61 protein-coding genes and 3 pseudogenes (2 of these 64 only partly in view) are annotated in these 54,781 nt (G+C 72.3%); 34 read left to right on the forward strand and 30 right to left on the reverse strand.

Annotation, left to right across the window (positions count from 1 at the left end; all coding sequences use genetic code 11):
* Together C2L58_RS38740 and C2L58_RS38745 are read left to right on the forward strand one after the other, a co-directional pair.
* On the forward strand, positions 1-549 hold the 3' portion of the coding sequence (locus C2L58_RS38740) for an NAD-dependent epimerase/dehydratase family protein (protein ID WP_199191656.1). 387 nt of this gene lie to the left of the window's left edge; only the last 549 of its 936 coding nucleotides appear in the window; its start codon lies off the left edge, out of view; it ends in the stop codon at positions 547-549.
* Positions 546-2,720 (forward strand): glycosyltransferase family 2 protein, encoded by a 2,175-nt coding sequence (locus C2L58_RS38745; protein ID WP_103342590.1) that lies wholly within the window; start codon positions 546-548, stop codon positions 2,718-2,720. Before C2L58_RS38740 ends, C2L58_RS38745 begins: the two co-directional genes overlap by 4 nt.
* Here the strand turns inward: C2L58_RS38745 and C2L58_RS38750 are convergent.
* Complete coding sequence (locus C2L58_RS38750; protein ID WP_103342591.1) at positions 2,650-3,147, reverse strand: GtrA family protein; 498 nt, start codon at positions 3,145-3,147, stop codon at positions 2,650-2,652. The genes C2L58_RS38745 and C2L58_RS38750 overlap by 71 nt on opposite strands.
* 139 nt (positions 3,148-3,286) lie before the next feature.
* On the opposite strand from C2L58_RS38750, the gene C2L58_RS38755 reads away from it, so the two are divergent.
* Positions 3,287-4,441, forward strand: a complete 1,155-nt coding sequence (locus tag C2L58_RS38755) for an NAD-dependent epimerase/dehydratase family protein (RefSeq protein WP_103342592.1) — start codon at positions 3,287-3,289, stop codon at positions 4,439-4,441.
* A gap of 96 nt (positions 4,442-4,537) precedes the next feature.
* Here C2L58_RS38755 and C2L58_RS38760 read toward each other — a convergent pair whose 3' ends face one another.
* Positions 4,538-4,897 (reverse strand): nuclear transport factor 2 family protein, encoded by a 360-nt coding sequence (locus C2L58_RS38760; protein ID WP_103342593.1) that lies wholly within the window; start codon positions 4,895-4,897, stop codon positions 4,538-4,540.
* 169 nt (positions 4,898-5,066) lie between these two features.
* Here C2L58_RS38760 and C2L58_RS38765 point away from each other — a divergent pair, with 169 nt between their 5' ends.
* Entirely contained in the window at positions 5,067-5,861 is a 795-nt protein-coding gene (locus tag C2L58_RS38765) for a helix-turn-helix domain-containing protein (RefSeq protein ID WP_103342768.1), read from the forward strand.
* A 40-nt stretch (positions 5,862-5,901) separates the two neighbouring features.
* Positions 5,902-6,681, forward strand: a complete 780-nt coding sequence (locus C2L58_RS38770) for an aldo/keto reductase (protein ID WP_103342594.1) — start codon at positions 5,902-5,904, stop codon at positions 6,679-6,681.
* 3 nt (positions 6,682-6,684) lie between these two features.
* On the opposite strand, the gene C2L58_RS38775 is transcribed toward C2L58_RS38770, so the two are convergent.
* Together C2L58_RS38775 and C2L58_RS38780 are read right to left on the reverse strand one after the other, a co-directional pair.
* Entirely contained in the window at positions 6,685-8,412 is a 1,728-nt protein-coding gene (locus C2L58_RS38775) for a hypothetical protein (RefSeq protein ID WP_233226183.1), read from the reverse strand.
* A gap of 470 nt (positions 8,413-8,882) precedes the next feature.
* Positions 8,883-9,155: pseudogene (locus C2L58_RS38780) on the reverse strand (3-methyladenine DNA glycosylase); the annotation flags it as partial.
* A gap of 136 nt (positions 9,156-9,291) precedes the next feature.
* Between C2L58_RS38780 and C2L58_RS49530 the strand changes: the two are divergent.
* The 8 genes from C2L58_RS49530 to C2L58_RS38815 all read left to right on the forward strand — a co-directional run bounded on the left by C2L58_RS49530 (position 9,292) and on the right by C2L58_RS38815 (position 12,318).
* Positions 9,292-9,450 carry a hypothetical protein gene (locus tag C2L58_RS49530; RefSeq protein ID WP_158264230.1) on the forward strand — a complete coding sequence of 53 codons (159 nt, stop codon included), beginning with the start codon at positions 9,292-9,294 and terminating at the stop codon, positions 9,448-9,450.
* Positions 9,447-9,770, forward strand: coding sequence for a hypothetical protein (locus C2L58_RS38785; RefSeq protein ID WP_103342596.1), 324 nt, complete (start codon positions 9,447-9,449; stop codon positions 9,768-9,770). Before C2L58_RS49530 ends, C2L58_RS38785 begins: the two co-directional genes overlap by 4 nt.
* Before the next feature lie 5 nt (positions 9,771-9,775).
* A complete protein-coding gene (locus tag C2L58_RS38790; protein WP_146073752.1) occupies positions 9,776-10,078 on the forward strand; it encodes a hypothetical protein in 303 nt (100 codons plus the stop codon).
* A gap of 84 nt (positions 10,079-10,162) precedes the next feature.
* On the forward strand, positions 10,163-11,341 hold the full coding sequence (locus C2L58_RS38795; protein ID WP_103342598.1) for a helix-turn-helix domain-containing protein: 1,179 nt from the start codon (positions 10,163-10,165) through the stop codon (positions 11,339-11,341).
* Positions 11,342-11,403: 62 nt separating this feature from the next.
* Positions 11,404-11,673 (forward strand): hypothetical protein, encoded by a 270-nt coding sequence (locus C2L58_RS38800; RefSeq protein ID WP_143060698.1) that lies wholly within the window; start codon positions 11,404-11,406, stop codon positions 11,671-11,673.
* A complete protein-coding gene (locus C2L58_RS38805; protein WP_103342599.1) occupies positions 11,670-11,906 on the forward strand; it encodes a hypothetical protein in 237 nt (78 codons plus the stop codon). The genes C2L58_RS38800 and C2L58_RS38805 overlap by 4 nt, the downstream gene beginning before the upstream one ends.
* A complete protein-coding gene (locus C2L58_RS38810) occupies positions 11,903-12,145 on the forward strand; it encodes a hypothetical protein (protein ID WP_103342600.1) in 243 nt (80 codons plus the stop codon). The genes C2L58_RS38805 and C2L58_RS38810 overlap by 4 nt, the downstream gene beginning before the upstream one ends.
* Positions 12,127-12,318, forward strand: coding sequence for a hypothetical protein (locus C2L58_RS38815; RefSeq protein ID WP_103342601.1), 192 nt, complete (start codon positions 12,127-12,129; stop codon positions 12,316-12,318). Before C2L58_RS38810 ends, C2L58_RS38815 begins: the two co-directional genes overlap by 19 nt.
* Positions 12,319-12,528: 210 nt before the next feature.
* On the opposite strand, the gene C2L58_RS38820 is transcribed toward C2L58_RS38815, so the two are convergent.
* The 12 genes from C2L58_RS38820 to C2L58_RS38870 form a co-directional block, all read right to left on the reverse strand.
* The gene (locus C2L58_RS38820; protein ID WP_103342602.1) at positions 12,529-15,024 is read right to left on the reverse strand and encodes a hypothetical protein; all 2,496 of its coding nucleotides are present in this window, start codon (positions 15,022-15,024) and stop codon (positions 12,529-12,531) included.
* 221 nt (positions 15,025-15,245) lie between these two features.
* Positions 15,246-15,716, reverse strand: coding sequence for a DUF7426 family protein (locus C2L58_RS38830; protein WP_103342603.1), 471 nt, complete (start codon positions 15,714-15,716; stop codon positions 15,246-15,248).
* A 14-nt stretch (positions 15,717-15,730) separates the two neighbouring features.
* Positions 15,731-16,672 carry a hypothetical protein gene (locus C2L58_RS38835; protein ID WP_103342604.1) on the reverse strand — a complete coding sequence of 314 codons (942 nt, stop codon included), beginning with the start codon at positions 16,670-16,672 and terminating at the stop codon, positions 15,731-15,733.
* Positions 16,669-17,151: a hypothetical protein gene (locus C2L58_RS38840; protein WP_146073753.1), complete on the reverse strand. Its 483-nt coding sequence runs from the start codon at positions 17,149-17,151 to the stop codon at positions 16,669-16,671. Before C2L58_RS38840 ends, C2L58_RS38835 begins: the two co-directional genes overlap by 4 nt.
* A 29-nt stretch (positions 17,152-17,180) precedes the next feature.
* Positions 17,181-17,375 carry a hypothetical protein gene (locus tag C2L58_RS38845; protein ID WP_103342606.1) on the reverse strand — a complete coding sequence of 65 codons (195 nt, stop codon included), beginning with the start codon at positions 17,373-17,375 and terminating at the stop codon, positions 17,181-17,183.
* Between the two features lie 118 nt (positions 17,376-17,493).
* The gene (locus C2L58_RS38850; RefSeq protein WP_103342607.1) at positions 17,494-17,955 is read right to left on the reverse strand and encodes a helix-turn-helix domain-containing protein; all 462 of its coding nucleotides are present in this window, start codon (positions 17,953-17,955) and stop codon (positions 17,494-17,496) included.
* Positions 17,933-18,133: a hypothetical protein gene (locus tag C2L58_RS38855; protein ID WP_146073754.1), complete on the reverse strand. Its 201-nt coding sequence runs from the start codon at positions 18,131-18,133 to the stop codon at positions 17,933-17,935. Before C2L58_RS38855 ends, C2L58_RS38850 begins: the two co-directional genes overlap by 23 nt.
* Complete coding sequence (locus C2L58_RS38860) at positions 18,130-18,681, reverse strand: helix-turn-helix domain-containing protein (protein WP_103342609.1); 552 nt, start codon at positions 18,679-18,681, stop codon at positions 18,130-18,132. The genes C2L58_RS38855 and C2L58_RS38860 overlap by 4 nt, the downstream gene beginning before the upstream one ends.
* A gap of 86 nt (positions 18,682-18,767) precedes the next feature.
* Positions 18,768-19,016: a hypothetical protein gene (locus tag C2L58_RS48920; RefSeq protein WP_146073756.1), complete on the reverse strand. Its 249-nt coding sequence runs from the start codon at positions 19,014-19,016 to the stop codon at positions 18,768-18,770.
* Positions 19,006-19,929, reverse strand: coding sequence for a hypothetical protein (locus C2L58_RS49535; protein ID WP_158264231.1), 924 nt, complete (start codon positions 19,927-19,929; stop codon positions 19,006-19,008). The genes C2L58_RS48920 and C2L58_RS49535 overlap by 11 nt, the downstream gene beginning before the upstream one ends.
* 16 nt (positions 19,930-19,945) lie before the next feature.
* Entirely contained in the window at positions 19,946-20,110 is a 165-nt protein-coding gene (locus C2L58_RS49540) for a hypothetical protein (RefSeq protein WP_158264232.1), read from the reverse strand.
* An 11-nt stretch (positions 20,111-20,121) separates the two neighbouring features.
* Positions 20,122-20,364: a helix-turn-helix transcriptional regulator gene (locus C2L58_RS38870; protein WP_103342611.1), complete on the reverse strand. Its 243-nt coding sequence runs from the start codon at positions 20,362-20,364 to the stop codon at positions 20,122-20,124.
* A 46-nt stretch (positions 20,365-20,410) separates the two neighbouring features.
* Between C2L58_RS38870 and C2L58_RS38875 the strand changes: the two genes are divergently transcribed.
* Positions 20,411-20,902 (forward strand): helix-turn-helix domain-containing protein, encoded by a 492-nt coding sequence (locus C2L58_RS38875; protein ID WP_146073758.1) that lies wholly within the window; start codon positions 20,411-20,413, stop codon positions 20,900-20,902.
* Between the two features lie 3 nt (positions 20,903-20,905).
* Here C2L58_RS38875 and C2L58_RS38880 read toward each other — a convergent pair whose 3' ends face one another.
* The 5 genes and pseudogenes from C2L58_RS38880 to C2L58_RS38900 all read right to left on the reverse strand — a co-directional run bounded on the left by C2L58_RS38880 (position 20,906) and on the right by C2L58_RS38900 (position 26,192).
* Positions 20,906-22,366 carry a recombinase family protein gene (locus C2L58_RS38880; protein ID WP_103342613.1) on the reverse strand — a complete coding sequence of 487 codons (1,461 nt, stop codon included), beginning with the start codon at positions 22,364-22,366 and terminating at the stop codon, positions 20,906-20,908.
* A 42-nt stretch (positions 22,367-22,408) separates the two neighbouring features.
* Positions 22,409-23,026: pseudogene (locus tag C2L58_RS38885) on the reverse strand (3-methyladenine DNA glycosylase); the annotation flags it as partial.
* Positions 23,023-24,066: a hemolysin family protein gene (locus C2L58_RS38890; RefSeq protein ID WP_103342614.1), complete on the reverse strand. Its 1,044-nt coding sequence runs from the start codon at positions 24,064-24,066 to the stop codon at positions 23,023-23,025. The pseudogene C2L58_RS38885 and the gene C2L58_RS38890, both read right to left, overlap by 4 nt.
* Positions 24,063-25,400, reverse strand: coding sequence for a hemolysin family protein (locus C2L58_RS38895; protein WP_103342615.1), 1,338 nt, complete (start codon positions 25,398-25,400; stop codon positions 24,063-24,065). Before C2L58_RS38895 ends, C2L58_RS38890 begins: the two co-directional genes overlap by 4 nt.
* A 210-nt stretch (positions 25,401-25,610) precedes the next feature.
* Positions 25,611-26,192 (reverse strand): TetR/AcrR family transcriptional regulator, encoded by a 582-nt coding sequence (locus C2L58_RS38900; RefSeq protein ID WP_013226802.1) that lies wholly within the window; start codon positions 26,190-26,192, stop codon positions 25,611-25,613.
* 185 nt (positions 26,193-26,377) lie between these two features.
* Between C2L58_RS38900 and C2L58_RS38905 the strand changes: the two genes are divergently transcribed.
* The 5 genes and pseudogenes from C2L58_RS38905 to C2L58_RS51610 form a co-directional block, all read left to right on the forward strand.
* Complete coding sequence (locus C2L58_RS38905) at positions 26,378-26,770, forward strand: hypothetical protein (protein WP_103342616.1); 393 nt, start codon at positions 26,378-26,380, stop codon at positions 26,768-26,770.
* Positions 26,771-26,808: 38 nt separating this feature from the next.
* Positions 26,809-27,420 (forward strand): DUF3558 domain-containing protein, encoded by a 612-nt coding sequence (locus C2L58_RS38910; RefSeq protein ID WP_233226184.1) that lies wholly within the window; start codon positions 26,809-26,811, stop codon positions 27,418-27,420.
* Positions 27,421-27,423: 3 nt separating this feature from the next.
* On the forward strand, positions 27,424-28,788 hold the full coding sequence (locus tag C2L58_RS38915; RefSeq protein ID WP_103342617.1) for a hypothetical protein: 1,365 nt from the start codon (positions 27,424-27,426) through the stop codon (positions 28,786-28,788).
* Positions 28,789-28,813: 25 nt separating this feature from the next.
* Complete coding sequence (locus C2L58_RS38920; RefSeq protein ID WP_103342618.1) at positions 28,814-29,542, forward strand: ESX secretion-associated protein EspG; 729 nt, start codon at positions 28,814-28,816, stop codon at positions 29,540-29,542.
* A gap of 191 nt (positions 29,543-29,733) precedes the next feature.
* Positions 29,734-30,009: pseudogene (locus C2L58_RS51610) on the forward strand (prolyl aminopeptidase); the annotation flags it as partial.
* On the opposite strand, the gene C2L58_RS38930 reads toward C2L58_RS51610, so the two are convergent.
* Positions 29,999-31,180, reverse strand: coding sequence for a Glu/Leu/Phe/Val dehydrogenase dimerization domain-containing protein (locus tag C2L58_RS38930; RefSeq protein WP_103342619.1), 1,182 nt, complete (start codon positions 31,178-31,180; stop codon positions 29,999-30,001). The pseudogene C2L58_RS51610 and the gene C2L58_RS38930 sit on opposite strands and share 11 nt — an antisense overlap.
* Before the next feature lie 119 nt (positions 31,181-31,299).
* On the opposite strand from C2L58_RS38930, the gene C2L58_RS38935 reads away from it, so the two are divergent.
* The 7 genes from C2L58_RS38935 (at position 31,300) to C2L58_RS38965 (ending at position 38,883) form a co-directional block, all read left to right on the forward strand.
* A complete protein-coding gene (locus tag C2L58_RS38935; RefSeq protein ID WP_103342620.1) occupies positions 31,300-32,226 on the forward strand; it encodes a LysR family transcriptional regulator in 927 nt (308 codons plus the stop codon).
* Positions 32,227-32,346: 120 nt separating this feature from the next.
* Positions 32,347-33,609, forward strand: coding sequence for a glutamate-cysteine ligase family protein (locus tag C2L58_RS38940; protein WP_103342621.1), 1,263 nt, complete (start codon positions 32,347-32,349; stop codon positions 33,607-33,609).
* Positions 33,606-34,943, forward strand: a complete 1,338-nt coding sequence (gene egtB, locus C2L58_RS38945; protein ID WP_103342622.1) for an ergothioneine biosynthesis protein EgtB — start codon at positions 33,606-33,608, stop codon at positions 34,941-34,943. Before C2L58_RS38940 ends, egtB begins: the two co-directional genes overlap by 4 nt.
* Before the next feature lie 4 nt (positions 34,944-34,947).
* A complete protein-coding gene (egtC, locus tag C2L58_RS38950; RefSeq protein ID WP_103342623.1) occupies positions 34,948-35,706 on the forward strand; it encodes an ergothioneine biosynthesis protein EgtC in 759 nt (252 codons plus the stop codon).
* Positions 35,703-36,680: an L-histidine N(alpha)-methyltransferase gene (gene egtD, locus C2L58_RS38955; protein ID WP_103342624.1), complete on the forward strand. Its 978-nt coding sequence runs from the start codon at positions 35,703-35,705 to the stop codon at positions 36,678-36,680. The genes egtC and egtD overlap by 4 nt, the downstream gene beginning before the upstream one ends.
* Before the next feature lie 46 nt (positions 36,681-36,726).
* Positions 36,727-37,149 carry a nitroreductase/quinone reductase family protein gene (locus tag C2L58_RS38960; RefSeq protein WP_103342625.1) on the forward strand — a complete coding sequence of 141 codons (423 nt, stop codon included), beginning with the start codon at positions 36,727-36,729 and terminating at the stop codon, positions 37,147-37,149.
* A gap of 141 nt (positions 37,150-37,290) precedes the next feature.
* Entirely contained in the window at positions 37,291-38,883 is a 1,593-nt protein-coding gene (locus C2L58_RS38965; RefSeq protein ID WP_103342626.1) for an alpha/beta hydrolase, read from the forward strand.
* 54 nt (positions 38,884-38,937) lie between these two features.
* Here C2L58_RS38965 and C2L58_RS38970 read toward each other — a convergent pair whose 3' ends face one another.
* Positions 38,938-39,516, reverse strand: coding sequence for a TetR/AcrR family transcriptional regulator (locus C2L58_RS38970; protein ID WP_103342627.1), 579 nt, complete (start codon positions 39,514-39,516; stop codon positions 38,938-38,940).
* Between the two features lie 91 nt (positions 39,517-39,607).
* Here C2L58_RS38970 and C2L58_RS38975 point away from each other — a divergent pair, with 91 nt between their 5' ends.
* Both C2L58_RS38975 and C2L58_RS38980 read left to right on the forward strand, forming a co-directional pair.
* Positions 39,608-40,462, forward strand: coding sequence for an alpha/beta fold hydrolase (locus tag C2L58_RS38975; protein WP_103342628.1), 855 nt, complete (start codon positions 39,608-39,610; stop codon positions 40,460-40,462).
* Between the two features lie 202 nt (positions 40,463-40,664).
* Positions 40,665-41,372, forward strand: a complete 708-nt coding sequence (locus C2L58_RS38980; protein ID WP_103342629.1) for an MgtC/SapB family protein — start codon at positions 40,665-40,667, stop codon at positions 41,370-41,372.
* A 194-nt stretch (positions 41,373-41,566) separates the two neighbouring features.
* On the opposite strand, the gene C2L58_RS38985 is transcribed toward C2L58_RS38980, so the two are convergent.
* Entirely contained in the window at positions 41,567-44,380 is a 2,814-nt protein-coding gene (locus C2L58_RS38985; RefSeq protein WP_103342630.1) for an aconitate hydratase, read from the reverse strand.
* 344 nt (positions 44,381-44,724) lie between these two features.
* Between C2L58_RS38985 and C2L58_RS38990 the strand changes: the two genes are divergently transcribed.
* Genes C2L58_RS38990 through mobA form a run of 3 tightly spaced genes read left to right on the forward strand, consistent with a single transcriptional unit; the run spans position 44,725 to position 47,362 of the window.
* Positions 44,725-46,050 (forward strand): NlpC/P60 family protein, encoded by a 1,326-nt coding sequence (locus tag C2L58_RS38990; RefSeq protein ID WP_103342631.1) that lies wholly within the window; start codon positions 44,725-44,727, stop codon positions 46,048-46,050.
* 43 nt (positions 46,051-46,093) lie between these two features.
* On the forward strand, positions 46,094-46,807 hold the full coding sequence (locus tag C2L58_RS38995; RefSeq protein ID WP_103342632.1) for an SAM-dependent methyltransferase: 714 nt from the start codon (positions 46,094-46,096) through the stop codon (positions 46,805-46,807).
* Positions 46,808-46,816: 9 nt separating this feature from the next.
* Positions 46,817-47,362: a molybdenum cofactor guanylyltransferase gene (gene mobA / locus C2L58_RS39000; RefSeq protein ID WP_103342633.1), complete on the forward strand. Its 546-nt coding sequence runs from the start codon at positions 46,817-46,819 to the stop codon at positions 47,360-47,362.
* A 401-nt stretch (positions 47,363-47,763) separates the two neighbouring features.
* Here the strand turns inward: mobA and C2L58_RS39005 are convergent, their stop codons facing one another.
* Positions 47,764-48,108, reverse strand: coding sequence for a hypothetical protein (locus C2L58_RS39005; protein ID WP_233226186.1), 345 nt, complete (start codon positions 48,106-48,108; stop codon positions 47,764-47,766).
* Positions 48,109-48,287: 179 nt separating this feature from the next.
* Between C2L58_RS39005 and C2L58_RS39010 the strand changes: the two genes are divergently transcribed.
* The 3 genes from C2L58_RS39010 to C2L58_RS39020 are packed head-to-tail and all read left to right on the forward strand — an operon-like array spanning position 48,288 to position 51,290.
* Positions 48,288-49,361, forward strand: coding sequence for an AAA family ATPase (locus C2L58_RS39010; protein WP_103342634.1), 1,074 nt, complete (start codon positions 48,288-48,290; stop codon positions 49,359-49,361).
* A 7-nt stretch (positions 49,362-49,368) separates the two neighbouring features.
* Positions 49,369-50,313, forward strand: a complete 945-nt coding sequence (locus tag C2L58_RS39015; RefSeq protein WP_103342635.1) for a DUF58 domain-containing protein — start codon at positions 49,369-49,371, stop codon at positions 50,311-50,313.
* Positions 50,310-51,290, forward strand: coding sequence for a VWA domain-containing protein (locus C2L58_RS39020; RefSeq protein WP_103342636.1), 981 nt, complete (start codon positions 50,310-50,312; stop codon positions 51,288-51,290). The genes C2L58_RS39015 and C2L58_RS39020 overlap by 4 nt, the downstream gene beginning before the upstream one ends.
* A gap of 1 nt (position 51,291) precedes the next feature.
* On the opposite strand, the gene C2L58_RS39025 is transcribed toward C2L58_RS39020, so the two are convergent.
* The 5 genes in view from C2L58_RS39025 to C2L58_RS39045 are tightly spaced (at most 15 nt apart) and all read right to left on the reverse strand, a layout consistent with a single transcriptional unit that may run on beyond the window.
* Positions 51,292-51,801 (reverse strand): hypothetical protein, encoded by a 510-nt coding sequence (locus tag C2L58_RS39025; RefSeq protein ID WP_103342637.1) that lies wholly within the window; start codon positions 51,799-51,801, stop codon positions 51,292-51,294.
* Positions 51,802-51,810: 9 nt separating this feature from the next.
* Positions 51,811-52,278 (reverse strand): tRNA (cytidine(34)-2'-O)-methyltransferase, encoded by a 468-nt coding sequence (locus C2L58_RS39030; RefSeq protein WP_103342638.1) that lies wholly within the window; start codon positions 52,276-52,278, stop codon positions 51,811-51,813.
* 4 nt (positions 52,279-52,282) lie between these two features.
* The gene (locus C2L58_RS39035; protein WP_103342771.1) at positions 52,283-52,705 is read right to left on the reverse strand and encodes an acyl-CoA thioesterase; all 423 of its coding nucleotides are present in this window, start codon (positions 52,703-52,705) and stop codon (positions 52,283-52,285) included.
* A 15-nt stretch (positions 52,706-52,720) separates the two neighbouring features.
* Entirely contained in the window at positions 52,721-53,665 is a 945-nt protein-coding gene (locus C2L58_RS39040; RefSeq protein ID WP_103342639.1) for a TAXI family TRAP transporter solute-binding subunit, read from the reverse strand.
* On the reverse strand, positions 53,662-54,781 hold the 3' portion of the coding sequence (locus C2L58_RS39045; protein WP_103342640.1) for a sensor histidine kinase. The gene runs 275 nt beyond the window's last position; 1,120 of the gene's 1,395 nt are visible here — the last part of the coding sequence; its start codon lies beyond the right edge, outside the window; the stop codon is at positions 53,662-53,664. Before C2L58_RS39045 ends, C2L58_RS39040 begins: the two co-directional genes overlap by 4 nt.

Below are 54,781 nucleotides of genomic sequence, written 5' to 3' on the forward strand. Positions count from 1 at the left end.
GGCACGGCGACCATCACCCCGGACCTGCCGCTGTGCCCGCTCACGCCCTACGGCGCCACCAAGGCGGCGTGCGAAATGCTGCTGTCGGGCTACGCCGGGGCCTACGGGATGACGACGTGTGCGTTGCGGTTCACCAACGTCTACGGCCCGGGAATGTCCCACAAGGACAGTTTCGTGCCGCGGATGATGCGGGCCGCGCTGACCGGCACCGGGGTCCGGGTCTACGGCGACGGCCGCCAGCGCCGCGACCTCGTCCACGTCGACGACGTCGTCCGCGCGGTCCTGCTGGCCCTCCGCAGCGGCTACTCGGGCCGCGCGATCGTCGGTGCCGGGCGCTCGGTGTCCGTGCTGGAGATGGTCGAAGCCGTGCGCGAGGTGACCGGCGCCGAGCTGCCGGTCGAGCACGTCGAGGCGCCGGCCGGGGAGATGCCCGCGGTCGTCGTCGACGTCTCGGCGAGCGCGGAGACCATCGGCTACCGGCCGGAGGTCTCGCTCACCGAAGGCCTGGCGACGGCGTGGAAGTACTTTTCCGGCCTCGCGAACCAGTGATTGCCTTTCTCAAGCGGCACTGGCTGCTGCTCCTCCTGCTCGTCCCGGCGATCACGCTCCGGGTGCTGACCTGGCTGGCCTACCGGCCGGCGCTGCTGTTCATCGATTCGTTCCGGTACATCGACAACCTGCACGCGCTGCGGGCCGACCAGCTCGACCCGATCGGCTACGACCTGGTGCTGCGGCCCCTGCTCGCGGTCGGCGGGCTCGCCTGGGTCACCGCGGTGCAGCACGCCGGCGGGGTGCTGATCGCGATCGGCGTCTACGGGCTGGTCCTGCGGCTCGGCGGCCGCCCGTGGGTCGCCGCGCTCGCCGCGGCCCCGGTGCTGCTCGACGCCTACCAGCTGCAGATCGAGCAGAACATCATGTCCGAGGTGACGTTCGAGGCCGTCCTCCTCGGGCTCCTCTGGCTGCTGCTCGGCTGGGGCACGCCGGGCTGGAAGCGCGCCGGCGCGGCGGGCCTGCTGCTCGGCTTCGGCGTGCTGACCCGGCTGATCGGGATCTCCCTGGCCCTCCCGCTGCTGGTCTTCCTGGTGGTCGCCGGGGGAGCGTGGCGCCAGTGGGCGGGCTGGCGCCGGGCCGGCGCCGGCCTCCTGGGCCTGCTCGCCGTGCTCGTGCCGTACGCGGCGCGGGTGCACGCGGAGACCGGCAAGTGGGGGCTGAGCGGGCCGTCCGGGAACATGCTCTACGGCCGGACCGCCGCGGTCGCCGACTGCGCGAACCTCCACCTCGACCCGGTGCTGCGGGTGTTCTGCCCGGCCGAACCCCGCGAAAAGCGGCTCGTCGACAACTACACCCACGCCGACCTCGACCCGAACTGGCCGGGCCCGCTGCCGCCCGGCGCGGACAAGGCCGCGCTGGCCCACGAGTTCGCCGTCGAGGTCCTGGAACAACAGCCCCGCGACGTCGCCGACGCGATCCTGGACGACTTCGCCAAGAGCTTCGCCTGGACGCGCGAGCAGGGCCTGACCGACGTCCCCCTGGACCGGTGGCAGTTCCAGCTCACGTACCCGCAGTGGGCCGACCAGTCCCTGATCGACCTGGTCACGCTGCAGAACGACGGCGTCGTCGCGAGCGTCGACCAGCCACTGGCGAAGCTCCTCCGCGACTACCAGCTCGACGGAGGCTACGTCTCGGGCGGGGTGCTCGGCCTCGGTGCGCTGCTGGGCCTGCTGCCGGCGGTGCGGCGCAAGAAGCCCCTGGACCGGGCCCAGGCAGGGGCGCTGTTCGCGGCGTCGAGCGGGCTCCTCCTGCTGTTCGCCTCGGCGGTGTTCCAGTTCTCGTGGCGCTACCAGCTCCCGGCGCTCGTGCTGCTGCCCGTCGCCGGGGCGCTCGGCTTCACCACGCTGACCTCGGCGAGCCGGAAGCGGCTCGCCGCCTTCCCCGACGACGTCGACTCCGGTGCCCTCGCCGGCTTCCGCGGCCGCCACCCGGACCTGGAACTGGCGCCGCTGACCGTCGTCATCGCCGCCTACAACGAAGCCGGCGGCATCGGCGAAGTCCTGGAGAAAATGCCGGACGAGTGCCTCGGCATGCGGGTGGACGTCCTCGTCGTGGTCGACGGCGGCACCGACGACACGGCCGCGATCGCCGAGGCGCACGGCGCGTACGTGTGCGTCGCGCCCCGCAACCGCGGCCAGGGCGCCGCGCTGCGGCTGGGATACCACCTCGCGGCCGAAGCCGGCGCCGAGTACATCGTGACGACCGACGCCGACGGCCAGTACGACAACAGCGAGCTGGAAACGCTGGTGCGTCCGGTCGTCGAGGGCACCGCGGACTTCGTCACCGGGTCCCGGCGGCTCGGGCACGAGGAAGCCGACAGCCGCGTCCGGTGGCTCGGCGTGCGCGTCTTCGCGGTGCTGGCGTCGGTGCTCACGGCCCGGCGGATCACCGACACGTCGTTCGGCTTCCGTGCGATGCGGGCGGACCTGGCCTGCTCGGTCCCGCTGCGCGAGCCGCAGTACCAGTCGTCGGAGCTGCTGGTCGGGGTCACCGCCCGCGGCGCCCGCGTCGTCGAGCTGCCGATGAGCATGCGGCTGCGCAAGGCGGGCAAGAGCAAAAAGGGCGGCAGCCTGGTCTACGGCGCCAACTACGCCCGGGTCATGACGGGGACGTGGTGGCGGGGGTACGTGCTGCGCCGCGGCCGAACACGAACCGGTCGAGCAGCGTGAACTTGACGACGAACACCAGCGCGTAGCTGGCGACGTACGCGCCGTCGACGAGCACCACCCACCAGAAGTGCGGCAGGCCCAGCGGGGACAGCAGCGAGCCGGCGAGGGTGGTCAGGCCGATCGACGCCAGCCCGCCGAGCCCGATCACCGCGAGGTAGGGCAGCAGCTCGCGCCGGACGCGCGGCCGCCCGGTGCGGCCCCACACCCAGCGCCGCGTGACCAGGAAGTTCAGCACCGCCCCGGCCGCCCAGGCCAGCGTGCTGGCCAGCGCCGCGGCGCCGCCGGTGGCGAGGACGGCGAGCAGCACGACCTGGCTGAGGACCGTGGCGGCGACCGACGTCGTCGCGGCGCGCGCCAGCCGGGCCCAGCCGCGACGGCGGGTCTTCTCCGCCGTGCGGGCCCGCACGCCGTTGGTTACGGTCGTCATGCTCCCATCCTCCCCGCGGGCCGGCCGCGCCGCCGTCCGACCCCCTCACGCATAGGAGATTCACAGCTCATTGCCAGGTCTTCATCAGCACGTGATCTATAGCGTTCGGGTGGCGTAAACGAGCAGGAAGGGCGGCACAATGCGTGTGCTGGTTCTCGGCGGTGACGGATATCTGGGCTGGCCGACCGCGTTGCACTTATCGGACAAAGGCCATGAGGTGGCCGTTCTCGACAATTTCGCGCGGCGCGGGTACGACGCCGAACTCGGTGTCGAAAGCCTGGTCCCGATCGAATCCCTCGCCGACCGGATCGCGACCTGGCGCGAGGTGTCGGGCCGGACGATCACCAGCTACGAAGGCGACCTCCTCGACGCGGAGTTCCTGTTCGGGGCGGTGCGGGACTTCGCGCCGGACGCCGTCGTCCACTACGCCGAGCAGCGGTCGGCGCCGTATTCCATGATCGACCGCGAACACGCGGTGTACACGCAGCACAACAATGTGGTCGGGACGCTGAACCTGCTCTATGCGATCGCGGAGATCGACCCCGCGATCCACCTGGTCAAACTCGGCACGATGGGCGAATACGGTACGCCGAACATCGACATCGAAGAAGGCTGGCTGGAGCTGGAGCACAACGGCCGCGCCGACCGCGTGCTGTTCCCGAAACGGCCGGGTTCGTTCTACCACCTGACGAAGGTCCACGATTCCCACAACATCGAATTCACCTGCCGCGCGTGGGGCCTGCGCGCCACGGACCTCAACCAGGGCATCGTGTACGGCCAGCAGACGCCGCAGACGGCGCTGGACCCGCGGCTGGCGACCCGCTTCGACTACGACGCGGTGTTCGGCACGGTGCTCAACCGGTTCGTCATCCAGGCCGTGCTCGGCCAGCCGCTGACGGTGTACGGCAAGGGCACGCAGACCCGCGGCCTGATCGACATCCGCGACACCGTGGAGTGCATCCGCCTGGCCGTCGAGCACCCGGCCGAGCCGGGGGAGTTCCGCGTGTTCAACCAGATGACCGAAAGCATGCCGGTGGCGGGCATCGCCGAGCTGGTGGCCGACCGGTTCCCCGGCCCGGTGCAGATCGAGCAGCTGGAGAACCCGCGCACCGAGGCGCCCGAGCACTACTACAACGTGAAGCACACCGGGCTGGTCGGGCTGGGCCTGGAGCCGCACCTGCTTTCGGACACGCTCATCGAGTCGATGTTCGACATCGTGGGTGCGAACAAGCACCGGGTGAACCCGGAGAAGCTCCGCCCGACCGTCCGCTGGCGGGGCGCGCTGAAGGCCTAGCACCGAAGGCCTAGCACCGAAGGCCGGTCGTGAGTGGTAAGGAGGGTTCTAACCCTCCTTACCACTCACGACCCGGCCGGGAGCCCGACGGCTCGCTCAGCCGGGCAGCTTGTCCAGGAACCCGTGCACCTTGGCGATCTTCCCGGCTTCGAGCTCGACGACGTCGAACCCGATGGCGACCGGCTCGGCGCCCGGGGTGCCGAGGTACCACTGGAAGCGGGCGAGGTCGTGGTGGGCGTCGGGCTCGGCGGGCAGGCTGAAGGTGAGCCCGCCGAACTGCTGCTGCGCCCCGGCGACGAACTGGTCGATCCCGTCGTGCCCGGTGACGGCGCCGAGCGGGTCGGTGTAGCCGGCGTCGGCGGTGAAGACGTCGGCCACGAGGGCGCGCCGCTTGTCGGCGTCGGTCTCGTTCCAGACGGCGATGTACCGCTCGACGATGCTGCGGACGTCGGTCATCGTGGTTCCTTTCGTTGGGGGACAACGGATTCGCCGTCGTCCTGTGCTGAGACCGACTTTGGCGGACGTACGGCGGCTCGTCGATTACGCGAGAGGTAATGCCGGGCCATTACGCCCGGGGTAATGGCGGCGGCTCGGTGATCGCCGTAGCGTCGCTCGCGTGACGACCATGGTGCAGGCACGGCAGCGGCCCGTCGGGGAACTGCTGCGGGAATGGCGGGACCGGCGCCGGATCAGCCAGCTCGACCTGGCGATCTCGGCGGACATCTCCACCCGCCACCTGAGCTTCGTGGAAACCGGGCGGTCCAAGCCGAGCCGGGACATGGTGCTGCGGCTCGGCGAGCACCTCGACGTCCCGCTGCGGGAACGCAACCGGCTGCTGCTCGCCGCCGGCTACGCCCCCGCGTACACCGAGAGCGCGCTGGGGGACCCCGGGATGGACGCCGTCCGCCGCGCCGTGCGGCAGCTCCTCGCGGGCCACGAGCCGTACCCGGCCGCCGTCGTCGACCGGAACTGGGACCTCGTCGAGGCCAACGCCGCCACCGGCCTCTTCGTCGCCGGGATCCCGGCCAGGCTGACCACCAACGTCCTGCGCGCGACCCTGCACCCCGACGGCATGGCCCCGCACATCCGCAACCTGGGGGAGTGGCGCGCCCACCTGCTCGGCCGGCTGCGGCGGCAGGTCGCCCAGACCGCGGACGCCGGTCTCGCCGAGCTCCTGGCCGAGCTGCGCGGGTACCCCTGCGACCAGCCCGTGCCCGAGGTCGAGGTCCCCGGGCCGGGTGACATCTTCGTGCCGCTCGAGTTCCGCCACGAGGGCACCGACCTCACCTTCTTCAGCACGGTCGCCACGTTCGGCACCCCGCTGGACATCACCGTGGCGGAACTGGTGATCGAGTCGTTCTTCCCGGCCGACCCGGCGACGGCGGCGTATCTGCGCGAGCGGGCCGCCCGGGTGGGATGATGGGGGTCCGCGCAGCATCCGAAGTGAGGATCACCGGTTGATGGCCGTCCCGCCTTCGCTCGCCCTGTCCGTCGGAGTCCGCATCCCCCAGCTGCTGTTCGGTGTCGCCGGCCTGTCCCCGGCCGAAACCGGCCGGGCCGTCCGCATCGCCCTCGACACCGGGTACCGCGGCATCGACACGACCCCGGGCACCGAGCCGGCGGTGGGCGCGGAGCTCGCCGCGGCCGACGTGCCCCGTGAAGACCTCTTCGTCAGCTTCCACGTGCCCGCCCAGGGTTACGACATCGCCCGCCGGGCCGCCGACCAGGCGCTGGAAGCGCTCCAGCTCGAGCGGGCCGACCTGTGCCTGCTGGACGGCACGAAGGGCGCGTTCACCGACACCTGGCGCGTGCTGAGCCGGCTGCGCGCGGACGGGCGGGTCCGCGCGGTCGGCGTCGCCGGCTTCGGCGTCTCCGAGCTGCGCCGGCTCATCGACGCGACCGGCTCGGTGCCGGTGGTGAACCAGATCGAGCTGCACCCGTGGCTGCAGCAGCTCCCGCTGCGCGAGTTCCACGGCGAGCGCGGCATCGTCACGGCCGCCGCCAGCCCGGCCGCGAACGCCGCGCTGCTGTCGGACGAGACGGTCACGGCGCTCGCCGCCAAGTACGGCAAGACCCCGGCCCAGATCGTGCTCCGCTGGCACCTGCAGAACGGCACGGTCGCGGTGGCGGCGTCGGCCACCACGACGCGGATCCGGGAGCACTTCGGGATCTTCGACTTCGAGCTGGCCGACGACGACGTCGCCGTGGTGGCCGAGCTCGACAACGGCACGCGCGTCTAGCGGCTAGGTGGACTTGATCCCCGCCGCGGCGAAGTCGGCCTGCTGGGCGGGCTGCTCCAGGTACTCGCGGAAGGTCTGGGCGGCGCGCAGCGCGGTGTCGTCGATGCCCGGGCCGGCCAGCCCGATGAACGGGTAGTCCGCCGAGCGCGCGTTCGCCACCGACTGGGCGGGCGAGCCGATCATCTCCGGCTTCTTCGTGGTCAGTTCGCTGACCCAGTACGACGATTCCGGCAGCCACGCGGCCGGGAGCCCGCCGATGGAGTCCACCTTCGCCCGGCCGACCAGCGCGTCGAGCACCTGCGCCGACGACTTGCCTTCGATGGTGATGCGCACGCAGTGCCCGTGGACGACGGTGGCGGCCTGGTTCCACCGGTCGGCCGCGGCGGTCACCGGCTTCTGCACGCTCGGGGTGACGATGATCCGCATCTGCGCGGTCCCGCCGTCGCAGCTGGCGGCCTGCGCCTCGGCCCGGCTGTTGAGCTCGTTGTCGGCCCAGTTCCAGCCGACGACGCCGAGCCCGATGAGGACGGCGAGCACGAGACAGGCGATCGGCCAGCCGGCGATCCGCCGGCGCGGAGCCTTCTTCCCGACGATGCGGTGCGACCCGGTGGCGTCGGCGGTCTTGCCGACGATCCGGTGCGAACCGGTGCCCTCGCTGCGGCCGGCCCGGTGGGGGCCGGTGCTGTCGCTGCGGCCGCCGCGGTCGGGGCCGGTGGTGTCGTTGCGCTCGGGGCCGGTGGTGTCGCCGTGCTCTCCGCGGTCGGGGCTGGTGCTGTCGCCGCGCTCGGCGGCCCGGGTGCCGGTGTCGCCGCTCCGGTCGAGGATGCGGGGAGAGCCGGCCGCTTCGCCGCGGGCGGCGCGGTCACCGGACCGGGCGCCGGTGTCGTCGCCCCGGTCGACGAGGGGGGAAGCCCCGGCCGCTTCGCCGCGGGCCGCGAGGTCGTCGTCCGGCCGCGCGATGACTTCGGTCCGCTCGGCGGCCGATTCGGGATGGCGGCCGGCGGGTTTGCCGCCCTTGCGGCGCGAGCGGGGAGCGGCGGAATCGGCGGGCAAGCCGCCGGGCGCTCCGGCGGGGGCAGCGGGGCCGGCGATCGGGTGGGCACCGGAGGCTCCGGCTCGCCGGGCAGCCCGGGTGGATCTGCCGGAGCCGGGGGTTTCGGTGCGGTCCGGGGCCGAGCGGTCGCCGCCCTTGCGGCGCGAGCGCGCGGAGGTACCGGTGTTCCCGGTTGTGGCGTAAGCGGCGGTGGTTTCGCTGTCGGCGGCGGGGTGGGCGCCGGAGGTGTCGCCGCGGCGGCCGGTGGCGGTTTCGCTGTGGGCGACCGGGAAGGTGCCGGAGGCTTCGCCACGGCGGCCGGTGGTGGTCTGGCTGTTGGCAACCGGGAAGGTGCCCGAAGCCTCGCCGCGGCGGGCGGCGGTGGTCTGGCTGTTGGCAACCGGGTAGGCGCCCGAGGCTTCCCCTCGGCGACCGGCGCGAGGCGCGGTCGCTTCGCCACCGGCGACGGGGTGGCCACCCGGCACATCCCCTCGCCGGGCGGCGGTCGTCTCGCTGCCGGCGACCGGGTAAGCGCCGGAAGCTTCCCCGCGGCGCGAGAGCGTCGTGGTGATTTCGCTGCTCGTGACGGGGTAGGCGCCGGAGGCCTCACCGCGGCGAGGCGCGCGGGTGACGGTCGAATCACCGCCGGCGACCGGGTACGAGCCCGAAGCTTCCCCGCGGCGCGGGGCACGAGTCACCGTGGACTCGCCCCTCCCCGCGACGGGGTACGACCCAGAAGCTTCCCCGCGGCGAGTGCCCGCGACCGGGTACGAGCCCGAAGTCTCGCCTCGCCGGGTGCCGGGGTGCGTTCCGCCGCTCTCGGGCGGGTAGCCGGGCGCCTCCGCCCCTTCCGTGAAGAAAGCCGAACCGGATGACTCGCCCTGACCACGGGCGGCGGAACCGCGGCCCGCGATGCCGAAGGCGGCCGAGATGGAGCTGCGTCCCGGGGTGCGGAAAGAGCCGGAAGCCTCGCTGCGCCCCTCGGGGGGCACGCTGGGCGTGCGGTCCTGAGGGTGCGGCACCGGCTCCTCGTCCCGGTAGTGTCGCCCCATCCGTCATCCTTTCGGGGTGAGCGCATGCCAAGCACGCGCTGCTATGCAATCAAACCGTTATCACCCTAACAGGTGAGTATCGGAGAGAGAATAATCTGACTCACAGTGGGTCGCGCTCAGGGTGCTGCGCTGACCAGGCGATGGCAGTGCGCAATCAGGCGATGACGCAGCGGCGCCGCCCGGCGGGCGAACTCGCCTTGTCCCCGGGCGTATTCGGCCCGGCCCGTCGCCGTCTCGATCCGCACCGGCGGGTAGCCCAGCTCCGCCAGGTCGTACGGGCTCGCCCGCATGTCCAGGGTCCGGATCTCGACCGCCAGCTCGAAACAGTCCGCCACCAGCTCCGCGGGCACGAACGGGTCGAGCTTGTACGCCCATTTGAACAGGTGGAGTTGTGTTCGAGGTGCAATCAGAACGACGGCCCCCGGCGGTGCTGCGAACACCAGCCGAGGGCCTTGATCGGAAAGCGAGTTCCGACCCATGGCCAAAGACGCGCGAACGCCCCACAGGTTGCGAAGCCTCTCGAAATTGATCATCCCCGCGAGCCTCGGTGTGCTCGGCTCGGTCGTCGCCGTTCGCTGCACGAACCGCGTCATGCGCGGGCAGATCAGCATGTACGCCGAGCTCCTCCGTCTCCGCGACGACGTCCGGCAGCTCCGGCGCCACCAGGACCGGGCAGCAGCATGAACGAGCCGATCGACGTCGACACCTTCGTCGCGCAGCTCGCCGACGACGACCAGTTCGCCCGCGAGGTCGCCAGCCTCAGCGCCCCCGCCGACTCGCACCCCCGCTCGCGGTTCGACACCGCCGTCGAGATCGCCGCGCTGCAGGTCGACCTGTGGGCCCTCGACGCCCGCGACGGCGGCGACTGGTCGGAGTTCCGCGCGCACATCCGCGAGTGCATCGCCGGCGCGTTCGCGGGCCTGGCGCCCCCGGAGACGTTCGAACAGCGGCCCGGCGACGGCCAGCTGCACGAGATCGAGCAGTGGCTGTGGGAGCAGGAGTAACCCGGGTGGCCGCTGCAGGCGGCCGGGTGGCGACGCTGCCCGGCCGCCGCGGTGTAACGCACCGCCTGATCCACGCGACGTGGGCGGACATGAGGTCCAATCGGCTCGCCTGGATCACCGGCGTCGCGCTGCTGCTGCTCGCCGGCGTGACCGTGCTCGGCGCCGTCGGCGCGCTCGTGCCGGACATCCTCGGCGAGCCCGCGGCGCGCGCCGTGTTCGGCGTCGTGGCGCTTGCTGGTCTGGCCGGCGTGGTGGGAACGCTCGTCGAGATCGTCCGTCTCCGCGAGGCCGCCGCTGACGACCGGTAGCCTGGTCGTACCTCTTCGCGGAGGACCGGCCCCGGGTAGCTCCCGGGGCCACGCGGAGAGGCCCCGCGAAGAGGAGTACCCGCCATGCCCTCGGCGATCGGCGACAACCTGCGCCAGATCCGCCACGCCCGCGGCAAGTCGCTCGCCGTCGTGGCCGGCCGCGCGGGCATCTCAGCGTCCTACCTGTCCCGGCTGGAGTCCGGCGACCGCGCCCTCGATCGTCGGTCGCTGATCGTGAGCCTCGCCGACGCGCTGGAGGTCGCGCCGAGCGAGATCACCGGGAGCGCGCTCACTACGCCCGGGGAGCTGGAAGAGGACCGATCGCTGAACGAGGTGCGCCTCGCCCTGCTCGCCGTGAGCATGGGTCAACCGCGCGGCCAGGTCCTCCCCGCCGAGGTCCTGGAACCGCGGGTTACGGCGATCCTCACCGCGCAGCGGGACTGCGACTACAGCCTCGTCGGCGAGCAGCTGCCGGGCCTGATCCGGGACCTGCACAGCACCCTGCAGGCGCACCGCGACGAACGCGCCGTGCTGCGCCTGCTCGTGCTCACCCACGTGCAGGGCACGCAGGCGTGGCTCGGCGACATCGGCGCGAGCCTGGATCTGGCGTGGCAGGCGGCCATGCTCGCCCAGGACGCGGCGCAGCGGCTCGACGAGCCGCTGTTCACGGCCGTGAGCGGGTTCGGCACGGCCTTCGGGCTGCTGGCGGCCGGCGGGTTCGACATGGCCGAGGAGACGCTGCGGGCATCCTCACCGGGCACGGAGACGCCGGAACAGGCGCAGCTCGCGGGCATGCTCACGCTGACGTCGTCGCTCGTCTCCGCCGCGCAACGCAACAACACCGAACGACTCGCCGCGCTCGAGCACGCCGCCGACCTCGCGGACCACACCGGCGAGGGCAACGCGCTGTGGTTCGGGTTCGGCCCGTCGAACGTCGGGGTGTGGCGCATGTCCGTCGCTCTGGAGGCCGGCGAGCACTCCGAGGCCGCGAAGATCGCCGAGACGGTGAACCCGGACGCGCTGCCCTCGCCGACCCGGAAGTCCGCCTACTACCGCGAGTACGGCCGGGCCCTCGCCAGGCTGCCGAAGCGCCGCAACGACGCCGTGCTGATGCTGCGCCAGGCCGAGCTGATCTCCCCCGCGCGGATCCACCGGCACCCGTTCATGCGCTCGATCCTCTCGGAGCTGGTCGCGAAGGCGAAGCGCGACCAGATCGGCCGCGAGCTCCGCGGCATGGCCTACCGGGCCGGCCTGCCCGTGTAGCCCATCCGAGTGTTTGCCTGGGTGGCAAACTCCGACGGCTTCCAGCGCGCACGCTGGCGATCATGAAGTCTCGGGGATGGCAGCGTGAGCGCCTGGTCATGACGGTGGACAGCACCGGCACGGAACTGCCGGTCATCACCGGTGTCACGACCGACCACAGAGGCCGGCTGGTCGGTGCGATGGCGATCGGTGACGGCCCGACCGCCGTGCTTGAACCGCCGGACGACGGCAGCGTGCACGGCCAGATCAGCCTCAACGCGATGATGACGCTCCTCGACGTCGAGGAGCTGCGGGCGCGCGTCGAGATCAAGAAGCGGCGGAACCAGCGATGAGCCCCGGAGAGCAGGGCTGGCAGCTGTTCCGGGCGTTCCGGACGACCGACGCTGAGGGACGGCCGACGGACCTGCAGTTCGGCCTCGTCGACACGGCGAAGAACGGCACTCAGCCAGCAATCCGGGTCAACGGCAAGACGGCCTTGATGCCGCTGGAGGAGATCGGCGCCGAGCTGCCCGAGGTGATCCGCCGCGTGCTGCTCACCTGGTGGCAGCGAGAGGGCGGACGGTGACCGCCGTGACGGCGCCGGCCGCGAGCGAGTGGGCGGCCCGGTACCACCGCGAGGACAGGCAGATCCACCGCTACCTGAAGGCCGACCTCGCGGACCCCGGCGTCGACTGGCTGGTGCCCGCACACAGCGCCGATCCGCTGTACCCCGAGCGGCACGCCCGGGTCGAGATCTCGGACCGCCCGGAGCCCGGGAGCGGGCATCACAGGCTGTGCTGCCGCGCGTGCTGGGCGGCCAGCTGATGGCGTTCAGCGGGAAGGGCTTCGAGGGCATCGAGACGGCCGCGCGCGCGATGGCCCAGGAGATGACGGCCCGGGTCCGGAACCAGCGCCCCTGCCCCAGCCCCAGCACCAGCACCGAGTCGAGCAGCCCAGGCGAAGAACCCGAGCAGCCGCCAGCACCTCGGGACCCCTGATCCGCTCGGCCGCCGCAGTGTCCCCGAGCCTGCGGCGGCCGAGCAACCCACGCCGCCCGTCGCGCCGTCCTCCCTCCGTGCGCGGCGGGCGGCTTCGTGTCTGCGCCCGCTGGCCGCACGCGCAGCCGGAACGGCCTCCCCCAGGGAACACCCCGGCGGGTGCTGGCGACGGCTCAGCGAGCCGCTCAGCCGCCGCCAGCTTGGCGCCCGTCAGCCGCCGGTCCGGGCCATCCAATCCAGCTCCTCAGCGATGTCCCACGGCGACGCGTTGGCCGGCGGGGCGAACGTGCCGATGTTCACCGTGGTGGTGCGCCCGCTCCCGCCGCCGACGCCCGCGTGAGCCGCTGCCGGCGTGACCTGCGCGCCGCTGTTGATCGCCTGCAGCAGCGGGAGATTCCGCGACGTGGCGGCCGCGTTGACGATGAACTCGCGGTCGCTGATTGCGATCAGGTTCGCGTCGTCGCGCGGGCCGCCGACGCCTCGGAAGAGGCCGCCGTACGGGAACCGCGGCGCCCCGCCGTTCGCGTAGCCCCCGACCAAGCCGCCGTCCTTGCGCGCGATGGCGGGCCCGGTGAGGCTCGATCCGCGGCCCGACGTGCCGTAGAAGGTGTTCACGGCGATAGTGATCTCGCGGTTGCGCAGCTCGTTGATCCGGTCGCGGAGGGCCGCGACCTTCGCCTCTTCGGCCGCGGCGTTCGAGGTGAGCACGATGTTCTTGCCGCCCGGGAGCTGGACGACGGCCTGGCCGAGGTTGTTGACGTTGACCTTGAGCCCGGACGCGGTGAGGTCGGCGACGGACATCTTGGAGATGCTCTGCTGCAGACTGGCCGGCAGGGGCCCGGACCACGAGTTCGCGAGGTTGATCGTCTCGCGGTTCTGCGCCCTCAGCGCGTCGGACACCTTGCCCGACTCGTCGCGGGCCGCCGAGTTCGCGTACGCGGCCTGGTACGCGGCCTGCTCCTGTGCAGCGAACGCCTGCTCCACGCCGAGCAGCGAGCGGGCCTTGTCGTCCTCGGTGGCCTTGCCGTCCTTGGACACCTTGGCGTAGTCGGCCAGGGCCTGCTTCGAGTTGAGCACCGCGCCGCGGTAGCCGAGCTGGGCGTTCTGCTGCGCGTAGATCGCCTGGGTGAGCGCGTTGACGGCCTCGCGGGACTTGTTCTGCGCCTCCGTCGACTGGTTCGTCGCCGCCGCCTCGGCCGCGGTCGCGTCGGTGCTCTCGCGGAAGGCGATGCCCTTCGAGGCGATCGCGGCCTGGAGCGCGTGCACGGTGGTGGCCGCGTCGGGGTTCGCCTTAGCGTAGGCGTCGAGCTGGCGGTTGACGGCGTCGAGGGCGTCCTTCTCGCCCATCACCGCGGAGGTGACCTGCGGGAGTGCGACGCCGTACTGCTTCGCGAAGTCCAAAAGGGACTTGCTGTTGCCGTTGATGTTCTTCTGGGCCAAGTCCTGCGCGACGGACGCGCGGACGCTGTCGTCGATCGCGCCCTTGGACGCGCGTAGGGCCTCGGTGTAGCTCCGCTGGGACGCATCCAGGGTCGCCGCGGCCTTCGCAGCACGCTCGGCGTCCTGGCCCATGAGAAGCAGGGCCACGCCGAGGCCGGCCGTCGCGAGTGCGGCAGGGTTCAGCGCGCCGGCCGCGAGCCCGGACATGGTCGTCTTGAACTTGCCGCCGACGCCGTCGGCCGCCTTGATCTTCGCGCCCAGGCCCTCGAACCCGGCGCCAGCGTCCACGCCGAACTTGCTCAGGATCATGCCGGCCGCACCGATCCCGCCGACGAACTGCGTCACCTGGGGCGGGAGCGCGGACACGGCGGTGAGCACGCCGTGCAGCACGGTCGCCAGGCCGGAGCCGGCCGACGAGAACCCCTGCAGCACACCGAGTGCGCCGGAGCCCTGCGACGTCAGGTCGACCAGGCCGCCGGTCACCTCGTCGACGATCACGAACAGCGAGCGCAGCGGGCCCGCTGATCCGTTGGCCACGTTCGCGAACAGCGCCCCGAGGCGCGCCTCGACGGTGCGGACGATGCCGCCGAGGGTGCTCAGCCCGTCGCCCGCGCCCTGGGCGCCCCGCGAGGCGTTCGAGCTGAATTCGCTGATGCCCTGCCCGGCCTGAGCCGCGAACGACCGAAGGCCCTGGAACACGGGACCAGCGGCACGGACAGCGGTGAGAACGCCTGGCATGGCGTTCTCACCGAGGTCGGTCGCCGCGCCCGTCAGCTGGCGGATCTGGGGCGCGGACGCCTGGACCGCGGACGTGACGAGGGGGCGGAGCCGGACCCACGCGGCGCCCACGTCGTCGATGGCGCCCACGACGTCGTCCTGCAGCGGCTCGGACATCGTCGCGGCGTCGCTCTTGAACTGCGAGGAGAGCACGCTGAGCCGAGCCTGTACGGCGTCGGACTTGGCGACCGCGGCCACCCCGAACGCTGCGAACCCCGCCGTCATCAGCACGAGGCTTCCGGCGACGGCGGCCGAGCCGATGGCGGCCGCGGCCGGCAGTCCCGCAGTGAGGCCGGCGAACTTCATCCCGTTGAAGTTCTTCTCGGCCTTGGTCGCCGCGTCCTTTGTGGACCGGTCGACCTTCTTGCCGGACTTCTCGGCCTCGTCGCCGATGTCCTCGAGGTCCCGCTTCGCGGCCGCCTTACCCCGGTCCCAGTCGGCCTTATTGATCTTGAGGAAGGCGACGAGCTCGCCAATGTTCAACGCCAAGGCGGGCTACCTCCGGTTCGGGTCGGGCGGCGGGGGCGGCGGGAAGAAGTGACGGCCTACGCGGGTCTCGGCCTCGTCGAGCAGGCTGGTGATCCGCGTGCTGAGCCACCGCCAGGAACGGGCGTGCAAGAGCGCCCGGTCGCCGACGTCGAGGCCGTAAGTCTGGTGCAGGTCAGCCTCGATTAAGAGCCACTGGTCCAGCAGCTCCGGCCAGGTCGGGCCTACCGCTTCGCTGAGGGCTCCTTGCGGGACGTCGTACCAGCGGTGGAGGCCGCTTGCCGCGTCGTAGTCGCCCCGGCCCGTGACGCGCGGGTGCGGCGTCCGTTCGGACTCGGGGCCGGGGCTTCCCCCGAGAGGGCACCGGACGTCATCGCGTGGTCGGCGACCTCTTCGCCGAGGGTGAAGAACAGGAGTGCGTACCGCGCGATGCGCTGGATCTTGATCCAGGAGACGCCGCCCGCCACCATCTCGTCGAGGGCGGTGCCGAGCACGAGGGAGACGTAGTCCCGCTTGTCGTCGGCGAGCGCCTGCGCGGCTTCCTCGGTGATCTCGACGTCCTCGCTGATCAGGTAGACGCTCATCAGCTTGAGGCCCGTCAGGGCGTCGGGCGAGGGGATCCGGTAGGTCGTCCCGTCGACCGGGATGGATAGCGCGTCGTCGGCCAGGTAGGCCGACAGGTCTTTGACCGTCACGTGCGGAACTCCGATCAGTACTGGGGGTGCCGGCCGCGGGCGTCGCCGTTGGCCTGGTCGGTGGGGGCGTGCGGGCGCTTGGAGGCGCGGCGCATCTGGTCGTTGATCGCGTGCCGCAGACCGGTCCGCGAGCCGGCCGATCGGACGGCGCTGTTGAGGCTCCGACTCTCGGCCGGGTTCGACCGGTCGTCGCTCTCCAGCGGTTCGCCCGCGGCCATCCGGCCTCGCGCCATCTGCGCGGCGATCGCGGCGCCGAGGGCGCCGGACTGGTCACCTCCGGCCGCCTCGCCGTGAGCGTGCTTCAGCAGCGGCTCAAGGCCGGCGAAATGGACGTCTGCCTCACGCGCGGCGAGTCGAGCGTTGGCCGCGTCTTCGCCGGTGACCTCGGCGAGGCGGTCGTCGATCGTGTCGAGGATCGCCCGGGCATCGTCGGGGTGCAGGCCCTTGGCGCGGAGGACGGTCGGCAGCTCCTCCGCGAGGGCGTGCAGCGTCTCGGGGTCGTCGGCCTCGTCGATCAGCTGCTGTTCCCTCATCCCGGCGTTGAGCAGCGTCTGCGCGCGCGACCAGGTCGCCTGCCGGGCGAGCATCCCTTCGACGCCGGGCGTGGGCTCCGGGAGGGCGTTGAGGGACCGCTGCTGCAGGGCGCCGTACGCCGAGCCGACCTCGTCGTCGATCGCGGCGACGGCCTGGGCGGTGCGCTGCCGGATCGGTTCGATCCGTCGTGTGGCTGCGGCCGTCCGGCCCTCCGGGGTGAGTTCGGGGTCCCCCTGGACCTGGCGCCGGACGTCCTGCAGGGCGTTCCGGTGCTCGACGAGGACGGCCTGCAGCCGCCCCGGGGCCTGGCGCAGCGTCTCCAGGTGCTGGTCGGTCGGCGCGGAATCGGTCGGCGTGTACGGCTGGATCGCCGAGAGCCGGCGGCCCCACGAGCGGCCGAACGGGCCGCGGGGACTGGTCATGCTGGTGCCTCCTGGGTGAGCGCGACGATCGCCTCGGCGAGGTGCCGGGCGCACGCGCGGTAGATGGGCCGGCTTGCCGAGCCGGGCTGCAGCGGGAACGCGGCGACCGGCCCGAAGTAGCCGGGATCGCCGTGGTGGCAGGCGATGCACGTCGGTGAGCCGCCGGTCGGGGTCGGAGTGCCGACGCTGCGCATGGCGGCCGCGTAGTGGGTGAGGCAGACGACCGCCGGTCGAGCGGCGGGAAGGCCTGCGGCGGCCATGTCGGGCGGCGTGAGGCTGAGCCGGTGCAGCTGGCGCAGGTCCGTGCGGTCGCACACCAGACACGCGTCGGGCTGGACGCCGTGCGTCGGGTCGGCCGCGTCCCGGGCCGGGCCGCCGACGATCTCGCCGGTGCCCTGGTCCGGTGGCGGCTGATCGTCGCCGACGAGCGCGGCCGGCACGCGATCGCCGAAGATCGCGCGCCACGCGGGAGACAACACGGCGCCGTCTCCGTCGGCCGGAGTGTCGGTCATTCGGCGGCCGGCGGCGAGCAGCACCCGGCCCAGCAGGCGGGTAGCGGGCCGGTGCCGTGCGCCTCGTGGAACGTGGCCACCCTGGTCCTCGCTCGCGCGTGGAACGTGCGGCCTGTGGGGGTCAGCGGGGCGAGGGACTCGGTCGGGGCGAGGGGATCACCCTGGGGGACGAGGACTGCGGGCGTCGTCATGACGCTCCTTTCGGGACGGTCAGTGCTGGTTTGGGTCTCGCGTGGCCTGCACGCGGGGCTGCGCTCGCGCCTGGCGGGCGGTGCTGGTGCGACGTCCGGCGCCTGGCCGGGCGGTAGATCAGCCGGCCTCGCGCGCCTGGCGCTCGGTGGCTGTGATCAGTGTGGCGGAACCCGGTTGTGGTGGTTCCGGATTCGGAACCGGCTGTCCCATGTAGACGATCCATCCGCCGTGCGTCTTGCGCCCAGGAAGGCGCCCGGTGGTGAGGAGCCGGCGCACGTAGCGATTGGAGCACCCCATCGCCTCGGCGACCTCGCTCACGGACCGGCCGACTGCAGCCGCCGGTGCGCTCGGTGGCGTGTCCGGCGGTGCGCCGCCGTCCGCGTGGCGCTGCCTGCCGAGGTCCAGGGCCTTCAGAAACCGGATGGCCCGGGACGTGGGCATGGCTCCGGTCACGCGGGTGCGCTCGGTGACCGCGATGCTCATCAGCTTCAGGACCTCGCCCGCGATGTCCGCGGGCACGGTGACGCTGCCGTCCGGCGCGACCAGCTCGGCAGGGTCAGGGCTCGGTGGGCTGGTCATCGGCCGGTCCCTCCTCGCCGAGGTCGAACCGCTCGCGGAGGCCGTCGCGGAACACGGCGAGTTCGTGACGCGTCCGCGGCTGCACGCGGCCAGCGCGGATCTTGTCGTCCCGCTGCTCCCGGCGGAGCTCGCGGAGCAACGCCTGTGCCCGGGCGCGGGGTGACGTGGGTTCGGTCATCCGGCCCACCCCGCGTGGATCTCGTGCCGGCCAATCCGGATCACCACGGACGGCCCGGCCTGCTCGTGCAGGTGCCGGGACTCGTCGAGCAGCTGGCAGATGACGTCGAGCACGGCAGGGTCGTCGAGCGCGCCCGGGCGGTGGAACAGGCCGTACGCCTCAGCGCGGGCAGCGCTGGCCGTGCGGTGCAGGCGCACCCGCTCGGCGAGGTCGGCCGGTAGCGGCCGGTGCCCGGCGACGAGGGCGAGCCCAGCGCGGTGCCGACGGCGCCGGACCGCGCCGTCGGTGTTTGGGCGCAGCGACGGCCCAGCGGCCGCGAGGAGCCGCGCGGCGAGCGGGCCGGGGTCGTCGACCGCGAGGACCGACGCGAGGGCGTGCAGCGTTACCTCACGCGGCCGCATGGTCCCGGCCGTGAGGCGCTGCAGGGTGCGCCGGTCGAGCCCGGCTGCGCGGGCGAGGCGGCGGACGCTCCAGCTGCCTGCGAGGCGCTCGGCGGTGAGGAGCGCGCCGAGGGTTGCGCAGAGCCGGGCACGCTCGGCGGGGGACACGCGACCACTTGGTGACCGGTGGTCGCGTGAAGGGGGCGGCGCAACGCGTGCGCGCGTGCGCGAGCGGTCCGGCTGCGCGGTAGCCGTCATCGGGCGGAGCCTTTCGCGGCGGCCAAGGCGGCTCGGACGGCGGCGATGCCGGCGCGGGCGACCTCAGGGTCTGGTGGGGGCTTGCGGGGCTGGGGCGGCGCCAGGTGCGGGCGGCAGACCCTGCACGGGATCGGGTGGTCGGCCTCGCGGTCGAGCCAGCCGCGGTCGCAGTGGTGCGCGGTGGTGGGCTGCTCCTCGCACTGGTCCTCGTCGTCCAGCAGCTCGCCGGTTCGGTCATGACGCATCGGGGATCACCTCCGGGGACTTCCTTCTCGCGAGGGCTGCCAGGACAGCAGCGCGGCCGCGGCGGGCGCGATCGGCGGCGCCGGGGTCGTGGTCGCACAGCTGCGGGCCGACGTAGCCGTGGGCGTCGCATAGGCCGCAGGCGGCGACGGCGCGGGCGCGGTCGGTGGCGCGCTGTCTGGCCGCGGCCGCGTGCGTGCGGTCAGGTGGTTGCGCTGGGAGGTGATCCTGGTGTGGTCGCTGTTGTGGCGTGGTTACTTGGGTTGGTGGGGGGTCGTCTGTGAGCCCTGATCCCGGTCGCGTGTGAGCCCTGATCGAGGCATCACGGTCATCCGCTGAGCCCTGATCGGACGTTGCAGGCGGGTCCGGAATGGACGGTGCGGACGCCTCATCAGGGGCAGGGTGTGAGCCCTGGTCTTCATCAGGGGTCGCCTGTGAGCCCTGATCCGGCTTCGCTCGGGCTGTGCGTAGACGGGCGGCCTCGGCGGCCTGTCGCGCCTCGGTGATTGCGTCCGCAGCAGCATCGATTTCGCCGGGGCTAAGCCACTCCAGCCGCTCTATGACGTCGTCGGCGATGATCAGCCGGTACTCGTCGGCGTGGCCCTTGCGGCGGTTACCGCGGCGCACGAGCTCAAGCAGGCCGACTCGCACGAGCTCCTGCCGCGCGCGCTTCACACTGGCGTAGGAGAGCTCGCTGAGGACGGCGAGACGCGCGATTCCGGGTCGTACCCGGGTGCCGTCCCGATCGGCGAACGTCCGCAGCGTGAAGGCGACGAGCTTGGTCGTCGAGCTGAACCGCGCGGCGAGCACCATGCGTTCCCAGTCGAACAGGAACCGGCGCTCTTCCTCGTCCCGGGTACGATTCGCGGCACCATCAGGCTGGTGGACGGTCGAGTGCGCGGGCGGGGCCTTCACGGGGCCTCGCCCGTTCTCACGCGACGGCACGACCACCTGCCTTGGTGCCCGGAGCTGCCCGCGCGGCACGGCGGCGCTCGAGCGCGACGCGCACGATGCGCGCCCCGCGGGCGAGCGTGGCCGGGTCGTCGATCGCGCGCTCGCGCTCTCTGGGCTCGCCGGCCGTCGGAGTGGACGTCATCAGACGGCTGCCTATGCCGCGCCGCGGTCGCTGGTCTGGCTGGTGAGCCAGGATTCGATGTCTTCCCAGCGGTAGCGCACATGACGACCCACACGCGTCCACGTTGGACCGGTGCCCTTGTGACGCCACTGACGCAGCGTGGGTTCGGGGATGTCCAGGTACTCGGCGAGCTGCAGAGGCGTCGCGAGAGGTTGCCGTTTCAAGGCCCAGCCTCCGTCCAACGGCCGGAATTTCCGTCCGTACGGCGAGATCATGACCTGTGCTGGCGTGTTCCGTCAAGTTCCGGCATACTCCGGCAACGTGACGGAAAAAGTGAGCCCAAGTGCGATGGTGGCAGCCAGGGTCCGCGAGCTCCGCAAGCGGCGAGACTGGTCGGTCCGCCAGCTGGCGGACCGGTGTGCCGAGTTGGGTATCTCGACGTTGACCGAGAACGCTTTGGAGAACATCGAACGGGGGCGTTCGAGCAAGGCGTTGAGGCAGGGGCGAGCCGTTACGGCTGACGAGCTGGTCGCGCTGGCCTACGCCCTCGATGTGGCGCCGACTGCGCTACTACTGCCGGCCGAATTTGAGCCCAGCACCGAGTACCAGGTAACGCCAACCCTGAGTGTGGCGCGTGAAGTCCTCGTGTCCTGGCTGGACGTGCGCCTGCCGCTTGACCAGATTGCCGCCTTCTACGAGCTGAAGCGTCACGATGAAGGCCTCCGCCGCGAGCACGACGCAGCCTGGGGTGCCGTCGAGAATGCTCGCTTCGAGCTGTTCGAGTTGATGGCGAAGGAACACCTGGAGGGGTGACGTTTACCGGTTTCGCCAGTCAATCTCGGCCCGCTCGCCGTCGAACGCTTTCAGCCCTGGCCGGGCGCGTTTGATCCTGACGGTCTCGATGTACAACCGCACGAACTCGCGCTGCTCGTCGAGCAGCATGTCCGGCCACGCCTCGCGGACGGCGGCGATGTCGACGTTCAGCACGGGCGGCGGCACGTCGGCGAGATCGCGGCGCAGCTGGTGCTCCTGCTGGGAGAGACCGCGACGGGCCGTCTGCCACTCGGACATCGTCAGCGCGCCCGGGGTGGCCCACTCCGCGGCCAGCTCGTTCCGCTGGCGCTCGACGTCCTCAAGCGCGGCCGTGAGTCGGTCCCTGCGGGCGCCGTGGTCGTCTGCCGCGATCGCGTCGAGGAAGGCGGGTTTGTCCAGCTCGGCGAAGAGCCGATCGACGACGTGGGCCTCAAGGGGCAGGCCGACGATGCCGATTCCGCCGCACGCGGGGTCGCCGTTCGGCCGGCGCTTCTGCTTGCTGCACTCGTAGTAGGGCCGGTTGCCGTGGCGCAGCTGTTTCACGGTGGCCCTCAGCGGCGCCTCGCACACGCCGCACACCGCGAGCCCGCCCGTGAGCAGATAGCGGCGGCCGGTCGGCACCACCTTCAGCGTGATCTCGTGAGTGCGGCCGTCGGAGCGGGTGACGCGCCGGGGCTGGGACAGCTTGAGCCGCACCGCCTGGGAGGTCTGCTCGTCGATGATCGCCGGCCAGTTGCCGGGGCCCACGACGCGCCCCTGGTAGACCCGTACGCCGGTGATCGTCCGCGAGGTGAGGAAGCTCCGGACCGCGGCCGCCGAGATCTCGCCGCCGTGCGCGCCGCGGAGGCCGCGGTTCCGCAGCTCCCGCGCGATGTTGGCGAGGCTCCAGCCGGCCAGGACCCACTCGGCGGCCTGCCGGATCGCCTCAGCCTGCTCGGGGATCACGACGTACGTCTTCACGCCTTCGGCGTTCCTCGCGTGCGCGTAGCCGAACGGCTTCGAGCCGGGAGGCTTGCCGTCCGCGGCGTTCTCGTTCAGGCGGTCCCGGTGCCGCTTCTTCAGCTCCCGCACTTCGTCGGCGCCCAGCACGGCCTTGATTCCGGCGAGGGCGCCCCGGACCTGCACGACGCCGTCGCGGTTGGTGTGGAGCTCGTCGACGCCCGCAGCTTCCATCTCGCCGGCGAGGCGGAACCACTCGACCTCGCGACGTTCGACGCGCTTCTGCTCGACGGCCCAGACGTGAGCGATCTTCCCGCTGGCCAGCCACTCCCGGAACCGCTCGAACTCGGGGCGGTGGTCGTCGCCAGCGGCCGAGATGCCCCGGTCGGCGAACACCTCGATCGGGACGCCTGGCCACTTCTCCGCGGCGTACGCGCGGCCCCATCGCTCCTGGAGGTCGACGCCTTCGTACTCGCGATCGGACCGCGGGGAGAGCCTGCAGACCAGGGCTACGTACTGGATCACGGTTCGGATACTGCCCTAGGTTGCACCTTGACGGCAACTAGACAGGTCCATGTTCGCGTGCAGGCACCCCGGCTGCTCAAGTGCGATCTGCGTCTCCCTCGACGGCGTCAGCTCGTTGAGCGGCCGCGCGGGCGCGGTGAAGAAGCGGAACGCGTCGAAGTGCCCGCAGCGGATGTCCAGGGCCTCCACGACCGCGTCGGTGCCCGCCGAACCCAGCCGGAGCGGCACCTGGTCGTGCCGGATCGAATCGGCCGGCTCGCGGTACACCATCGCCCATTCGTGCAGCCCGAAGCAGCTCAGCCGGGGCGCGCGCGACGCCGTCGCCGTCAGCAGGCCGAGGACGAACTCGGCCGTCCGCACCTTGCCCTCGCCGAAACCGGCGGGATCCAGCACCACGCCGTCGCACGTTTCGACGTACCCCTTGCGGTCCAGGAACCGCCGCGCCGCGGGCCCGGCGAGCGCGACGCCGGGCCCGGGCTGCCACCGCTCGAGGTGCGACGGCCGGTACGAGTAGTAGGTGAACAGGAAGTCCAGCACCGGGTGCTTCTCGCCGCGCGAGCGCCGCTCCTGGTGCGGGCCGGTCCAGCGCCGCATCCGCGAGACGTGCGCCGCCTCCCGGGCCAGCCAGTCCGGCTCGGCGAGGACTTCGACGCCGGTCATGCGCCGACGTGGGTGCCGTCGCGCACCGTACCCACGTACTCCTCGACGAGGTCCTCCAGCGCGACGACGCCGACCGCGTTGCCGTCGGCGTCGAGCGCCCGCGCGAGGTGGCTGCGTTCCTTGCGCATGGCCGAAAGCGCGACGTCGAGCCGCGCGTCGGCCCGCAGTTCGGTGAGCGCGCGGGTCTTCGAATCGGGCACGGTGGTGCCCGGGTCCTGGCCGGCCAGGTCGAGGATGTCCTTGACGTGGATGTAGCCGGTCAGGCGCCCGTCGTCGGTGCACACCGGGAACCGCGAGAACCCGGTGGACGACACGGCCTTTTCGACCTCGCCGACGGTCGGCCCGCAGGGGAGCGTGGTCAGCTCGGCGGTGGGCACCAGCACGTCGGCGACCGTCTTCTGCACCGACGAGAGCGTCTGGGCGAGCCGCTGGTGCTCGGACTGGTCGAGCAGGCCTTCGCGGCGGGACTCGCTGAGCAGCTCGGCCAGCTCGTCCGAGGTGTAGGCCGTCTCCAGCTCGTCCTTCGGCTCGACGCGGAACGCGCGCAGCAGCGAGTTCGCCACGAAGTTCAGCAGCCAGATGAACGGCCGGGCCAGCTTGACCCAGGCGACGTGCGCCGGGACCAGCCACAGCGCGAGCCGCTCGGGCTCGGCGATGGCGAGGTTCTTCGGCACCATCTCGCCGATCAGCACGTGCGCCACCGTGATGAACGCCAGCGCGATGGCGAACGAAATGGGGTGCAGCAGCGCCTCGGGCAGGCCCAGCGCGTCGAAGCCCGCGGCGAGGCGGTGCGCGATGGCGGGCTCGCCGAGGCGGCCGAGCAGCAGTGAGCAGATGGTGATGCCCAGCTGGGCGCCGGCGAGCATCAGCGAGACGTGCTTGCTCGCGTTGATGACGATCTGCGCGCGCGTGTTGCCCTGCTCCAGGAGCGCCTCGAGCCTGTCGCGCCGCGAGGAGATCAGCGTGAACTCCGCGCCGACGAAGAAGGCGTTGGCCAGCAGCAGGACCGCGACCAGGGCGATGTTCAGCCAGTCGGTCACGAGACCACCTCCGGTTCCGGGACCGCGCGGACCGGTGCGACCTCGACCTCGGCGATCCGGCGCTTGTCCATCACGGTGACGGTGAGCAGCCAGCCGTCGACCTCGGTGGCGTCCCCCTCGGCGGGGATCTTGCCCAGCCGCTCGAGGATCAGCCCGGCGATGGTCTCGTAGTCGCCGTCCGGCATCCGGAACCCGGTGACGCCGGTGACCTCGTCGGCGCGCAGCTGCCCGGACACCAGCCAGCTGTCGGCCCCGACCTGCTGCGACGCGGGTGCCTCGCGCTCGTCGTGCTCGTCGCGGACGTCGCCGATGATCTCCTCGACGACGTCCTCGAGGGTCACCAGTCCGGCCGTGCCGCCGTACTCGTCGACCACGATGGCGAGCTGGAAGCGCGAGTCGCGCAGGCGCAGCAGCAGGTCGTCCCCGGGCAGCGACTCGGGCACGGTCGGCACCGGCCGCATGACCGACCCGATCGGCACGGCGGCCCGGTCGGCGGCGGGCACGGCGAAGGCCTGCTTGACGTGCACGGCGCCGCGGACGTCGTCGAGGTCCTCGGCGTGCACCGGGAACCGCGAGAAGCCGGTGCGGCGGGAGATCTCGATGAGGTCTTCCACGGTGTCGTCGACGGTGAGGGATTCGAGCTGCACGCGCGGGGTCATCAGTTCTTCGGCGGTGCGCTCGCCGAACCGCAGCGAGCGGTCCAGCAGCTCGGCGGTGGACGTGTCGAGCGTGCCGCTTTCGGCGCTGGACCGCACGATCGAGCCCAGTTCCTGCGGCGAGCGCGCGGACCGCAGCTCTTCCTGCGGCTCGACGCCGAACTTGCGCACCAGGAAGTTCGCGCTGTTGTTCATCAGCGTGATCAGCCAGCGGAACAGCGCCGAGAACCGCGAGTGGTAGCCGGCGACGGCGCGCGCGGTCGGCAGCGGCCGGGCGATCGCCAGGTTCTTCGGCACCATCTCGCCGAGGATCATCGACAGCGACGTCGCCAGGACCAGGGCGAGCACGATCGACGCGCCGCCGGCGAACGAGGCCGGGAGGCCGATGCCGGTCAGGAGCGGCCGGACGAGCTCACCGATCAGCGGCTCGGCCAGGTAACCGGTGATCAGCGTGGTGAGTGTGATCGCGACCTGGGCGCCGGAGAGCTGGAACGACAGCGTCCGGTGCGCCTTCTGGACGGTCAGCGCGCGGCGGTCGCCGACCTGGCGGACGTTGGCTTCGACGGTGCTGCGTTCGAGCGCGGTCAGCGAGAACTCGGCCGCGACGGCGAGCCCGGTGCCGATCGTCAGCAGCACGAAGAGGAGGACCCCGCCGACGGCGAGCAGGATCTGGGTCATTCCGCACCCGCCTCGGTGGCGGGGGATGAACCTATCGGACAGCCGGGTCGGTCACCCGGCCCGGTACTGTCACCGGGTGACTGCGCTGCGCGCACGAAACGGTCACTCCTAGCGGGAAATCGGCGTGTACTGCGGATATGGGCACAATCTTAACGTGTCCCGGCCTTCCTTCGCTGGCGCGACCGGTGTGTCGGAGCGCTCATCTGCGGATCAGGCGGCGCCGGGCCGGTGCCGGCGCACGGTTTCCTCGACGAGGTCGAGCACCGGCCCCAGCCCGGCGGCGGGCAGGCCCATGGCCAGGTGCGAGACGAGTCCTTCGAGGACCAGTTCGAGGAAGGCGGTGAGGACGTCGACGTCGACGTCGTCCCGCAGGTTCCCGGCTTCCCGCTGCCGCAGCAGGCGCAGCCGGGTGGCGGTGGTGAGCTGCTCGGACCGTTCGGCCCACCGGGCCCGGAACTCGGGATCGGTGCGCAGCCTGCGGGAAACTTCCAGGCGCGTCCCGAGCCAGTCGGCGGGGTGGTCACCACCGGCGAGCAGGTCCCGCATGACCTGCACGAGACCCTGTTCGGCGACGACGTCGGCCATCCGGAGCGCATCGTCCTCGGCGAGGGCGAGGAAGAGCGACTCCTTGTCGCGGAAGTGGTGGAAGATGGCCCCCCGCGAGAGGCCGGTGGCTTCCTCCAGCCGCCGGACTGTGGCACCTTCATAGCCGTAGCGCGCGAAGCAGACGCGCGAGCCGTCGAGGATCTGGCGCCGGCGTGCGTCGAGGTGATCCTGGCTTACGCGTGGCATCCTGAAATCCTGGCACCGCGGACCGGGATCTCGCAATCCGTACGTACGTACTGTGACCCGGAGTGTGCGGGAACCGAGCCGATGGCCCCACCGTCTGAACGTTGCGGCGATTCGCTGACACGAAGTGAGACGGTTGGCTAAGGTTTGCCCCATCACGGTGGGTGAGCTGAGGGGAAGGTGCGGTCGTGATCATCGGTGAGGCCGGGCAGGCGGCGCAGGCGCTGTGGGGCGACGTCTTCGACACTCCGGGCCGCGTCTACGGCGGCGGCAAGGGTGGCCAGTTCCAGATGGACCCCGAGGAGCTTTCCGCGGTGATCGGCCAGTGGGAAGACCTGCTCGACAAGATCTCCGAGGACGGGGACAAGATCCGGAGCCTGATCTACACCCCCAAGCTGGCGCCGGGCGAAGATGCCGCCAGCGGAAGCTTCGCCTCGACCAGTGGCGACTCGATCGCCGCGTTACAGCGCCAGAACGATTCCATGCGCAAGTACGCGCAGGAGTACATCAAGAAGCTCAAAGAAGCGCAGACGAAGACCGTGGCCACCGACCAGGGCATGTCGGACACCTTCAAGGCATAGGCGAACAATCCGTGCGAAGCAAAATCTGCGTTCTCGCTGTGTCCCTGATCGTTTCGGCGGGACTCGCCACCGCTTGTACCTCGCAGACCGAGGGCGCCGCGTCTCCCGCGCCGAACGCCTCGGCCTCGACGGGCGCGTCGCCGGCGGATCCGGAGGTCCCCAAGGTGACCCAGCCGCCGCTCGACGCCGGGAAGTACGCAGCGGACACCTGCGGGCTTCTTCCCCGAGACCTGCTCGCGTCCATGAAGTACACCGACGCCGGTGAATACCACCCCAAGGGCAACACACCGTTGACTGCCGCCGGACCATCCTGCTCCTGGAAGATCAAGGGCGAAGGCATCGGCCTCCAGGTAATCCTCGGCACCGGAAACCGCGACCTGGGGGCAGGCGGGCTGGCCGGCACCTATGCCGCTTACCGGTTGAAGAAGTTCGTCAAGTTCCTGGAACCTGCTCCGGCCGTCGAGGGGTATCCGGCCGTTTACGCCGACATCCAGGACGAGCGGCCGATGGGTACCTGCGCGATGGTAGTCGGTATCGCGGATGACCTTTCCTTCAGCATCCAGGCCCAGGGGTACCAGGGGCAGGACGACTCGTGCGCGGCGGCGTCCCAGGCGGCCGCCGGTGTGGTCAAGACACTCAAGGGGGCATGACGAGTGGACGGCAAGCAGATCTACGACAACTTCAGGCAAGGCGACACGACCGGTCTGAACCAGATGGCCGAGACGGTTCAGCAGCTGTCGGATGCCTACATGGAGCGAGGCGCGAGCATCAAGGCGCTCCAAACACGCATGGTGAACTCGTGGACCGGCGACGCCGCCGATGCGGCGAACGCCGGGGCAGGCCCGCTCGAGCAGGCCTTCCGGGACACGGCTATGCCGCTCGACATCACCAAGGCCTCCGTCGACACCCAGGCTGCGTCCTTCACCGACTCCAGCAACTCCGTCGTCCAGGTGCCGCCCAAGCCGGACAAGCCGAACCCCTGGACAACCGGCTTGAAGGCCGCCATCCCGATCGCCGGGCCGTTCATGGCCAAGGACGACATCGACAACTACCAAGAAGGTATGGCGCGGTACAACGCGGCGAACGAAACCAACGTTCGGGTCATGGACCAGTACAGCAACGTCACCAGCGGCACGAGGGCGGCCATTCCCACGGAATACGGCGTCCTCGAGTCCGACGGCGCCGCCATCTCCGTGAACACCCCGGACGGCCCCGGCAAGATCAACCAACCGACGGACCGGAGCAAGTGGCTGCCGGAGCACCCCGGCGGTGATCCCGGCAGCGACGACCACACCTCGACCACCAGCGTCGACACGACGCACACCGGCGGCGGAGACAAGCCCGGCGGGACCAGCGGCACCGGAGGAACGGGCGGCACCGGAGGAACGGGCGGCACCGGCGGGACTGGCGGCACCGGGGGAACAGGCGGCACCGGCGGGACCGGCGGCGACGACACCCACACGACCGGCTCCGGCCGCCCGACCGTGCCCACCGTGCCGACCCGGCCCGGGCAGACCACCGACCAGCCCGGCAAGACGCCGCCGAACATCGGTGGGGTCGACTTCTATCCCACCAACTCCGGCGGCGGCCCGAACTACGGCCAGAACTCCCTCAACCCCAACGACCCCTACTCCGGCACCGGCGGACGCGGCCCGAACAGCGGCAACGCCGGCGGCCGCCTCCTCGACCCGACGGGCCGAGGCGGAACCGGGACGGGCACCGGCGGCGGCAGCGGCGCCGGAGCGGGCAGTGGCAGCGGAGCCGCAGGTGAACGCGGGATCGGCGGTGGCCGCGGCTCCGGCATGGGCAGCCTCGGCAACGCCGCCGCCGCGGAGGCCGCGGCCGCAAGGGCGGCGGGTTCGCGCGGCGGGCAGATGGGGCCGATGGGTCCTGGTGGCCGTCACGGTGAAGGCGATGAAGACGACGAACACCAGCGGCCGGACTACCTGATCGAAGCGGACCCGGACGCGATCTTCGGCACCGACCAGCGGACCAGCCCGCCGGTCATCGGCGAGTAGGCGGGTGGACGTGGCAACAGGCCGGGTGGACGTTCCGGTCGAGGCACTGGCCGCGCTGGCCGAACGCGAGCAGGTCGGCCAGCTCCACCTCACCCTGCGTCCCGAGCCGCTGTGGCTCTCGGACGCCGAGCGGGAAGAGGCCGGCAAGCGGGTCGACGCCGCGCTTGCCGACGCCGGGCTGGTCGATGCCCGCGGCCGGGTCACCGTCGACTTCCTCGACTGGCTTCCGCTGCTGGTCAGCCCGGCGCGGGAGTGCTACGGCTGGGTCGGCACCGGCGGGCAGACCTACGGCGTGCTCGCCGCCGCCAAGGGGCTGCAGGCCGTCCTCGCCGTCTCCGACGGGACGCACGTCGGGGTGCAGGAAATCGACCGGAACCGGCTCGCCGAGGCCCTCGTCGAGCAGCTGCCGCCGGTCGGGGCCGGTGGTGGGCGGCCGCGCACCGTCCGGGTGGCCGACCTGACCGAGGCGGCCCGTCGCGGACAGGCCGCCTATCCGCTGGACCCGGCCGTCGCCGACGTCGTCAGCCTCGTGCAGCGGCCCGTCTCGGGCAGCGGGGAGCTCTACGTCGGCCGTCGCGACGACGTCGGCCGGCACACCTGCCTGCAGCAGCCACTGCACTACGCCGACACCGACTGGGGCCGCTACCTCAGCTACACCGCCGGCTCGGGCGACGACGCCGTCATCCACATCGGGCCGGCGGGCCCGCAGGAACTGGCCGACACGCTCACCGAGCTGGCCGGCACGCTGAGCTGAACGAAAAGACCGTGCGCGCGGGCAGTCCGCGGGACTAATGTGACAGCGCTGTTGTATCTCCCGGCGGAAGGACGCGCTGATGCTGTACCCCGAGATCGAGCCCTACGAGCACGGCCTGCTCGACGTCGGCGACGGGCACGAAATCTACTGGGAGACCTGCGGGAACCCGGACGGGAAGCCCGCACTCGTCGTGCTTCGCGCGGCTCGTCACGCACTACTTCAGCAACCGCGCGTTCCTCGAGGACGGCGAAATCCTGCGTCAGGCCGGCAAGCTCGCGGGCATCCCCGCGGTGCTGGCCCAGGGCGTGCTCGACACGAACAACCTCGTCGGCACGCCCTGGCTGCTGCACCACGCCTGGCCGGGCAGCGAACTGGTGCTGCTGGACGACGTCGGGCACACGGTGTCGGCCGCGTCGATGCAGGAGGTCCTGATCGGCGCGACCGACCGCTTCGCGCTCAGGGGATGAGCAGCGCCGGCTCGCTTTCCGGGGCGAGCGCGCCGGCGCGGTTGGTCTCGGCGAGCCGGAGCCCGGTCAGGCGCAGCGGCAACCGGTCCATGTTCCACTCCGCCAGCAGCAGGGCGATCTTCGCCTGCATTTCCGTGCGCAGCCGCAGGAACGAGTCGGCCGGGTCCGCGCCGACCTCGCCCAGCAGCAGCCACCACGCCCAGGCCGCCGCGCCCGCGTTGGCGACGAAGTCCGGCACCACCGCGACGCCGCGGGCCGACAGCGCGGCCTCCGCTTCCGGCGTCGTCGCCGCGTTGGCCGCTTCGACGACCACCTTGGCCTTCACGACGCTCTCGTTGTCCGGCCGCAGCGCGTAGGAGATCGCGGCCGGCACGAAGATGTCGGCGTCGATGCCGACGATCGTCTCGCGCGGCAGCGAACGGACACCGGCGGGCAGCCGGGACCGGTCCACCTCGCCGAAGCGGTCGCGCAGCTCCAGCAGCGCCGGGACGTCGAGGCCGGTGGGGTCGTAGAGCGTCCCCGCGGCGTCGGCCACCGCGACCACCTTCACCCCGGCTTCGTGCAGGTACCAGGCCGCCCCGCCGCCCATGGTGCCGATGCCCTGGATGGCCACCGTCGTTTCGCGCACGTTCCAGTCCCACGCCGCCGCGACGCCCAGGCACGCCTGCGCCACGCCGTAGCCGCCGACGACGTCGCCGAGCAGCAACCCGCCGGGGACCGGTGCGTTGAGGCCCGCCTGCACCCGGCGCAGGGTCCGCGCCGGATCGGCCGAACGGCGGATCGCCGCGTGGTACGACTGCTCCAGCCCCAGCTCGGCGAACACCGAGTCGATCAGGTGCTGGGGCACGCCCAGGTCCTCGGCCGTCACCCAGTGCGCGTCCAGCCACGGCCGCAGGAACGCGCAGAAGCGCTTCAGCACGTCGAACGCGCGCGGGTCCTTCGGGTCGAAGTCGATGCCGCCCTTGGCCCCGCCGACCGGCAGGTTGAAGGTCGCGGTCTTGTTGGCCATGCCCCGGGCGAGGTCCTCGACCTCGGTCATCGTGCAGCCGGCCCGCATCCGGGTGCCGCCGGTGGCGACGCCGGAGACCAGGCTGTGCACGACCAGGTAGCCGGGCGCACCGGTCACGGGATCGGTCCACGTGAGCCGCATCAGCGGCTGGACGGGGGTCATCGGGCCACTCACCTCCAGGCAAGTCCGGGGCGGCCTGGTGACCGCCACCCCGAGCGTGCGCCCCGGGTGGCCCGCCCGTCCATTTAACGCTGCTGCACGATCTCGTTTAAGTTTTGTGTATGGAGCTTTCGCTGCACCGCTTGCGGATGCTGCGCGAGCTGCACCGCCGGGGCACCGTGACCGCGGCGGCCGCCGCGCTGCACTACACCGCTTCGGCGGTGTCGCAGCAGCTCGCGCAGCTCGAGCGGGACGTGGGCGCGAAGCTGTTCGAACGGCTCGGCCGGCGCGTCCAGCTGACCGAGCTGGGCACCTTGCTCACCGAGCACGCCGAAGAGATCCTCGGCTCGGTGGAGCGCGCGACCCTCGCGCTGGAGGAGGCCCAGGAAGCCCGCAAGGTCCGGCTGACCGCCGGGGTGTGGGCGTCGGTGGCCTCCGGGCTGCTGCCGACGGCGCTGACCGCACTGGCCGGCACGCATCCCGGCATCGAGGTGCGCACCCGCGAGCTGGCCCCGGAGGACACCGCCGACGCGGTCCGCGACGGCACGCTCGACCTGTCGTTCGTGATCGAGTACTCCGACGCGCCGACGACGTGGGACGCCGGGCTGGAACGCGCGGTCGTCGCCGTGGAGCGGCTGCACGCGGCGGTGCCGCGGGGCGCCGTGCCGTCGGGGGCGGCGGCGCTGGACGACCTCGCCGAGCACCCGTGGATCCTGGCCGGCGCAAAGTCGCACTTCGGCCGGGCGATGCGCACCGCCTGCCGGCGCCACGGCTTCGCGCCGAAGATCAACCACGAGGTCGAAGAGCAGTCGACGGCGATGGCGATGGTGGGCGCCGGGCTGGGCGTCACCCTCGTGTCCGACCTCGGCCTGCGCCTGCTGCGGCCGCCCGGGATCGACGTCGTCACGCTCACCACGCCGCTGCTGCGGACGGTGTCGATCGCCTACCGGCGCACGGCGTTCCGGCGCCCCGCGCTGCACCTCGTGATCGACGCCGTGCGGGCTTCCGCGGCCGAACTCGGACTCGGCACCGAACCGGCTTTGCCCTGATCAGGCACTTCTTACGGAGTGGTGACCGCCTCCCGGTGCGCAGGATCCACCCTGAATTTGTCGTACCCCGCGTGTAGCGTCCGAAGGCGAGAAGTTCCCCACACGGAACAGGAACGACACATGCAAGCGGTGCACGATTTTCCCGAAAAGTCGGGTAGTGCGTCGAACCGCACCGCGCGGGTCCTGGCGGACCGCGCGGCCGGCGAGGCGTACGTCGCATCGGTGTGTTTCAAGCACGGGCCACCCCGCCTGACCGGCGTGGAGCTGGAGTTCACCGTGCACCATGCCGACGACCCGGCCAGACCCCTCGATCCCGACGTCCTCGCCACGGCGCTGGGTCCGCACACCCCGCGGACGCTCCGCCCCGACAGCCCCGTCGCCCCGCTCCCGGCCGGCTCACCCGTGAGCCTCGAACCGGGGTGCCAGGTCGAGATCTCCGCCCTTCCCCAGGCCTCGCTGCGTGAGGTCGACGCAGTCGTCACGGCCGACCTCCACCACCTGCGTGACCGCCTCGCCCGGTACAGCCTCGTGCTGGGCGAATCGGGCATCGACGCGCACCGCGCGCCGCGGCGGCTCCTGGACACCCCGCGGTACGCGGCCATGGAGCGCCGGTTCGCGCCGATCGGTCCCGGCGGTCTCACGATGATGTGCAGCACCGCCGGCCTGCAGGTCTGCCTCGACGCGGGGGAGCCCGAGCACTACGCCGCGCGGTGGGCGGCCGCGCACGCGATGGGCCCGCCGCTGCTCGCCCTCTTCGCCAATTCCCGCGTCCACGCCGGGCGCGACACCGGGCACGCCTCCGCCCGCTGGCTGGCGGTGCACGACACGGAAGCGGTGCGCACGCGCACGGCCGCCGTGGCGGGCGACGACCCCGCCGGAGCGTGGGCCGCGCGCCTGATGGACGTCCCCCTGATGGTGCTGCCGCGCGGCGAGCGGCCGTGGGACGCGCCGGAGGGGCTGACGTTCGCCGACTGGATCGACGGCCGGGGCGCGGGCGCCCTGCTGCCGAGGCCGACGGTGGCGGACCTGGACTACCACCTCACGACCATGTTCACGCCGGTCCGCCCGCAGGGGTACCTGGAGATCCGGTACCTCGACGCGCAACGGCCGGACGAGTGGCTGGCACCGGTGGCGCTGGTGTCCGCGCTGCTCGCCCGGCCGGCCACCGTCGACAAGGTGCGCGAGGTCTGCGCGCCGGTCGCGGACCGGTGGACCACGGCGGCGCGGCGCGGCCTGGCCGACCCGGCGCTGGCGGCCGTCGCGGCGGCCCTGGCCGACCTCGGCTGCGCCGAGCTGGCGGAGACCGGGCTGGCGGAGGAGTCGATCACCGAGATCAGCGAGAGCGTGCAGGGGCGCGCGTACCGATCGAGGAGCGAAGCATGAGCACAGAGGCACGGGGTGAACTGAGCGAGCAGGACCTGCGCGCCCGTGCGGCGGAGGCGCTGACGCGGGCCCGGGCGCGCAGCGTCGCGCTGACCGACGCGGTCGACGACGAAGACCTGGTCCGCCAGCACTCCAAGCTGATGTCGCCGCTGGTCTGGGACCTGGCGCACATCGGCGTCCAAGAGGAGTTGTGGCTGGTCCGCGACGTCGGCGGCCGGGAACCGCTGCGGCCGGACATCGACGACATCTACGACGCGTTCCAGCACGCCCGCGCCGACCGGCCGGAGCTGCCGCTGCTCGGGCCGGCCGAGGCGCGCGCGTACGTCAAGCAGGTCCGCGAGAAGGCCTTCGACGTGCTGGAGCGGGCGCCGATGACGGGCCGGCGGCTGACCGAGCAGGCGTTCGCCTTCGGGATGATCACCCAGCACGAGCAGCAGCACGACGAGACCATGCTGGCCACCCACCAGCTGCGCCGGGGCGATCCGGTGCTGCACGCGCCGGAGCCGCCGCCCGCGCGGTCGGGCCCCCTGCCGGCCGAGGTCCTGGTGCCGGGCGGCGCGTTCACGATGGGCACGTCGGCCGAGCCGTGGGCGCTGGACAACGAACGCCCGGCGCACGAGATCGCCGTCGACGCGTTCTGGATGGACACCGTCCCCGTGACGGGCGGCGCTTACGCCCGGTTCCTCGACGGCGGCGGCTACGACGACGAGCGCTGGTGGAGCCCGGCCGGCTGGGCCTACCGGACGGAGAACTCGATCACCGCGCCGCGGTTCTGGAAGCGGGAGCAGGACGGCTGGTGGCGGACCCGGTTCGGCGGCTACGAGCGGGTGCCCGCGGACGAACCGGTCGTGCACGTCTCCTACTACGAAGCCGAGGCGTACGCGGCCTGGGCCGGGCGGCGGCTGCCGACCGAGGCGGAGTGGGAGAAGGCGGCGCGGTTCGACCCGGCCACCGGCCGGTCGCGCCGGTTCCCCTGGGGTGACGGGGAACCGTCCGCCGAGCACGCCAACCTCGGCCAGCGGCACCTGCGCCCGGCGCCGGCGGGGGCGTACCCGGCCGGCGCGTCGCCGACCGGCGTGCACCAGCTGATCGGCGACGTCTGGGAGTGGACGAGCACCGACTTCCACGGCTACCCGGGTTTCGCGCCCTTCCCGTACCGGGAGTACTCGGAGGTGTTCTTCGGCCCCGAGCACAAGGTGCTGCGCGGCGGGTCGTTCGGCACCGACTCCGCGGCGATCCGGGGGACGTTCCGCAACTGGGACTACCCGATCCGGCGGCAGATCTTCGCCGGCTTCCGCACCGCCCGTGACGCGGCCCCCGGCGAGGTGGGGTAGGCGCATGTGCCGCCACATCGGCTACCTCGGCGAGCCGCTTTCGCCCGCCGAGGTGCTCTTCCGTGCCCCGCATTCCCTGCTGGTGCAGTCGTACGCGCCGGCGGACATGCGCGGCGGCGGCTCGGTGAACGCCGACGGGTTCGGGCTGGGCTGGTACCCCGGCCCGGGCTCGCCGCCGCTGCGCCACCGGCGTTCGACTCCACTGTGGACGGACGAGACGCTGCCGCCGCTGGCCGCGGCGGTGACTTCGGGCGCGTTCGTCGCCGCGGTCCGCAACGGCACCACCGGCCTGCCGGTGACCGAGGCGGCCGCGGCGCCGTTCACCGCCGGGCGCCGGCTGTTCAGCCACAACGGCGTCGTCCGCGGCTACCCGGGGTCGCTGGCCGAACTGGCCAGGACCCTGCCGGTCACCGAACTGCTGACGCTGGAGGCGCCGACGGACTCGGTGGTGCTCTGGGCCCTGCTGCGGGCCCGGCTGGCCACGGGGGAGGACCCGCTGACGGCGGTGGCGGCGCTGACCGCCGCCGTCGAGGCGGCCGCCCCCGGTTCCCGGCTCAACTTCCTGCTCACCGACGGCGAAACACTGATCGGCACCACCTGGACGCACGCGCTGTCCGTGCTGGAGACCCCGGCCGGCGTGCTGCTGGCGTCCGAACCCCTCGACGGCGACCCGCGCTGGCGGCCCGTCCCCGACCACCACGCCGTGCGCGCCCGGCGCGGACAGCCCGTCGACCTGCTTCCCCTGACCCAGGAGCTGTCATGACCGAAGTCGATCTCGACCACCACCGCTCCGGCGACGCCGTCACCGCGGAACTGCGCGCCGACGTCGTCGCCGGGCTCACCGCGGCGCAGAAGTGGCTGCCGCCCAAGTGGTTCTACGACGCCGACGGCAGCGAGCTGTTCGAGAAGATCACCCAGCTGCCGGAGTACTACCCGACCCGCAGCGAGCGCGAGGTGCTGGCCGCGCACGCCGCCGACGTCGCCGAGCTGACCGATGCGCACACGCTCGTCGAACTCGGCTCGGGGTCGAGCGAGAAGACCCGGCTGCTGCTCGACGCGCTGACCGCGCACGGCACCCTGGAGGCGTTCGTCCCGCTCGACGTGTCCGAATCCGCGCTGGCCGAGGCCGCCGAAGCGATCTCGAAGGACTACCCGGGACTGACCGTCCGCGGGGTCGTCGGCGACTTCACCCAGCACCTGGCCCTGCTGCCCGGCGGCCAGCCGCGGGTGGTGGCCTTCCTCGGCGGCACGATCGGCAACTTCCTGCCCGCCGAGCGCGCGGCCTTCCTCCGCTCGGTCCGGGAGGTCCTGGACGAGGGGGAGTGGCTGCTGCTCGGCACCGACCTGGTCAAGGACGCCGGGATCCTCGAGCGCGCCTACGACGACGCGGCCGGGGTGACGGCGGAATTCGACAAGAACGTGCTGCGGGTGATCAACGCCCGCCTCGGCGCGAACTTCGACCCCGACGAGTTCGACCACGTCGCGCACTGGGACGCGGAAAACGAGTGGATCGAAATGCGCCTGCGGGCCCGCCGGGAGCTGACCGTCGAGATCCCGGGCGCGGACCGCACGGTGACCTTCGCCGCCGGCGAGCACATCCGGACGGAGATCTCGGCCAAGTTCCGCCCGAGCGGCGTCGAGGCCGAGCTGGCCGCGGCCGGGTTCGCGCTGGAGCACTGGTGGACCGACTCCCAGCAGCGGTTCGGGGTGAGCCTGGCAAGATCCGTGCGTGGCTAATCCTCTCCGGGCCCTCGCCCGGGCCGCCGGCACGAGACCGTGGCTGATGCGCACGGCCCGCTTCGTCGTGTGGGCGGACAAGAAACTGCACAAGGCGTTCGGCGGCCGGGTGAGCCTCGTGGCGCTCGCCGGGCTGCCGTCGCTGCGCCTCACCACCACCGGCCGCAAGAGCGGGCTGTCCCGCAGCACCAACCTGCTCTACTACCCGCGCGGCGCCGACTTCGTGCTGACGGCGTCCAACTGGGGCCGTCCGCACGATCCGGCGTGGGCGCTCAACCTGCGGGCGCACCCCCGCTGCGAGGTCGCGCTGGCGGGAAGGCCGGTCGACGTCCTCGCGCGGGAGCTGCACGGCGAGGAGTACGAGCGGATGTGGGGTGAGCTGCTCGCGTTCTGGCCGGGGTATGCGATGGAGCAGCGCGAGGCCGCCCGGCCGTTGCCGGTGTTCGTCCTCACGCGGGTGGCCGGATAAGTCCCGACCATCCGTTCGGCCGGTGCCGGGATTCACCGGTTTGTGCCAGTCTCCCCGGGTAAGGCGCCGTGACGGCGTGATCTCGCGGCGTAGTGCCTCACCTAGGGAGGAACTGTCTTGCCGAGATCCATACAGAGCCGGGTGCGGTCGTTCGCACTGGCGGGGGCGCTCGTGGCCGGCGTGGGGCTGGCCGGGCCGGCCGGGACCGCCGCCGCGACCGAAGACTCGGCGGTCAAGCCCGCCGTCGTCGGCGTGACCCCGGCCGTCGCCTGGGGGACCTGCTCGAGCGACACCCTCGCCGGCGTGCCCGCGGACCAGGTCCGGTTCTACAGCTGCGCGCGCTACCGCGTCCCGATCGACCACGACAACGCATCGCTGGGCACCATCGACATCGCCTTGCTCAAACGGGCCGCCCGCACACCGGGCACCCGCGTCGGCTCGCTGTTCCTCAACCCCGGCGGCCCCGGCGGTCCCGGCCTGACGATGCCGATCTCCGGGCAGTACTACTTCCGGCCGCAGGTCCTCGACCGCTTCGACCTCATCGGCTTCGACCCGCGCGGGGTCGGCGCGAGCAACCCGCTGCGCTGCTTCACCACGCAGGAGGACGCGGACGAGGTGTTCGGCGCCCAGGTCGGCGTGCCGATCTCGCGCGCCGAGATCTCGGGCACCCTCGCCAGTTACCGCGACTACGGCCGGTTCTGCAAGAACAACGCCGGTGCGCTGCTCAACCACATGTCCACCAAGGACGTCGTGCGTGACCTCGACACCCTGCGCGCGGCGGTCGGCGACCGGAAGCTGAACTACGTCGGCTTCTCGTACGGGACGTTGATCGGCTCGACGTACGCGGCGATGTTCCCCAAGCAGTCGCGGGCGATCGTGATCGACGGCAACGTCGACCCGGCGCTGCGCACCAGCGACGGCGTCGAGTACGACCGGGAACGCGCCCAGGGCTTCGAGATCGCGCTGGACGGGTTCCTCAAGCGCTGTGACCAGGCGGGCCCGAAGTGCGCCTTCAGCGACGGCGACCCGCGGGCGAAGTTCGACGAGCTGCGGGAGTACCTGCGCAAGCAGCCGATCACCCTCCCGGGCGCCGACCCGCTCGACATCAGCATGTTCACCGGCACCGTGGGCGGCATCCTCTACAGCCCGGGTGCGTTCGCCGGCCTGGCCGAATGGCTGCAGACGTACTACACCGCGATCCACCCGGCCGCGCAGGCGCAGTCGCTGCAGGCCCGGCCGCTGAAGTCGCTCGCCATCGGGCACCGGGGCCGGGCCGACCTGAAGCCGGACAGCCCGTACGCCGGCGACGACTCGTACTTCGCCGTCAACTGCTCGGACAAGCCGTTCCGGATCAGGCAGGAGCAGGTGCCGGAGATCGCCGCGAAGTGGGAGCGCGAGTCGCGGACCTTCGGCCGGTCGCAGGCGTTCTCGGACACGGCGGCCTGCCCGGTGTGGCCGGCGAAGAAGCCGGACGCCTACCGCGGGCCGTGGCGGGCCAAGACCGACGTCCCGGTGATCGTGGTCGGCAACTACTACGACCCGGCGACGCAGTACCAGTTCGCCCAGCGGATGGCGGCCGAGCTCGGCAACAGCCGGCTGCTGTCGGTCGACGCGTTCGGCCACTGCATCCTGGGTGACGCCCTCGGCGTCGACCAGGCCGTGGCGGACTACCTGACCGACCTGAAGGTGCCGGCGAGCGGGCAGGTGTTCCAGCCGAACGTCCAGCCCTTCTGAGTCGCTTGGCAGCAAGGAAAACGGGCCGGGGTGACTCTGTCGCCCCGGCCCGTGCTACGTCCTCAGCAGCCGGTCCAGCACGTCCCCGGCCGCGGCCTCGGCTTCGGCGGCCGCGCTCTCGTGGTCGTCCGCCCGGGCGACCAGCAACGCGATCTCGTTCATGCCGGCGAGCAGGACGTGCGCGAAGAGGTCCACGCGCCCGGCGGGGATCCGGCCGTCGCGCCGCAGCGCCGCCTTGATCCGGCCGAGGGTGCGCACCTCGTCGAGCTCCCGCCAGCGCTGCCACCCCAGTACCGCCGGCGCGTCGATGAGCATCACCTGCCGCACCACCGGGTCCCGGGTGCTCCGGATCCACGCGAGACACGCGGCGCGCAGCGCTTCGACCGGGTCGGTCAGGCCCTCGACGGCTCGCGCCCCGTCCGCGCCGACCCGGTCGTAGACGGTGTCCAGGACGGCCGCGAACAGCGCGTCCTTGCCGGGGAAGTGGTGGTAGAGCGCGCCGCGGCTCACGTCGGCGGCCCGCAGGACGGCCTCGATCGACGTGCCGTCGTAGCCGTGCTCGGTGAACAGCCCGGTCGCGATGGCGACGAGGTGCTCGCGGGTCGCCTGACCCCGGTCGATCTTCTTGTTCATGCGGGTCGGCAGCCTCCGTCGTTGACAAACCGACTGTCGGTCTGTTGATACTAGACCGTCAGTCGGTTTACTTCTGGAGGGACCTTAGACCATGGACTTGCGAACCTGGGAGGACCAGCGCGGACGCGTGTCGGCGGCGTCCGGCGACGTGAGCTACGTCGACATCGGCGAAGGGCCGGTCGCGCTCTTCGTGCACGGCGTGGGAACGAACAACCTGTTGTGGCGCAAGGTGATGGCCGAGCTGGCGGGGGAGCGGCGGTGCGTCGCGCCCGACCTGCCGGGGCACGGCGCTTCACCGGTGACGCCCGAGCAGGACCTCAGTTTGAACGGGCTGGCGCGGCTGCTCGAAGACTTCTGCGAGTCGCTGGAACTCGGCGCGGTCGACCTGGTCGCCAACGACACCGGCGGCGCGGTCGCGCAGGTCTTCGCCGCGCTCCACCCCGACCGGGTCCGGACGCTCACCCTGACCAACTGCGACACGCAGGGGAACCTGCCGCCGGAGTCGTTCCGCCCGGTCGTCGAGCTGGCCGAACGCGGGAAGCTCGCGCCGCTGCTGGTCCGGCTCGCCACGGACCCGGCGCAGGCGCGGACCGGTGCGCTGGGCGGGGGCTACGAACACCCCGGGCAGCTGTCCGATGAGGTCCTGGCCGCGTTCGCCCGGCCGATCGGCGCCACGCTCGACGCGGCGCGGCAGTTCGAGCGCCTGCTGACGTCGGTCCGCGGCGAGGAGCTGGACGCGATCGAGCCGCTGCTCAAGGAGTTCCGCGTGCCGACGCTGCTGGTCTGGGGGACCGGCGATCCGAACTTCGGTGTCGAGTGGGCGTACCGGTTCCGGGACGCGGTCCCCGGCGTCACCGAGGTCGTCGAGGTGCCCGGCGCGAAGCTCTTCTTCCCCGACGAACGGCCCGGGGACCTCGTGCCGCACCTGCGCCGGCACTGGGCGTAGCGCTCATCACAGGCGCCGAGATCAGGAACTGGCGCTACAGTGGGAGAGTTGATCAACCCCGAGCAACGGAAGCGAGGTGAGCGGCACATGCCAGCGGACAGTCTTCGGACGGCCGGGCGCGCGCTCACCGGAGGTTTCCGGCGGGGCTGAGTTCCGGTCGCCCCCTGTCCGGCAGTGCGCGCACGCCGGAAAAGAGCCGGAAATGACCATCTTCGAAATGCTGCTGCGCGTCGGCGCCGGCGTCGGCCTGGGTGCCGTCATCGGGGTCGAGCGCCAGTTCCGCGCCCGGATGGCCGGGTTGCGCACCAACGCCCTCGTCGCGGTCGGCGCGACGCTGTTCGTGCTGCTGTCCGCCCACGGGTTCGGCGGGCTGGCCTCGAGCGGCGACGCCGACCCGACCCGGGTGGCCGCGCAGATCGTCTCGGGCATCGGGTTCCTCGGCGCCGGGGTCATCATGCGCGACGGCCTCAACGTCCGGGGCCTCAACACCGCGGCGACCCTCTGGTGCTCGGCCGCGGTCGGCGCCCTCGCCGGAGCCGGGCTGTACGCGGTCGCGGCGGCCGGGACCGCCGTCGTGGTCGGGGTGAACGTGGTGCTGCGCCCGCTCGGCCGCGTGGTGGACCGCCGTCCCGACGCGGGCGAGGAGACCCCGGCGCGGTACGAGTTCCAGGCGGTGACCCGCGACGAGGCCGAGGCCCACGTGCGGGCCCTGCTGGTGCAGGCGTTGACGCGCACGGACTTCCGGCTGCTGTCGGTGCTGAGCACGGACCGCCCGGAAGACCGCACGGTCGAGGTCCGCGCCGAGCTGATCGGCGACCAGCGCGACGACGCCCAGATGGAAGCGGCGGTGTCGCGGTTGTCGCTGGAGCCGTCGGTGTCGAGTGTCCGCTGGCTGGCCGTGCCCGCTTAGCGGGCGTGGAGGAAATCGCCGAGCAGCTCGTCGAACCGGGCGGGCTGTTCGGCGTTGACCTGCTGGCCGGCGCGCGGTTCTGCGCGGCGAACCGGGCCGTCACCGAGATCGAGAAGCCCCCCACACCGGTCCCGGTACCGAAACCGAAGGCCTCCCCACCTGAACGATGGGGAGGCCTTCGGGGAACGGCTTTCTTACGCCTGCGTCATCTTCCGCAGCACGTACTGCAGGATGCCGCCGTTGCGGTAGTAGTCCGCCTCGCCCGGGGTGTCGATGCGGACGTCCGCGTCGAACTCGACCTTGGTGCCGTCGATTTTGGTCGCCGTGACGTGCACCGTGCGGGGCGTGTCGCCGTCGTTCAGCGCCGTGATGCCCGCGATGTCGAACGTCTCGGTGCCGTCGAGGCCGAGCGACGAGGCCGACTCGCCCGCCGGGAACTGCAGCGGGATGACGCCCATGCCGATCAGGTTGGAGCGGTGGATGCGCTCGAACGACTCGGTGATCACCGCGCGGACGCCCAGCAGCGAGGTGCCCTTGGCCGCCCAGTCACGCGACGAACCCGAGCCGTACTCCTTGCCGCCCAGCACGACCAGCGGGGTGCCCGCCGCCGCGTAGTTCTGCGCCGCGTCGTAGATGAACGCCTGCGGGGCGCCCTCGACGGTGAAGTCGCGGGTGTAGCCGCCCTGCACGTCGTCCAGGAGTTGGTTGCGCAGCCGGATGTTCGCGAACGTGCCGCGGATCATCACCTCGTGGTTGCCGCGCCGGGAACCGTAGGAGTTGAAGTCCTTCTTCTCCACGCCGTGCTCGGTCAGGTACTGCGCGGCCGGGGTACCCGGCTTGATCGCGCCGGCGGGGGAGATGTGGTCGGTGGTGACCGAGTCGCCCAGCTTCGCCAGCACGCGCGCGCCGGTGATGTCGGTGACCGGCGCCGGCTCCGGCGTCATGCCCTCGAAGTACGGGGGCTTCCGCACGTAGGTGGACTCGAGGTCCCACTCGAAGGTCTTGCCCTCCGGGGTGGGCAGCGACTTCCAGCGCTCGCCGCCGTCGAAGACGTCCGCGTAGTCCTTGGTGAACATCTCCTGCGTGATCGCGTGGTCGATGGTCTCCTGGATCTCCTGGGCCGTCGGCCAGATGTCCTTCAGGAAGACGTCGTCGCCGTTCGTGTCCTGGCCGAGCGGCTGGTTCGCGAAGTCGAAGTCCATCGTGCCGGCCAGCGCGTAGGCGATGACCAGCGGCGGCGACGCGAGGTAGTTCATCTTCACGTCGGGGTTGATCCGGCCTTCGAAGTTCCGGTTGCCCGAGAGCACCGAGACCGCGGTGAGGTCGTTCTCCTGGATCGCCGCGGAGATCTCGTCCGAGAGCGGGCCGGAGTTGCCGATGCACGTGGTGCAGCCGTAGCCGACCAGGTGGTAGCCCAGCTTCTCCAGGTACGGCCACAGGTTGGCCTTGGTGTAGTAGTCGGTGACGACCTGCGAGCCCGGCGCCATCGACGTCTTCACCCACGGCTTCACCGCGAGGCCCTTGTCCACGGCGTTGCGCGCGAGCAGCGCGGCGCCGAGCATGACCGACGGGTTCGAGGTGTTGGTGCACGAGGTGATCGAGGCGATCACCACGGCGCCGTGGTCGAGCACGAACTCGCCGCGGTCCGCCGTGGAAACCTTGACCGGCTTGCTCGGGCGGCCCGACGCGCCGTTCGCCGCCGAGCTGGTGACCGGCGGGGCGTCGTCCTCGGCGAACGACAGCGAGGGAGCGTCGCTGGCCGGGAAGGACTCCTCCGCAGCCTCGTCCATCTTGGTGTGCGGGGTGTTGTCTTCGCCGTCCACGTAGTCGTGGATCGACTTGCGGAACGCCGACTTCGCGTCGGACAGCTCGATGCGGTCCTGCGGGCGCTTCGGGCCGGCGATCGACGGGACGACCGTCGACAGGTCCAGCTCGAGGTACTCGGAGTAGGCCGCCTCGCGCGACGGGTCGTGCCAGAGGCCCTGCTCCTTGGCGTAGGCCTCGACCAGCGCGACCTGCTCGGCCGAGCGGCCGGTCAGCTTGAGGTAGCGGACGGTCTCCTCGTCGATCGGGAAGATCGCCGCGGTGGAGCCGAACTCCGGGCTCATGTTGCCGATGGTGGCGCGGTTGGCCAGCGGCACCGCCGCTACGCTCTCGCCGTAGAACTCGACGAACTTGCCGACGACGCCGTGGCGGCGCAGCATCTCGGTGATGGTCAGCACGACGTCGGTGGCGGTGACGCCGGCCGGGATCTCGCCGGTCAGCTTGAAGCCGACGACGCGCGGGATGAGCATCGACACCGGCTGGCCCAGCATGGCCGCCTCGGCCTCGATGCCGCCGACGCCCCAGCCCAGCACGCCGAGGCCGTTGACCATGGTGGTGTGCGAGTCGGTGCCGACGCAGGAGTCGGGGTAGGCCTGGCCGCCCCGCGACATCACCGTGCGGGCGAGGTGCTCGATGTTGACCTGGTGCACGATGCCGGTGCCCGGCGGGACGACCTTGAACTCGTCGAAGGCGCCCTGGCCCCAGCGCAGGAACTGGTAGCGCTCGCGGTTGCGCTCGTACTCGATCTCGACGTTGCGCTCGAAGGCGTCCGGGCGGCCGAAGACGTCGATGATCACCGAGTGGTCGATGACCAGCTCGGCCGGCGCCAGCGGGTTGACCTTGTCGGGGTCGCCGCCCAGGTCGGTGACCGCTTCGCGCATGGTGGCGAGGTCGACGACGCACGGGACGCCGGTGAAGTCCTGCATGATCACGCGGGCCGGCGTGAACTGGATCTCGATCGACGGGTCGGCGTTCGGGTCCCACGAGCCGAGCGCGCGGATGTGGTCGGCGGTGATGTTCGCGCCGTCCTCGGTGCGCAGCAGGTTCTCGAGCAGGATCTTCAGGCTGTAGGGCAGCCGCTCGGCGCCCTCGACCTTGTTGAGGCGGAACACCTCGTACGAGGCGTCGCCGACCTTCAGCGTGTCTTTGGCGCCGAAGCTGTCCTTGCTGGCGGGTGAGGTCACGTCTAACTCCAGTGGCGGGGACGCCGCTCCGTCGCGGCAGAGGAGTCCCGGGTCAGTTCGGTCGGTTCGGTGGGGCGAGTCTTGCGCACCCCCACCGTAGGACCGGATGCGGGATGGCACACCTCGCGGTGGTTCAAACAGTACGCCTGTCCTGTTTAGCGGACAAGACGACACGCGGTGTGGGCTGCGCCATCCGATGCCGGGGTCCCTCAATGAGGGGAATTGGTGCCTACGTTGTGTAAGTTTCGGCTGAGGCTTGTGATAGTGGTGTGACTGCAGTGACACGGGGTGTGCGCTGGTGAGCGGAGGTGGCGGTCTTGTTAGGACGGTGCGGGGGTCCGAGGGTGCCGCGCGTCCGCCGGGGACTCAGCGTGAGCACGCTCACGCTGGTGATCTTGTTCGGCGCCGGGGGCACCGGGCTCGCGGCACCCCCGCCGCCGCCGAATCCCAGCGATTCCGACATCCAGGCCGGCAAGGCCGACGCGAACGCGAAGGCCGGCGAGGTCGGCCGGCTGACCAACCAGCTGGCCCAGGCCGAGCAGAAGCTCACGCAGCTGCAGGACGACGTCGAGCTCAAGCAGGAACAGGCCAACAAGGCGCTGGTCGACCTGCAGATCGCGCAGGACGACGCGGCGCAGGCGGAGAACGACGCGAAGGCCGCTCGCACCGAAGCGGACGCGGCCGCGGCGGCCATCGAGCAGGCCCGGGCGGACCTGAAGACCTTCGCCGCCGCCAGCTTCCAGCAGGGCAGCACGGTCGGCTCGCTCTCGGCGTACCTGAGCGCGGACAGCCCCAAGGACATGCTCGCCCGCGCGCAGCTGCTCGACGCCGTGGGCGGCGACCGGCTCAACGCCCTCGACCGGCTCCAGCAGGCGCAGACCGAGAAGTCCAACAAGGACGCCGCCGCCCGCAAGGCCGCCGAGATCGCCCAGCAGAAGCAGGACGCGGCCCGCCGGGCGAAGAACAGCGCCGACGCGGCGCAGACCACCGCCGAGCGTGCCGAGGACGGCCAGGCCGCCCAGAACTCCCAGCTCGAGAAGAACAAGACCGACGTCGAGCAGCAGCTCTACGCCGCCCAGGCCAAGGTCGGCGGCCTGCAGGGACAGCGGCAGCGCTACCAGGACTGGCTCGCCCAGAAGCAGCGCGAGGACGAGGAACGCGCGCGTCAGGCCGCGCTCGCCGCCGCTGCCGCGGCGGCCGGGGGTGGTGGCCGTCCGTCGGGCGGACCGGCGCCGTCGGCCCCGGCCGGCTCGTCGATCGAGGCGGTGATCGCGCGGGCGATGTCCAAGCTCGGGATGCCCTACGCCTGGGGCGGCGGCAACGCGAGCGGCGCGACCCGCGGCATCCGCGACGGCGGTATCGCCGACCGCTACGGCGACTACAACAAGATCGGCTTCGACTGCTCCGGCCTGATGATCTACGCCTTCGCCGGGGTCCGCTCGCTGCCGCACTACAGCGGCTACCAGTACTCGTCGGGACGGCAGGTGCCGCTGTCCCAGATGCGCCGCGGCGACCTGCTGTTCTGGGGTGGCCCGGGCGGCATCCACCACGTCGCGCTCTACCTCGGCGGCGGGCAGATGGTCGAGGCGCCGCAGTCCGGCCTGCGGGTCCGGGTGGCGCCGGTCCGCTACGGCGGGATCATGCCGTACGCGACGCGGCTGGTCGGCTGAAACTCGCTCGACGGCCGCCCGGGACCTCGCGAAGATCGGCCGCGTGGACGACGAACTGAACGCGCTGCGGCGCACCCGGATGCGCTGGAACACACCGCTGTCCGAGCCGCACGCGGAACTGCTGCTCGACCGGATGGCCCTGGGCGAGGGCCGGCTCGTCGACCTCGGCTGCGGCTGGGGTGAGCTGCTGCTGCGGGCGGCCGCCCGGGCCCCCGGCCTGCGCGCGACCGGTGCCGACACCGACGTGACCGGCCTCGACCGCGGCCGGGCGGCGGCCGCGGCCCGTGGTTTGGCGGTGGAGTTCGCCGAGGCGGACGCCGCGACCTGGGCCGATCCGGCCGAGCGGGTGTTCTGCATCGGGTCCGCCCACGTCTTCGGCTCGACCACGGCCGCGCTGGAAGCGCTCGCCGGGGTGGTGCGGCCGTCCGGCCGGCTGCTCTACGGCGACGGCTTCTGGGCGGCGGCGCCCGGCCCGGCGGCGCGGGAGATCTTCGGCCCGGACCTGCTGACCCTGCCGGACCTGCTCGACGCCGCGGCCGGCGCCGGCTGGCGCGTGCTGCACTTCAGCACCGCCGACCAGCTGGAATGGGACGACTTCGAGTCGACCTCGCGGGCCGGCTGGACGGAGTGGCTGGTGGCGCACCCGGCCGACCCGCGGGCGGAGCGGGTCCGGGAGTGGCTCGACGGGCGGCTGCGGCAGTATGTCCGGGACTACCGGGGGGTGCTGGGCTTCACCTACCTCGTGCTGGGCCGCTAGGGTGCCTCGGTGCGCTACGCGGGGATCGTGGTGGCCGGTGGCTCGGCCCGCCGGCTGTCCGGTGTGGACAAGCCGGCGCTGTCGGTGGGCGGGAAACCGTTGCTGGCCCGCGCGATCCACGCCCTCGACGGCGCCGAGCGGGTGATCGCGGTCGGCCCGCGCCGGCCGGGCTTCGACGTCGTGTGGACGCGCGAGCCGGTGCCGGGCACCGGCCCGGTGGCGGCACTGGCGGCGGGCCTGGTCTTCGTGCCCGACGACGTCGAGGCGGTCGTGCTGCTGGCCGCCGACCTCCCGGGCGTCCGCCGCTCCACAGTGGACAGGCTGGTGGCAGCGGTCGGCGACGGCGACGGCGCGGTCCTGGTGGACGCGGCGGGGGAGCGCCAGTGGCTCCTGGGCGCCTGGCGGTTGCCGTCGCTGCGGGCGGCGGTGCCGGAGCAGGCGGAGAACGCGGCCCTGCGCCGGGTCCTGGGCGGGCTGGCGGTGGCCGAGGTCCCGGCGGAACGGGGAGAAGCCGACGACATCGACACACCCGAGGACCTGGAGCGGCATCGGTGAGGTGAGCGACGCGGCCATCGTGGAGGCCGCGGTCGCGCTGCCGGGCTGCGTGCTTGCGCCGGCCGCGCTGCGTCGGGGAGCGATGGTCGGGTGGTGGGGGCGGTATTGGGCCGCCGAGGTGCTCGAGGCGCGCCGGTGACGCGGGCTGCCGCTCAGCGGGACACCTCGGGCAAGGCCGCTGAGCCGGCCCGGTCGGCTGCCACGCAGCGCGCCGCGCCGCGCCACGCAGCGCGCCGCGCCGCGCCACGCAGCGCGCCGCGCCGCGCCACGCAGCGCGCCGCGCCGAGCTGCGCCCGCTGAGCCGGGCCGGTCGGCTGCCGCGCGCCGCGCCAAGCCGCGCCGAGCGCCGCCGAGCCGCAGCCGGTCCGCGAGTTCGCCGGCGCCCTGGCAGTGCGCCTGCATCACCCGCTGCACACCGACTTCCCGGCCGTGGCGAGGAACCGGCCCACCAGCCCGGCCCGCCGCAACCGCGAGCCGCCGCCGCCCAGGTGGCGCGCGATGAACAGCGCCATCGTGACCCCGGCCAGGTCCTCGTCGTGGGTGTCGGCGTACAGCCGCGTCTCGTCCCCGAACAGCTCGGCCAGTTCGCTGGTGTCCGCCGCGCACCCGATCCACGTCAGCAACGACGTGTAGTAGGCCGCGGCCCGGATCCCGGGCTCGACGCCGGCCGCGTCGGCCAGCCGGAGCGTGATCACCGTCTGGCGCAGGACCCGCTCCGTGGGGCGGCCCATGCCGAGGTCGGCCACCAGCGACAGGGTGGCGACCAGAGGTCCTTCACAGGTGTCACACCGCTGACCGTGTTGGCTGATCGTGAGCCGGGTGCGTTCGTCCGCGTGCCGGATGAGACGGCCGACCGGGGGCGCAGTACGGTCGCACCGCGTGATCACCGTCGCGGGGGCGGCGCACGAGATTTCGAGGAGGCAGAGTGACCGAGCCCGGCTACGCCGAGGGCGGGAACGGGCAGCAGCCCGCAACGCCGGCGCGGGACGCCCAGTTGCTGGAGCGGACCGTGTTCGAGGTCAAGCGGATCATCGTCGGCCAGGACCGCCTGGTCGAGCGGATGCTGGTCGGCCTGCTGGCCAAGGGCCACCTGCTGCTCGAAGGCGTGCCCGGCGTGGCGAAGACCCTCGCGGTGGAGACGTTCGCCCGGGTCGTCGGCGGCTCGTTCTCCCGCGTGCAGTTCACCCCCGACCTGGTGCCCGCCGACATCCTCGGCACCCGGATCTACCGCCAGGGCGCCGAGCGCTTCGACGTCGAGCTCGGCCCGGTCGTGGCGAACTTCGTGCTCGCCGACGAGATCAACCGCGCGCCCGCCAAGGTCCAGTCGGCGATGCTCGAGGTGATGGCCGAGCGGCACGTGTCGATCGGCGGCCAGACGTTCCCGATGCCGGACCCGTTCCTCGTGCTGGCCACGCAGAACCCGATCGAGAACGAGGGCGTGTACCCGCTGCCGGAGGCGCAGCGCGACCGGTTCCTGTTCAAGATCCTCGTCGAGTACCCCTCGGCCGAGGAGGAGCGCGAGATCATCTACCGGATGGGCGTCACCCCGCCCACCCCGCACGAGGTGCTCAGCCCGGGCGAGCTGGTCCGGCTGCAGGGTGTCGCGTCGCAGGTGTTCGTGCACCACGCCCTGGTCGACTACGTCGTGCGGCTCGTGCTGACCACCCGGACGCCGAACGAGCACGGCCTCGCCGACGTCGCCGGCTGGGTCTCCTACGGCGCTTCGCCGCGCGCGAGCCTCGGGATCATCGCCGCCGCGCGGGCGCTGGCCCTCGTCCGCGGCCGGGACTACGTGCTGCCGCAGGACGTCGTCGACGTCGTGCCGGACGTGCTGCGCCACCGGCTCGTGCTGTCCTACGACGCCTTGGCCGACGGCGTGCCGATCGACCACATCATCACGCGCGTGCTGCAGACCGTGCCGCTGCCGCAGGTCTCGGCCCGGCCGCAGGGCGGGGCCGGCCAAGGCGGCCCGGTCCCGGCGGGCGCGCCGGTCAGGTAACCCGGCGATGGCGAAGAACGAGAAGGGCCAGCGCCCTTCGTGGGCGCCGCCGGTCCTGCGCGGCGACCGCCTGGAGGCCGGGCTCCGCACGCTGGAGCTCGACGTCCGCCGCCGGCTCGACGGGCTGCTGCAGGGCAACCACCTCGGCCTGGTGCCGGGGCCGGGGTCCGAGCCCGGCGAGGCGCGCCCGTACCAGCCCGGCGACGACGTGCGCCGGATGGACTGGGCGGTCACCGCCCGCACCACGACCCCGCACATCCGCGAGACCGTGGCCGACCGCGAGCTGGAGACGTGGGTCGTCGCCGACCTTTCGGCGAGCCTCGACTTCGGCACCGCGCTGTGCGAGAAGCGCGATCTGGTGGTCTGCGCCGTCGCGGCGGTCGCCCACCTCACCGGAGGCGGCGGCAACCGGATCGGCGGCCTGATCTCCACCGGCGCCGCCACGACCCGCATCCCGGCGCGCGGCGGCCTGGCGCACGCCCGCGGGCTGGTGCGCAAGCTCGCCGAGACACCGCGCGCGGCCGAGGGCACCCGGGGCGACTTCGCCGAAGCCCTCGAAGCGCTGCGCCGCCCGCCGCGCCGGCGCGGCTTGGCCGTGGTGATCTCCGACTTCCTGGGCGACACGTCCTGGGAGAGGCCGCTGCGGGCACTGGGCGGGCGCCACGAACTGATCGCGATCGAAGTCCTCGACCCGCGCGACATCGACCTGCCCGAGGTGGGCACCGTCGTGCTGGCCGACCCGGAGACAGGGAAACAGCGCGAAGTGCACGCTTCGGCCTTGCTGCGCAAGGAGTTCGGGGCCGCGGCCCACGCCCACCGGCAACGGGTGGCGGCCGGCCTGCGGCGCGCGGGTGCGGCCCACCTGACGCTGCGCACGGACGCCGACTGGATCGCCGACATGGTGCGGTTCGTCGTCGCCCGCAAGCGCCGCTGGTCGGGGGGTGTGGCGTGAGTTTGACCGGGTTCGCGGCGCCGTGGTGGTTCTTGCTGCTGATCGCGGTGGCCGCGGTCGCGGTCGGGTACGTGCTGGCCCAGCGGGCGCGCCGGAAGCGGACCATGCGGTTCGCGAACCTGGACCTCCTCGAAAAGGTCGCGCCGAAGAGCCAGGGCTGGGTGCGGCACCTGCCGGCGGTGCTGATCGTGCTGTCGCTGCTGTTGCTCACGGTGGCGCTGGCCGGGCCGACCGCGGAACAGAAGGTGCCGCGCAACCGGGCGACCGTGATGCTGGTGATCGACGTGTCGCTGTCGATGGAAGCCACCGACGTCCTGCCGACGCGGCTGCAGGCCGCCCAGGAGGCGGCGACGAGCTTCGCGCGGAACATGACGCCGGGGATCAACCTGGGGCTGATCTCGTTCGCGGGCACGGCGACGGTGCTGGTCAACCCGACCACCGACCGCAACGGCGTGATCAAGGCGATCGAAAACCTGAAGCTGGCCCAGTCGACGGCGACCGGGGAAGGCATCTTCGCGGCGTTGCAGTCGGTGGAGAGCTTCTCGAGCGTCGTCGGCGGGGCGGACGGGCCACCGCCGGCGCGGATCGTGCTGATGTCCGACGGGAAGCAGACCGTGCCCGAGGACCTGTACGCGGCGCGCGGCGGCTACACCGCGGCGCAGGCGGCGAAGCAGGCCGGGGTGCCGATCTCGTCGATCTCCTTCGGCACCACCCACGGTTCGGTCACCATCGACGACAAACCCCAGCCGGTCAGCGTGGACGACGAGTCGCTGCGCGAGATCGCGCGGCTCTCGGGCGGCGACTTCTACAAGGCGGCCAGCGCCGAGGAGCTGAAGAAGGTCTACGCCGACCTCGGCGAGCAGATCGGCTACGAGCTCAAGGACGCCGACGCGAGCAAGCCGTGGCTGGTGGCGGGGACGTTGATCCTCATGCTGGGCGCGGCGGCCAGCTTGTTCTTCGGGCAGCGCCTGCCCTGACTCAGGCTCGGCGGACGCCGTACAGGCTTCCGCCGAGCAGGGTCACCCCGGACAGGACGCCGCTGACGAACGGCACCCACTCCGCGGCGCTCCCGAGCAGGACGAGACCGGCGACGCCGAGCACGGTCAGGACCGCGCCGACGACGAGGATCGAGCGGGCCTTCCACGCCGACGCGAGGGCCACGAAGTGCAGGCCGACGACCGTGGCGATCCACGCGACGTTCGCCTGGACCGGCGCGTCCAGCAGGCTCAGCACGAAGAACCCGGCGACGAGCAGCACCACCTCGCCGACGACGATCACCCGGTAGCTCGGCCCGAACACCGGCCGGTCGTCGAGCGTCGGCCGCCCGCCCGCGCGGACGCCGAGGACCACCACCGCCACCAGGGTGAGCACGGCGAGGGCGCGCAGCACCCAGCCGAGTGCCGCGGGGACGGGAGCACCGGAGTTGACCAGGACGAAGACGGTGCCGAACGCGGCGCCGATGAGCGCCCCCAGAAACTGCTGTCGCATCCGGCGAACCTACCGGAGGGCGCTCGCGAAGCCGTTCTGGCGCCAGGCCTCGTAGACGGTGATCGCCGCGGTGTTCGCGAGGTTGAGCGAGCGGCTCGTCGGCAGCATCGGCAGCCGCACGCGGTCGGTCACCTCCGGCGCTTCCTGCACCGCCTCGGGCAAGCCCACCGACTCCGGCCCGAACATCAGGACGTCGCCCGGGGTGTAGGCGACGTCGGTGTACAGCCGCGTCGCCGAGGCGCTGAAGGCGTAGACCTTCGCCGGCAGCAGCGCTTCCCAAGCCGCCACCAGTGAAGCGTGGACGTGGACGCGGGCCAGGTCGTGGTAATCGAGCCCGGCCCGGCGCAGCTGCTTGTCCTCCAAGGTGAACCCGAGCGGCTCGACCAGGTGCAGTTCGCAGCCGGTGTTGGCGGCCAGCCGGATCGCGTTGCCGGTGTTGGGCGGGATTTCCGGCTGGTAGAAGAGAACGCGGAACACGGGCTCAGTCCCCGAGCAGGGCGGCGTAAACCTTGCGGACGGCGTCCGGCGGCGGTGTGGGCCGCAGGCTCGCCGGGTCGATGAAGACGTACCGGAGCGTGGCCGCCGCCACGAGGGTCTCGCCGCGGCGGATCTCGAAGTCGAAGATCAGCGACGTCGTGCCGAGGTGGTTCGGGTACTGCGAAACGACCAGTTCGTCGTCGTAGCGGGCCGGCGCGCGGAACTTCAGGTTCGCCTCCGCGACCACGACGTCGGTGCCGTGCGCCAGGAATTCGTCGTGGGAGCCGAACAGGGCCTTCTCCGCCTCGAAGGAGCACATGTCCACATAGGCCAGGTAGTGGGCGTTGAACACGATGCCCTGGCCGTCGCACTCGTGGTAGCGCACGCGCAGCGGCATCTCGGCGATCGGGCGGCGAGGTGCGGTCACGTGCGCCAATCTAGTTCAGCCGTGTAAAGCCCGGTACTCGGCCGCCGCGCCCGGCTGCAGCGGGACCGGCTGGGTGCCGATCAGCGTCCGCACGTCGAGGAACTGCGTCCCCACGGCTTCGGCGGGCACCAGCGTGGTGGCGCGCTCGACGAGCAGCCGGACCACCGCCGCGGCGACGTCGTCGGGCAGCGAAGGCGCGCACACCAGCAGGTTCGCCACCCCGATCGTGCTCAGCGCCCCGACGCCGCGGTACGCGCCGTCCGGGACCTGGACCTGGTCGTACACCGGGCCGTACGCCGTGCGCAGCGCGGGCACCACCGAGTCCAGGGGCAGCAGCGCGATCGGGGTCGTCCGGGTCAGCTCGGCGAGTCTCGGCGTCGGGATCCCGCCCGACCACAGCATGGCGTCGATGCGGCGGCCGGCCAGCGCGCGGACCGCGTCCTCGAACAGCAGGTGCCGGGCGTCCACCGCGACGCCCGCCTTGGCGAACAGGCGCTCGCCGAGCTGTGCCGCCCCGGAGCCGCCCGCGCCCAGGGACACCGCGCGCCCGGCGAGGTCGGCCAGGCGGCGCACCGGGCCGTCCGCGCGCACGACGAGCTGCAGGTAGTTCTCGTAGACGCGGCCGAGCGCGAGCAGCGGGACCGTCCCGGCGAACGGCGGTCCCCCGCCGAGCGCGGTCTGGGCGACGTCGGCGAGCACCAGCCCGAGGTCGGCCTGCCCCCGCTGCACGAGCCCGACGTTGGCGACGCTCGCCTCGGTCGGGACGGCGGTGGCGTGCAGCAGCGGTTCGGCCCGGTTCAATTCGGCCGAGAGGAGCTGGGCGAAGGCCAGGTAGAACCCGCCGCGCTCGCCGGCGGCGATGGTGAGCGCGCGTTCCGGGCCGCGGTAGCCGGACGTCGAACACCCGGCCAGCGCGAGGCCGAGGCCGCCGAGCAGGGCCGTGCGGCGGGTGAGCGTCATCCCGGCACCTCCCGCAGCGGCAGCGTGACGCGGACTTCGAGGCCGTGGGGGCGGGCCTGCCGCAGCTCCAGGACCCCACCGCGGGTGCGCACCTGCTGGTGGGCGATGGCCAGGCCGAGGCCGGTGCCGCGCGGGGCGCCTTCGCCACCCGCGCGCCAGAACCGTTCGGTCGCCCGCGCTCTGTCCTGTTCGGACAGTCCCGGCCCGTCGTCGGCCACGACGAGCGTCGCGGTTTCCCCAACGCTTTCCCACTCGGTGGTGATCTTCGCGCCGCGGCCGGCGTAGTGGACGGCGTTGTCCAGCAGCACATCGAGGATCTGCGCGAGCTCGCCTTCCGGGCAGCCCACGGTCACCGGCTCGTCGTGGCCCGGCGGCGGCACGAGCGCCGAACCGGCGTCCTCGGCGGCCGGGCGCCAGGCGTCGACGCGTTCGGCCAGCACGGACGCGAGGTCGCAGGTCTCGTCGGCACCCCCGGCCGCGACGCGGGTCGCGGTGCTTTCGGCCAGCGCGAGCGCGAGGAGGCCGTCGAGCAGTTTCTCCAGGCGTTCCACTTCGGCGACGGTCGCGCGGTAAGTGGTGTCGTCGCCGTCGATCCGCCCGGCGAGGGAGTCGACCCGCAGCCGCAGTGCCGCCATCGGGTTCCGCAGCTGGTGCGAGGCGTCGGCGACCAGCCGGTGCTGCTGCTCGGCGGCTTCGAGCACGGCCTCGGACATCCGGTTGACCTCGGCGGCCAGCGACCGCAGCTCGCGCGGCCCGGTGCGTTCGGGGACGTGCGCGCGGTGGCCGCCCGCCACGGCCAGCACCCCGGTCTCGAGCTCGTGCAGCGGCCGCACCATCCACCGGGCCAGCACCACGGCGAGCAGCACGAACACCATCGCGACCAGGACCGCGCCGACGCCGATGGTGCCCCACCGGGTGGCGACGTCCGAGGCCGCCGCCGTCACCGACGCACGCAGCACGACCACGCCCGACACGCGGGTCCCGGTGCCGACCGGGCGGACGAAGTAGGCCGGTTCGGCCGACCACGGGTCCAGCCGGTCCACCCGCGGCGCCGGTTCGTTGCGCATGGTCGCCTCCACCAGCGCGCGCACCGCGGGCTCACCCGCGGTCAGGCCG

Source organism: Amycolatopsis sp. CA-126428, from assembly GCF_002904335.1.
Classification (GTDB): domain Bacteria; phylum Actinomycetota; class Actinomycetes; order Mycobacteriales; family Pseudonocardiaceae; genus Amycolatopsis.

What these genes read in the sequence shown, in the direction of transcription:
- C2L58_RS38750 (WP_103342591.1), bottom strand. Translation starts at nt 3,147, where the DNA reads ATGACGACCGTAACCAACGGCGTGCGGGCCCGCACGGCGGAGAAGACC.
- C2L58_RS38755 (WP_103342592.1), top strand. Translation starts at nt 3,287, where the DNA reads ATGCGTGTGCTGGTTCTCGGCGGTGACGGATATCTGGGCTGGCCGACC.
- C2L58_RS38760 (WP_103342593.1), bottom strand. Translation starts at nt 4,897, where the DNA reads ATGACCGACGTCCGCAGCATCGTCGAGCGGTACATCGCCGTCTGGAAC.
- C2L58_RS38765 (WP_103342768.1), top strand. Translation starts at nt 5,067, where the DNA reads ATGGTGCAGGCACGGCAGCGGCCCGTCGGGGAACTGCTGCGGGAATGG.
- C2L58_RS38770 (WP_103342594.1), top strand. Translation starts at nt 5,902, where the DNA reads ATGGCCGTCCCGCCTTCGCTCGCCCTGTCCGTCGGAGTCCGCATCCCC.
- C2L58_RS38785 (WP_103342596.1), top strand. Translation starts at nt 9,447, where the DNA reads ATGAACGAGCCGATCGACGTCGACACCTTCGTCGCGCAGCTCGCCGAC.
- C2L58_RS38795 (WP_103342598.1), top strand. Translation starts at nt 10,163, where the DNA reads ATGCCCTCGGCGATCGGCGACAACCTGCGCCAGATCCGCCACGCCCGC.
- C2L58_RS38800 (WP_143060698.1), top strand. Translation starts at nt 11,404, where the DNA reads ATGAAGTCTCGGGGATGGCAGCGTGAGCGCCTGGTCATGACGGTGGAC.
- C2L58_RS38805 (WP_103342599.1), top strand. Translation starts at nt 11,670, where the DNA reads ATGAGCCCCGGAGAGCAGGGCTGGCAGCTGTTCCGGGCGTTCCGGACG.
- C2L58_RS38835 (WP_103342604.1), bottom strand. Translation starts at nt 16,672, where the DNA reads ATGACCAGTCCCCGCGGCCCGTTCGGCCGCTCGTGGGGCCGCCGGCTC.
- C2L58_RS38845 (WP_103342606.1), bottom strand. Translation starts at nt 17,375, where the DNA reads ATGACGACGCCCGCAGTCCTCGTCCCCCAGGGTGATCCCCTCGCCCCG.
- C2L58_RS38850 (WP_103342607.1), bottom strand. Translation starts at nt 17,955, where the DNA reads ATGACCAGCCCACCGAGCCCTGACCCTGCCGAGCTGGTCGCGCCGGAC.
- C2L58_RS38855 (WP_146073754.1), bottom strand. Translation starts at nt 18,133, where the DNA reads ATGACCGAACCCACGTCACCCCGCGCCCGGGCACAGGCGTTGCTCCGC.
- C2L58_RS48920 (WP_146073756.1), bottom strand. Translation starts at nt 19,016, where the DNA reads ATGCGTCATGACCGAACCGGCGAGCTGCTGGACGACGAGGACCAGTGC.
- C2L58_RS49540 (WP_158264232.1), bottom strand. Translation starts at nt 20,110, where the DNA reads ATGACGTCCACTCCGACGGCCGGCGAGCCCAGAGAGCGCGAGCGCGCG.
- C2L58_RS38870 (WP_103342611.1), bottom strand. Translation starts at nt 20,364, where the DNA reads ATGATCTCGCCGTACGGACGGAAATTCCGGCCGTTGGACGGAGGCTGG.
- C2L58_RS38895 (WP_103342615.1), bottom strand. Translation starts at nt 25,400, where the DNA reads ATGACCCAGATCCTGCTCGCCGTCGGCGGGGTCCTCCTCTTCGTGCTG.
- C2L58_RS38900 (WP_013226802.1), bottom strand. Translation starts at nt 26,192, where the DNA reads ATGCCACGCGTAAGCCAGGATCACCTCGACGCACGCCGGCGCCAGATC.
- C2L58_RS38930 (WP_103342619.1), bottom strand. Translation starts at nt 31,180, where the DNA reads ATGACCCCCGTCCAGCCGCTGATGCGGCTCACGTGGACCGATCCCGTG.
- C2L58_RS38935 (WP_103342620.1), top strand. Translation starts at nt 31,300, where the DNA reads ATGGAGCTTTCGCTGCACCGCTTGCGGATGCTGCGCGAGCTGCACCGC.
- C2L58_RS38940 (WP_103342621.1), top strand. Translation starts at nt 32,347, where the DNA reads ATGCAAGCGGTGCACGATTTTCCCGAAAAGTCGGGTAGTGCGTCGAAC.
- egtB (WP_103342622.1), top strand. Translation starts at nt 33,606, where the DNA reads ATGAGCACAGAGGCACGGGGTGAACTGAGCGAGCAGGACCTGCGCGCC.
- egtC (WP_103342623.1), top strand. Translation starts at nt 34,948, where the DNA reads ATGTGCCGCCACATCGGCTACCTCGGCGAGCCGCTTTCGCCCGCCGAG.
- egtD (WP_103342624.1), top strand. Translation starts at nt 35,703, where the DNA reads ATGACCGAAGTCGATCTCGACCACCACCGCTCCGGCGACGCCGTCACC.
- C2L58_RS38960 (WP_103342625.1), top strand. Translation starts at nt 36,727, where the DNA reads ATGCGCACGGCCCGCTTCGTCGTGTGGGCGGACAAGAAACTGCACAAG.
- C2L58_RS38970 (WP_103342627.1), bottom strand. Translation starts at nt 39,516, where the DNA reads ATGAACAAGAAGATCGACCGGGGTCAGGCGACCCGCGAGCACCTCGTC.
- C2L58_RS38975 (WP_103342628.1), top strand. Translation starts at nt 39,608, where the DNA reads ATGGACTTGCGAACCTGGGAGGACCAGCGCGGACGCGTGTCGGCGGCG.
- C2L58_RS38980 (WP_103342629.1), top strand. Translation starts at nt 40,665, where the DNA reads ATGACCATCTTCGAAATGCTGCTGCGCGTCGGCGCCGGCGTCGGCCTG.
- C2L58_RS39015 (WP_103342635.1), top strand. Translation starts at nt 49,369, where the DNA reads ATGGCGAAGAACGAGAAGGGCCAGCGCCCTTCGTGGGCGCCGCCGGTC.
- C2L58_RS39025 (WP_103342637.1), bottom strand. Translation starts at nt 51,801, where the DNA reads ATGCGACAGCAGTTTCTGGGGGCGCTCATCGGCGCCGCGTTCGGCACC.
- C2L58_RS39040 (WP_103342639.1), bottom strand. Translation starts at nt 53,665, where the DNA reads ATGACGCTCACCCGCCGCACGGCCCTGCTCGGCGGCCTCGGCCTCGCG.